At 52.6% G+C, this 57,671-nt stretch carries 57 protein-coding genes and 4 tRNA genes (2 of these 61 cut by a window edge); 44 read left to right on the forward strand and 17 right to left on the reverse strand.

Translation table 11 applies throughout. The annotated features are described in order from the left end of the window. The 6 genes from G3M78_01120 to G3M78_01145 form a co-directional block, all read right to left on the reverse strand. Positions 1 to 295 carry the 5' end (the start) of a Gfo/Idh/MocA family oxidoreductase gene (locus G3M78_01120; protein QPJ64078.1) on the reverse strand. The gene continues 617 nt to the left of window position 1, outside the view, so the window shows 295 of its 912 coding nt (coding positions 1–295); it begins with the start codon at positions 293 to 295; its stop codon lies off the left edge, out of view. A 107-nt stretch (positions 296 to 402) separates the two neighbouring features. Next, positions 403 to 1,035, reverse strand: a complete 633-nt coding sequence (locus G3M78_01125) for an acetyltransferase (protein QPJ64079.1) — start codon at positions 1,033 to 1,035, stop codon at positions 403 to 405. Next, positions 1,032 to 2,108, reverse strand: coding sequence for an N-acetylneuraminate synthase (gene neuB / locus G3M78_01130; GenBank protein ID QPJ64080.1), 1,077 nt, complete (start codon positions 2,106 to 2,108; stop codon positions 1,032 to 1,034). The genes G3M78_01125 and neuB overlap by 4 nt, the downstream gene beginning before the upstream one ends. Positions 2,109 to 2,130: 22 nt before the next feature. Then, on the reverse strand, positions 2,131 to 3,297 hold the full coding sequence (gene neuC / locus G3M78_01135; GenBank protein ID QPJ64081.1) for a UDP-N-acetylglucosamine 2-epimerase (hydrolyzing): 1,167 nt from the start codon (positions 3,295 to 3,297) through the stop codon (positions 2,131 to 2,133). A gap of 60 nt (positions 3,298 to 3,357) precedes the next feature. Then, on the reverse strand, positions 3,358 to 4,542 hold the full coding sequence (locus G3M78_01140; protein QPJ64082.1) for a LegC family aminotransferase: 1,185 nt from the start codon (positions 4,540 to 4,542) through the stop codon (positions 3,358 to 3,360). A gap of 7 nt (positions 4,543 to 4,549) precedes the next feature. Continuing rightward, complete coding sequence (locus G3M78_01145) at positions 4,550 to 5,560, reverse strand: SDR family NAD(P)-dependent oxidoreductase (protein QPJ64083.1); 1,011 nt, start codon at positions 5,558 to 5,560, stop codon at positions 4,550 to 4,552. A gap of 311 nt (positions 5,561 to 5,871) precedes the next feature. Between G3M78_01145 and G3M78_01150 the strand changes: the two genes are divergently transcribed. The 11 genes from G3M78_01150 to G3M78_01200 all read left to right on the forward strand — a co-directional run bounded on the left by G3M78_01150 (position 5,872) and on the right by G3M78_01200 (position 14,692). Then, positions 5,872 to 6,099, forward strand: coding sequence for an acyl carrier protein (locus G3M78_01150; GenBank protein ID QPJ64084.1), 228 nt, complete (start codon positions 5,872 to 5,874; stop codon positions 6,097 to 6,099). A gap of 48 nt (positions 6,100 to 6,147) precedes the next feature. After that, entirely contained in the window at positions 6,148 to 6,903 is a 756-nt protein-coding gene (locus tag G3M78_01155; GenBank protein QPJ64085.1) for an SDR family oxidoreductase, read from the forward strand. Between the two features lie 63 nt (positions 6,904 to 6,966). Continuing rightward, entirely contained in the window at positions 6,967 to 7,962 is a 996-nt protein-coding gene (locus tag G3M78_01160) for a ketoacyl-ACP synthase III (protein QPJ64086.1), read from the forward strand. 50 nt (positions 7,963 to 8,012) lie between these two features. Continuing rightward, entirely contained in the window at positions 8,013 to 8,882 is an 870-nt protein-coding gene (locus G3M78_01165; GenBank protein ID QPJ64087.1) for a hypothetical protein, read from the forward strand. Between the two features lie 217 nt (positions 8,883 to 9,099). Further along, complete coding sequence (locus G3M78_01170) at positions 9,100 to 9,999, forward strand: polysaccharide deacetylase family protein (GenBank protein QPJ64088.1); 900 nt, start codon at positions 9,100 to 9,102, stop codon at positions 9,997 to 9,999. Positions 10,000 to 10,014: 15 nt separating this feature from the next. Beyond that, positions 10,015 to 10,971 (forward strand): SDR family oxidoreductase, encoded by a 957-nt coding sequence (locus G3M78_01175; GenBank protein ID QPJ64089.1) that lies wholly within the window; start codon positions 10,015 to 10,017, stop codon positions 10,969 to 10,971. A 25-nt stretch (positions 10,972 to 10,996) separates the two neighbouring features. Then, positions 10,997 to 11,776 carry a glucose-1-phosphate cytidylyltransferase gene (rfbF, locus tag G3M78_01180; protein QPJ64090.1) on the forward strand — a complete coding sequence of 260 codons (780 nt, stop codon included), beginning with the start codon at positions 10,997 to 10,999 and terminating at the stop codon, positions 11,774 to 11,776. A 42-nt stretch (positions 11,777 to 11,818) separates the two neighbouring features. Next, on the forward strand, positions 11,819 to 12,910 hold the full coding sequence (gene rfbG / locus G3M78_01185) for a CDP-glucose 4,6-dehydratase (GenBank protein QPJ64091.1): 1,092 nt from the start codon (positions 11,819 to 11,821) through the stop codon (positions 12,908 to 12,910). Next, positions 12,898 to 13,374 carry a dTDP-4-dehydrorhamnose 3,5-epimerase gene (locus tag G3M78_01190; protein QPJ64092.1) on the forward strand — a complete coding sequence of 159 codons (477 nt, stop codon included), beginning with the start codon at positions 12,898 to 12,900 and terminating at the stop codon, positions 13,372 to 13,374. Before rfbG ends, G3M78_01190 begins: the two co-directional genes overlap by 13 nt. A gap of 8 nt (positions 13,375 to 13,382) precedes the next feature. Continuing rightward, positions 13,383 to 14,183 carry a glycosyltransferase gene (locus G3M78_01195; protein ID QPJ64093.1) on the forward strand — a complete coding sequence of 267 codons (801 nt, stop codon included), beginning with the start codon at positions 13,383 to 13,385 and terminating at the stop codon, positions 14,181 to 14,183. A gap of 44 nt (positions 14,184 to 14,227) precedes the next feature. Next, positions 14,228 to 14,692 carry a tRNA (cytidine(34)-2'-O)-methyltransferase gene (locus G3M78_01200; GenBank protein ID QPJ64094.1) on the forward strand — a complete coding sequence of 155 codons (465 nt, stop codon included), beginning with the start codon at positions 14,228 to 14,230 and terminating at the stop codon, positions 14,690 to 14,692. Between the two features lie 3 nt (positions 14,693 to 14,695). On the opposite strand, the gene G3M78_01205 is transcribed toward G3M78_01200, so the two are convergent. Further along, the gene (locus G3M78_01205) at positions 14,696 to 15,070 is read right to left on the reverse strand and encodes a cytochrome c (protein QPJ64095.1); all 375 of its coding nucleotides are present in this window, start codon (positions 15,068 to 15,070) and stop codon (positions 14,696 to 14,698) included. Between the two features lie 205 nt (positions 15,071 to 15,275). On the opposite strand from G3M78_01205, the gene G3M78_01210 reads away from it, so the two are divergent. Then, positions 15,276 to 15,725, forward strand: a complete 450-nt coding sequence (locus tag G3M78_01210) for a cyclic nucleotide-binding domain-containing protein (protein ID QPJ64096.1) — start codon at positions 15,276 to 15,278, stop codon at positions 15,723 to 15,725. A gap of 42 nt (positions 15,726 to 15,767) precedes the next feature. Continuing rightward, entirely contained in the window at positions 15,768 to 17,045 is a 1,278-nt protein-coding gene (gene hflX / locus G3M78_01215) for a GTPase HflX (protein ID QPJ64097.1), read from the forward strand. Positions 17,046 to 17,053: 8 nt separating this feature from the next. Here hflX and G3M78_01220 read toward each other — a convergent pair whose 3' ends face one another. From G3M78_01220 to queG, 4 genes are all read right to left on the reverse strand, one after another. Continuing rightward, the gene (locus G3M78_01220; GenBank protein ID QPJ64098.1) at positions 17,054 to 19,228 is read right to left on the reverse strand and encodes a UvrD-helicase domain-containing protein; all 2,175 of its coding nucleotides are present in this window, start codon (positions 19,226 to 19,228) and stop codon (positions 17,054 to 17,056) included. 20 nt (positions 19,229 to 19,248) lie between these two features. After that, positions 19,249 to 20,187: a ferrochelatase gene (hemH, locus tag G3M78_01225; GenBank protein ID QPJ66728.1), complete on the reverse strand. Its 939-nt coding sequence runs from the start codon at positions 20,185 to 20,187 to the stop codon at positions 19,249 to 19,251. Further along, positions 20,180 to 21,220 carry a uroporphyrinogen decarboxylase gene (gene hemE / locus G3M78_01230; protein QPJ64099.1) on the reverse strand — a complete coding sequence of 347 codons (1,041 nt, stop codon included), beginning with the start codon at positions 21,218 to 21,220 and terminating at the stop codon, positions 20,180 to 20,182. The genes hemH and hemE overlap by 8 nt, the downstream gene beginning before the upstream one ends. A gap of 210 nt (positions 21,221 to 21,430) precedes the next feature. Next, positions 21,431 to 22,561 (reverse strand): tRNA epoxyqueuosine(34) reductase QueG, encoded by a 1,131-nt coding sequence (gene queG, locus G3M78_01235; GenBank protein ID QPJ64100.1) that lies wholly within the window; start codon positions 22,559 to 22,561, stop codon positions 21,431 to 21,433. A gap of 109 nt (positions 22,562 to 22,670) precedes the next feature. Between queG and G3M78_01240 the strand changes: the two genes are divergently transcribed. The 3 genes from G3M78_01240 (at position 22,671) to G3M78_01250 (ending at position 25,017) form a co-directional block, all read left to right on the forward strand. Then, positions 22,671 to 23,606, forward strand: a complete 936-nt coding sequence (locus tag G3M78_01240; GenBank protein ID QPJ64101.1) for a histone deacetylase — start codon at positions 22,671 to 22,673, stop codon at positions 23,604 to 23,606. A 17-nt stretch (positions 23,607 to 23,623) separates the two neighbouring features. Further along, entirely contained in the window at positions 23,624 to 24,160 is a 537-nt protein-coding gene (locus tag G3M78_01245) for a Gx transporter family protein (protein ID QPJ64102.1), read from the forward strand. 173 nt (positions 24,161 to 24,333) lie between these two features. Continuing rightward, positions 24,334 to 25,017, forward strand: coding sequence for a glycosyltransferase family 2 protein (locus G3M78_01250; protein ID QPJ64103.1), 684 nt, complete (start codon positions 24,334 to 24,336; stop codon positions 25,015 to 25,017). Between the two features lie 542 nt (positions 25,018 to 25,559). Here G3M78_01250 and G3M78_01255 read toward each other — a convergent pair. Next, positions 25,560 to 25,964, reverse strand: coding sequence for a hypothetical protein (locus tag G3M78_01255; GenBank protein ID QPJ64104.1), 405 nt, complete (start codon positions 25,962 to 25,964; stop codon positions 25,560 to 25,562). 142 nt (positions 25,965 to 26,106) lie between these two features. After that, positions 26,107 to 27,465: a sodium:alanine symporter family protein gene (locus G3M78_01260; protein ID QPJ64105.1), complete on the reverse strand. Its 1,359-nt coding sequence runs from the start codon at positions 27,463 to 27,465 to the stop codon at positions 26,107 to 26,109. 165 nt (positions 27,466 to 27,630) lie between these two features. Between G3M78_01260 and G3M78_01265 the strand changes: the two genes are divergently transcribed. The 18 genes from G3M78_01265 to G3M78_01350 all read left to right on the forward strand — a co-directional run bounded on the left by G3M78_01265 (position 27,631) and on the right by G3M78_01350 (position 46,717). Continuing rightward, positions 27,631 to 27,996 carry a PRC-barrel domain containing protein gene (locus tag G3M78_01265; protein ID QPJ64106.1) on the forward strand — a complete coding sequence of 122 codons (366 nt, stop codon included), beginning with the start codon at positions 27,631 to 27,633 and terminating at the stop codon, positions 27,994 to 27,996. A gap of 224 nt (positions 27,997 to 28,220) precedes the next feature. Next, positions 28,221 to 28,904, forward strand: a complete 684-nt coding sequence (locus tag G3M78_01270; GenBank protein ID QPJ64107.1) for a hypothetical protein — start codon at positions 28,221 to 28,223, stop codon at positions 28,902 to 28,904. A gap of 52 nt (positions 28,905 to 28,956) precedes the next feature. Then, the gene (locus tag G3M78_01275) at positions 28,957 to 29,772 is read left to right on the forward strand and encodes a DUF2971 domain-containing protein (protein ID QPJ64108.1); all 816 of its coding nucleotides are present in this window, start codon (positions 28,957 to 28,959) and stop codon (positions 29,770 to 29,772) included. A gap of 249 nt (positions 29,773 to 30,021) precedes the next feature. After that, a tRNA-Val gene (locus G3M78_01280) sits at positions 30,022 to 30,093 on the forward strand. 136 nt (positions 30,094 to 30,229) lie between these two features. Beyond that, positions 30,230 to 31,984 carry a threonine--tRNA ligase gene (thrS, locus tag G3M78_01285; GenBank protein ID QPJ64109.1) on the forward strand — a complete coding sequence of 585 codons (1,755 nt, stop codon included), beginning with the start codon at positions 30,230 to 30,232 and terminating at the stop codon, positions 31,982 to 31,984. Between the two features lie 67 nt (positions 31,985 to 32,051). Beyond that, complete coding sequence (locus G3M78_01290) at positions 32,052 to 32,570, forward strand: translation initiation factor IF-3 (GenBank protein ID QPJ66729.1); 519 nt, start codon at positions 32,052 to 32,054, stop codon at positions 32,568 to 32,570. Positions 32,571 to 32,608: 38 nt separating this feature from the next. Then, complete coding sequence (gene rpmI / locus G3M78_01295; protein ID QPJ64110.1) at positions 32,609 to 32,803, forward strand: 50S ribosomal protein L35; 195 nt, start codon at positions 32,609 to 32,611, stop codon at positions 32,801 to 32,803. A 54-nt stretch (positions 32,804 to 32,857) separates the two neighbouring features. Further along, positions 32,858 to 33,223 (forward strand): 50S ribosomal protein L20, encoded by a 366-nt coding sequence (gene rplT / locus G3M78_01300; protein ID QPJ64111.1) that lies wholly within the window; start codon positions 32,858 to 32,860, stop codon positions 33,221 to 33,223. Between the two features lie 45 nt (positions 33,224 to 33,268). Continuing rightward, positions 33,269 to 34,282: a phenylalanine--tRNA ligase subunit alpha gene (gene pheS, locus G3M78_01305; GenBank protein ID QPJ64112.1), complete on the forward strand. Its 1,014-nt coding sequence runs from the start codon at positions 33,269 to 33,271 to the stop codon at positions 34,280 to 34,282. 410 nt (positions 34,283 to 34,692) lie between these two features. Beyond that, positions 34,693 to 36,882: a hypothetical protein gene (locus G3M78_01310; protein QPJ64113.1), complete on the forward strand. Its 2,190-nt coding sequence runs from the start codon at positions 34,693 to 34,695 to the stop codon at positions 36,880 to 36,882. A 58-nt stretch (positions 36,883 to 36,940) separates the two neighbouring features. Beyond that, positions 36,941 to 37,453 (forward strand): hypothetical protein, encoded by a 513-nt coding sequence (locus G3M78_01315; protein QPJ64114.1) that lies wholly within the window; start codon positions 36,941 to 36,943, stop codon positions 37,451 to 37,453. Positions 37,454 to 37,487: 34 nt separating this feature from the next. Beyond that, positions 37,488 to 39,575, forward strand: coding sequence for a glycogen debranching protein GlgX (gene glgX / locus G3M78_01320; protein ID QPJ64115.1), 2,088 nt, complete (start codon positions 37,488 to 37,490; stop codon positions 39,573 to 39,575). A 119-nt stretch (positions 39,576 to 39,694) separates the two neighbouring features. Continuing rightward, on the forward strand, positions 39,695 to 40,006 hold the full coding sequence (locus G3M78_01325; GenBank protein ID QPJ64116.1) for an Hpt domain-containing protein: 312 nt from the start codon (positions 39,695 to 39,697) through the stop codon (positions 40,004 to 40,006). 64 nt (positions 40,007 to 40,070) lie between these two features. Beyond that, positions 40,071 to 42,323 carry a hypothetical protein gene (locus G3M78_01330; GenBank protein QPJ64117.1) on the forward strand — a complete coding sequence of 751 codons (2,253 nt, stop codon included), beginning with the start codon at positions 40,071 to 40,073 and terminating at the stop codon, positions 42,321 to 42,323. Beyond that, entirely contained in the window at positions 42,320 to 44,851 is a 2,532-nt protein-coding gene (locus G3M78_01335) for a cytochrome c3 family protein (protein ID QPJ64118.1), read from the forward strand. Before G3M78_01330 ends, G3M78_01335 begins: the two co-directional genes overlap by 4 nt. Positions 44,852 to 44,854: 3 nt before the next feature. Continuing rightward, positions 44,855 to 45,523: a cytochrome c gene (locus G3M78_01340; protein QPJ64119.1), complete on the forward strand. Its 669-nt coding sequence runs from the start codon at positions 44,855 to 44,857 to the stop codon at positions 45,521 to 45,523. Then, positions 45,520 to 45,981, forward strand: a complete 462-nt coding sequence (locus tag G3M78_01345) for a cytochrome c (protein QPJ64120.1) — start codon at positions 45,520 to 45,522, stop codon at positions 45,979 to 45,981. The genes G3M78_01340 and G3M78_01345 overlap by 4 nt, the downstream gene beginning before the upstream one ends. A 106-nt stretch (positions 45,982 to 46,087) precedes the next feature. Next, positions 46,088 to 46,717 carry a YihA family ribosome biogenesis GTP-binding protein gene (locus G3M78_01350; GenBank protein ID QPJ64121.1) on the forward strand — a complete coding sequence of 210 codons (630 nt, stop codon included), beginning with the start codon at positions 46,088 to 46,090 and terminating at the stop codon, positions 46,715 to 46,717. A gap of 12 nt (positions 46,718 to 46,729) precedes the next feature. Here the strand turns inward: G3M78_01350 and G3M78_01355 are convergent, their stop codons facing one another. Continuing rightward, complete coding sequence (locus G3M78_01355; GenBank protein QPJ64122.1) at positions 46,730 to 47,056, reverse strand: (2Fe-2S) ferredoxin domain-containing protein; 327 nt, start codon at positions 47,054 to 47,056, stop codon at positions 46,730 to 46,732. A gap of 80 nt (positions 47,057 to 47,136) precedes the next feature. Here G3M78_01355 and G3M78_01360 point away from each other — a divergent pair, with 80 nt between their 5' ends. The 4 genes from G3M78_01360 to ilvB all read left to right on the forward strand — a co-directional run bounded on the left by G3M78_01360 (position 47,137) and on the right by ilvB (position 52,222). Continuing rightward, positions 47,137 to 48,207, forward strand: a complete 1,071-nt coding sequence (locus tag G3M78_01360; protein QPJ64123.1) for a phosphotransferase — start codon at positions 47,137 to 47,139, stop codon at positions 48,205 to 48,207. Between the two features lie 14 nt (positions 48,208 to 48,221). Then, on the forward strand, positions 48,222 to 49,325 hold the full coding sequence (gene lptG, locus G3M78_01365) for an LPS export ABC transporter permease LptG (GenBank protein QPJ66730.1): 1,104 nt from the start codon (positions 48,222 to 48,224) through the stop codon (positions 49,323 to 49,325). A gap of 2 nt (positions 49,326 to 49,327) precedes the next feature. After that, positions 49,328 to 50,254 carry a Ppx/GppA family phosphatase gene (locus G3M78_01370; GenBank protein ID QPJ64124.1) on the forward strand — a complete coding sequence of 309 codons (927 nt, stop codon included), beginning with the start codon at positions 49,328 to 49,330 and terminating at the stop codon, positions 50,252 to 50,254. 165 nt (positions 50,255 to 50,419) lie between these two features. Then, the gene (gene ilvB / locus G3M78_01375) at positions 50,420 to 52,222 is read left to right on the forward strand and encodes a biosynthetic-type acetolactate synthase large subunit (GenBank protein ID QPJ64125.1); all 1,803 of its coding nucleotides are present in this window, start codon (positions 50,420 to 50,422) and stop codon (positions 52,220 to 52,222) included. 73 nt (positions 52,223 to 52,295) lie between these two features. On the opposite strand, the gene G3M78_01380 is transcribed toward ilvB, so the two are convergent. After that, complete coding sequence (locus tag G3M78_01380) at positions 52,296 to 53,222, reverse strand: MBL fold metallo-hydrolase (protein QPJ64126.1); 927 nt, start codon at positions 53,220 to 53,222, stop codon at positions 52,296 to 52,298. Between the two features lie 119 nt (positions 53,223 to 53,341). On the opposite strand from G3M78_01380, the gene G3M78_01385 reads away from it, so the two are divergent. From G3M78_01385 to G3M78_01405, 5 genes are all read left to right on the forward strand, one after another. Further along, on the forward strand, positions 53,342 to 53,785 hold the full coding sequence (locus tag G3M78_01385; protein ID QPJ64127.1) for a hypothetical protein: 444 nt from the start codon (positions 53,342 to 53,344) through the stop codon (positions 53,783 to 53,785). 191 nt (positions 53,786 to 53,976) lie between these two features. Further along, a tRNA-His gene (locus G3M78_01390) sits at positions 53,977 to 54,052 on the forward strand. Between the two features lie 10 nt (positions 54,053 to 54,062). Next, a tRNA-Arg gene (locus tag G3M78_01395) sits at positions 54,063 to 54,136 on the forward strand. A 135-nt stretch (positions 54,137 to 54,271) separates the two neighbouring features. Continuing rightward, complete coding sequence (locus G3M78_01400; GenBank protein QPJ64128.1) at positions 54,272 to 55,471, forward strand: hypothetical protein; 1,200 nt, start codon at positions 54,272 to 54,274, stop codon at positions 55,469 to 55,471. A gap of 17 nt (positions 55,472 to 55,488) precedes the next feature. After that, positions 55,489 to 55,566: transfer RNA gene (locus G3M78_01405), tRNA-Pro, on the forward strand. 144 nt (positions 55,567 to 55,710) lie between these two features. Here the strand turns inward: G3M78_01405 and G3M78_01410 are convergent. Both G3M78_01410 and G3M78_01415 read right to left on the reverse strand, forming a co-directional pair. Next, positions 55,711 to 56,268, reverse strand: coding sequence for a hypothetical protein (locus G3M78_01410; protein ID QPJ64129.1), 558 nt, complete (start codon positions 56,266 to 56,268; stop codon positions 55,711 to 55,713). After that, positions 56,261 to 56,548 (reverse strand): hypothetical protein, encoded by a 288-nt coding sequence (locus G3M78_01415; protein QPJ64130.1) that lies wholly within the window; start codon positions 56,546 to 56,548, stop codon positions 56,261 to 56,263. Before G3M78_01415 ends, G3M78_01410 begins: the two co-directional genes overlap by 8 nt. Positions 56,549 to 57,540: 992 nt before the next feature. Here G3M78_01415 and G3M78_01420 point away from each other — a divergent pair. After that, positions 57,541 to 57,671, forward strand: partial view of a MotA/TolQ/ExbB proton channel family protein gene (locus G3M78_01420; GenBank protein QPJ64131.1) — the 5' end (the start) only. Its footprint extends 565 nt past the window's final position; only the first 131 of its 696 coding nucleotides appear in the window; it begins with the start codon at positions 57,541 to 57,543; its stop codon lies off the right edge, out of view.

The raw sequence follows: 57,671 nt of genomic DNA on the forward strand, positions 1-57,671 counted from the left end.
AGAACTCATTGACCGGCGCCGCGTTCACTTCATGAAATAACGGTTTTTCTATAAGAACCGTGCCGCGAAACCCAAGCGTGGCCAGCTCCTGTAAGGATGAATGATGTTCGTGAGTCTTGTTAGCAATCACCACATAATCAGGCGAAGTCGCATCAAGAGCTTCCCGTGTATTGGGATAACAGCCCAAGAACGTTTCCTTTCGCGAAGAAACGATTGACACTTCAAGCCCCATGTCTCTCAATATATCCGCGTGACGCGAACCAATGGACCCGTACCCAATGATGAGCGCTTTCATTCGCTCACCTTGCATAGTGAATCAGCCCTAACGCACTTTGATTTCATTTGAAAAGCAATCTCAACATTTAAAAATAAAAATACTGAAAAACAGCGGGATGGCCTGTTTCACGAATCGATTTCCTTGGCAGGGTTTCCATATACAAGAGCGGACTCCGGGACGTTTCTAACGACCACCGAACCTGCCCCGATCAAAGCGCGACTTCCGATACGAATGGACTGAATCACGCTGGCGGCGACGCCGACATGACTTTCCTCGCCAATCGTCACGCGGCCCGACAATGTAACTCCTGGCGCCAAATGCGTATGTGCGCCAATCTCGCAATCGTGGTCCACAAGCGCTCCTGTATTGATAATCGCATTATCTGAAATTACGCTTCCGGTCTGAATCACCGCACCCGCCATCACCTGAACACCTTCGCCCAGCCTGACGTCTTCTGCGATCATCGCCGAAGGATGTACCACGTCTTGAAACGTGAAGCCCCTGGCCTTGAACTTTTCAAATAAACGGCGCCGCAAAGCCGGACGCGCGATCGAACCCAGACCATTGACCAACACAATATCATCAGGAGAAATAGAATCCAGAATCGAATCGTCTCCAAGCAGAGGAACGCCCGGCAATCCCTTGACGGGAACCGCATCCGTCACTCCCTTGATCGAAAGCCCCATGACCTTCAATGCATCGGCAAGAACACGCGCATGCCCTCCGGCGCCAAGTATGATGACGGGTAACGATCTCATAACTCTATCAACTCACCCGCTTCGTAGACTCGGTTGGATTTTCTCCCCAGGACGTCCCAATAGCGCATCGGAGAAACGCCCCCGCCGGGACGCTTGATCGCAATATTCGTTTCATCAAACGCATCACCACAATCAATGCGGCGGGATGCAATCAAACTCCTGCGAACGATTTTTCTGTTTTCCCTTTCAGCAAAAACAGGTAGCTTGCGTCCTTCGCCAAGCGCCGCTTCGACGTCTCGGATAGAACTCGCCATCGACTTAAATGTTTCCGGCTCCAATGAAGCGCGATGATCCGGGCCGGGCAAAGAGCAATCCAGCGTGAAATGTTTCTCTATCAAGGTTGCGCCCAAAGCGACTGCCGCCGTCGCAACGGCTATTCCTGCCGTGTGATCCGAATAACCCACATCCAGACCAAAAGCCTGCTTCATCGTTTGCATCGCGCGCAAATTCACGCTCTCTACCGGAGCCGGATATTCGGTCGTGCAATGTAGCAAGGTGACTTTCTCCCTCAATAATCTCTGACCCTCATCCGCCCAGATCGCGCCCTCAAAAGCCTCCCGAGAGGGAGTTTCAGCGGTATTGAGGTATCCGAAGGCAAGCGTCCCCAACGCCATTTCGATCTCTCCCAAGGTCGCCATGCCCGTCGACAGAATCGCCGCTTTCCCAGTGCGCGCCGCCCCCAACAATAACGGCGCATTGGTGATCTCCCCTGAGGGAAGTTTGATGCGCGGCGTCTTCAAGTCCTCCGCCAAAAACCGCAAACTCTCTAAATCGAAAGGGGTCGATAAAAATTGAATGTTTTGTTTCTGACAGCGCTTCGCCAGTTCGCGGTGCATCTCCGGGCTCAGCTCCAATCGCTGAAGCATTTCCAGCTGAGTCTCCTCACTGCCAGTTTCCTTAATTTGATAGGACGCCTTCGGAGAATGCCGACTGACTATCTCATGAGCGCGAAAAGTTTGAAACTTGACCGCGTCAGCGCCTGCTTTCGCCGCGGCATCCACCAGCGCAAAGGCAAGATCTCTCTCGCCGTTGTGATTGACGCCCGCTTCCGCAATGATATAGGTGGATTTCATGGATCCCATCCAGATGCGCCCCCTATCGGGACGGCAAATCATAAAACGTTTTTTTAATATTCTGCAAGTCAAACGACTTCAGAACAGCCAGGATTTTCTCTGAAGCGCCGCCCTGATAGTAAGGCGATTTAACGCCCTTTAATTTCATCTGAAAATCAACCGACAAGACCTGACGGATCGCAGCTTCAATAGACGCCTTCGTTTCGTCGCAATCGACAACCGACCCGGCGCGCAAACGACCTTTCTGACGGTCGCCTATATTCACCGTCGGCTTTTCAAACACCGGAGCTTCGATCAACCCGCTGGATGAATTGCCAATCACCGCGTCCACCTCGTTCATCACCCCGAAATAATAATACGAGCCGAGAGAAACATGCGCGACGGCGCGCTCCTGACGCGCCTCAACAAAAGCATCAATCAATTCTATAATTTTTCGTCCGCCTTCGTCGCAATTGGGTTTGGTGAAAATAATCCGGGCGTCAGGAAAGACGTCCAGAGCTTCAAACAGCGCCTGGATCGCTTTCTCCGGCCCCTCCCGGTTCAAGGTCTCAGGATGATAGGTAACGAGAAAATTCCGTTCGCCCAGGGACAAACCTAATCTAGCTTCCAGATCCGCCCGAGTCGGCCGCTCCATCGTCTTCAACAAATCGAGGCCCGGGGCGCCGAAATTAAAAATGCGCGACGGGCCTTCCCCCATCTGCCTCACCCTGCATTGATACGCTTCTGCCGCGACAAAATGAACATGGGACATTTTGGTGATCGCATGACGAAACGCTTCGTCCATAGCGCCTTCCGTCGTTTCCCCGCCATGCAAATGCGCAATGGGAATACGCGCCGCCGTCGCCGCCATCGCCGCCGCCAACATCTCAAAGCGATCGCCCAACAGGATCGTCACATCAGGTTGCAATCGGTCAAAAACTTCAGCGAAACCAATAACGCCCAACCCAATTGATTTACCAATACCCACCGCAGTGTCGCTCGACAACAGCATTTCCACGCGGGCGCTGACCTCGAAACCGTCTTCGATGATCCCATCAACGGTCATGCCAAATTCAGGCGACAAATGCATACCCGTCGCCACAACCTGCAAGCGCAATTCAGGATCGTTCTGAATGGCTCGCATCAGGCAGGACAAGTGACCATAATCGGCGCGCGTTCCGGTAACCACGCATAAGCTTCGTTCAGACATCGCTTTAGAAGGTTGCGTTAAAAAGTATAAAACTTGAACGCCGAAAGAGCCTATCGACGTTTATACGTTGGAAGCGCAGGCTTCCCGCCCCAATCCGGCGCTGCTTGGAATGTTCACAATCCTCAACTCAAGATTCTCAGCTTGATCCAGATTCATGCGCGGACAGTTTTGAAACATGGGTAGGCGACACAGGAGCGTCCAGGCAGGTCGCGTTAAAATCCCCTCATCCCGCGTCGCTTCGATCAACGCGTTCAATTGATTCATGTCAGCCTCGGCCAGCAAAAGAACATTCAACCAGTAATTGCTTTTCGCAAACTCCGGTTCCTCAAAAAATCGCACCGCTGATACGTTTGCAAAACACTCTTGATACGCCATCGCAAGCGAGCGTTTCCATTTTAAAAATTCCGGTAATTGCTCCAGTTGAGCGCAACCGAGGGCGGCGTTGATATTGGGCAAGCGATAATTATATCCTACCTGATCGTGATAAAAGTTCCACCCATGCGGTCGCCGAGCCGTCGTTGTGATGTGTCGCGCTTTTTTCGCAAGCTCCGCATCGCGAATCAGAACCGCGCCGCCCCCGCCTGTCGTTACAATTTTATTGCCGTTAAAACTGACCGACGCGCTCTGCCCCCAATGACCCGTGTGTTTGCCCTTATAATATGAGCCAAGAGACTCCGCCGCGTCTTCAATCAAAATCAGATGAAACCGGTCGCACACCTCTTTCAACAGGTCCATATCCACAGGGTGACCGAAGGTATGCACCGCTACGACGGCTCGAATCAAGCGTCCCGTTTGCTTGTTAAAACAATGCCCGCTGCGCACTTCAGCAATCTCACTGAGATATGTCTCCAGCCGCGCAGGGTCAACGCCGAGCGTTTTTTCTTCACTATCAATGAAATGTGGAACCGCACCGCAATACGCGATCGCGTTCGCCGGCGCTACAAACGACAAGGCAGGGAGCATCACTTCATCCTCACGCTCAACGCCTGCAAGGATAAGACTCACATGCAAGGCGGCTGTACCGTTGACCACGGCGATGGCGTGCTCCACTCCAGTGATGTTTTTTAACTCGTCTTCAAACCGGTCTACAAATTTACCGACGGTGGACACCCAGCCCGTGTCCAGACATTCTTTCACGTACTCCCACTCCTTGCCCTGAAAACAAGGTTCATGAAGGCCCACCGGCTTGGCGGCCAAACTCGCCAGACTTTGATTTAACGCATTGACTACAGATTGAGGATCCATGATGAAATCAGATATTATAGATATCCGCCTTATACCCTTTCAAGTTTTCCGCTTGCCTGAACCATTCGACTGTTTCGCCCAACCCCCGCAAGAATCCGTCGCGACCGCCATACTCCGGCTTCCAGCCCAGCAAGGTTTCGGCTTTGGCGTTGCTGGCCCACAAACGCTCCACTTCGCTGTTCTTCGGTCGAAGGCGTTGCGGGTCCTGCATGATTTCCACATCGGAGGACATCGCTTCGGCGATCAACTGAGCCGTATCGCCGATAGACACTTCAAAATTACTGCCCAGATTGACGACTTCGCCATCAACCCCGTCCGCCTCCAAAGCACACTGAAACCCCCGGGCAATGTCCTGAACGTAATTGAAATCTCTTGTCGGCTCCAAAGCCCCCAACTGCAATTTCTTGGCGCCGTTGGCAATCTGGGTGATGATAGTTGGAATCACTGCCCGCGCCGACTGACGCGGCCCATAAGTATTGAACGGTCTCACAATACAAACCGGCGTTCCAAACGCCTGATAATAAGATAAAGCGATTTGATCCGCTCCGATTTTTGAGGCCGAATATGGCGATTGACCCTGCAAGGGATGATCCTCTGTGATCGGCACAAAACGCGCCGTTCCATACACTTCGCTGGTCGAAGTTTGTACGACACGCTCCACTTCCAGTTCCCGCGCCGCTTGCGCGACATGCAAGGCGCCCTTGATATTCACGTCCACGAAAGTATCGGGCGAATGGTAAGAATAAGGAATCGATATCAACGCCGCCAGATTGCAGACCGCATCCATTCCTTTCATGGCATCCTTCACCCCGAAAGGATCGCGAATGTCTCCCGCAACCACGTCCAGTTCTCCACGAATCGCTTCTGGGGCCTGATCCAGCCATCCCCATGAATTGAATGAATTGTATAAAACAAAAGCTCGGACAGAATACCCTTCGCTCACAAGACGTTCGACCAGATGAGAGCCAATGAAACCATCCGCCCCGGTCACAAGGATTTTTTTTAACTGTCGCGCCATCGGGGTTCGCCTTCCAGGCTATACAAAAAGAATGAAATTCAGTCTCTTAAAAAAACGGTATCTACTGAATGGGAGGAAAAACGGGGGTTTCATCAGGAACATTTTTTCCACAAAGGAAACACAGGTCAGGCCCGCCACAACCCGTTTTACGCCTTGAAAATTAGCATTAAACCCCCTTGGAGTCAATAATTACCAAGACTAACGCCAACTGCGGCGCCCGCTTGCATGCAACAATGGTTTCGCCATATTTACTATTGAACTAGCAGTGAGGATACGGGTACAATCGCAATCGAAACGGAGCAATTCATAATATGACCATTGATAATTTTATTCCCCTTGTGGAAGAACTACTGGAGCTGGATAAAGGAGCTCTCAAGGGCAATGAACCGCTCGACTCGCTTGAAGACTGGGATTCTCTTGCTATCATCGGTTTTCTTGCAATGACGGATCGTCATTTTGGAGTCGCCGTAGAGCCGGAAAGTGTCATGTCCTGCAAAACCTTGGATCAACTCAAATCTCTGGTTGAAAAGTCTCTTTAGCTCCCTGAAGGTCCTTGCCAACCTTCTCCTTTTCCGCGTTGCTCAACAATGAATCCCTTGGACTTAACAGACAAACTCGTTCTGGTCACCGGCGCCTCGTCAGGACTGGGACGTGAAATAGGGCAACACCTGAGCCGCCTGGGCGCGCGCACCCTTCTGCTTGCAAGAAACGAGGCGGGACTGAAGGACACATTAGCCCCTCTCGACGCCTCCAAAAATTTTGCAGTTCCATTTGACCTGAACCAGACAAGCGCGATTCAACCTCTTTTGAAAGAATTGGCCAAACAACACGGCCCTTTATACGGGATCGTTCACTCCGCAGGCATGCAAACCGTATCCCCCCTGCAATACGCCCCTTTAGATGAAATCCAAAGCATGATTCAGGTGCACCTGACTGCGGCTCTGGCTCTGTGCAAAGCGTTCGCCAGTCGCAAAGTGCGGGCAAATTCGGGAAGCGTCATTTTCATTTCCTCATCAGCCGGAATCGTCGGCGGCTCAGGTCTGTCGGTCTATTCTGGCGTCAAGGGCGCCCTGATAAGTCTCGCTAGATCGTTAGCCATCGAATGGGCGGGAGACAATATTCGCGTAAACGCAATCGCTCCCGGCTACATTCCAACACAGGCGGCGCAAGATGCCAGAAAAACGCTCTCTACCGAACAACTCGACGCCCTCATAGCAGAACACCCGCTAGGAGCTGGCGCACCGCGAGATGTCGCTAATGCCGCCGCCTTCCTGATGGCAGAAACCGGGCGATGGATCACAGGAACCACGCTGGTTATAGACGGCGGTTATTCCGCGCATTGACGCCATGAACTATAAAAAATTTCATATCGTCGCCCGCCAATTTCAACGAAAGACGACAAGCTGATGCGCGCCGCCATCACTGCAATCTCCTACCACTTACCTGAAGATATTCTGACCGGAGAAGATTTGGCCGCAGAATTCCCCGACTGGAATCTGGCCAAAATTGAAAAGAAAACTGGTATTAAAGCCCGGCATATCGCTCGCAAGGGTGAGTTATCTTCAGATCTAGCTTTTGAAGCGGCGGAGAAATTATTCGCCTCGGGCGACTGCGATCGCAACGATATTGACTTTCTCATATTCTGCACACAGAGTCCCGACTACGTACTCCCTGCAACCGCTTGTGTCCTGCAGGACCGTCTGAAGCTACCCATAACAGCAGGCGCTCTCGATATCAACCAGGGTTGCACCGGCTTTATTTATGGACTTTCGCTTGCAAAGGGATTAATCGAATCACAACAAGCCCAACGCGTCCTCCTCTTGACAGCCGAAACCTACAGCAAATATATGCGCAAGGAAGATCGAAGCGTCCGCTCGATTTTTGGCGACGGGGCGGCCGCAACAATAATAGAAGGAAAAGAAAATTTATCTGAAGATTCTATCGGACCCTTTGTTTTTGGAACCGACGGAAAAGGCGCGAAAAATCTGAAAGTCTGTGGAAGCGGCTTGCGGTCGCAAGAATGCGCCGTTGACGACGACGGAGCGAAAGGGCTTTTTATGAACGGACCCGAGGTCTTCAATTTCACGCTCCGGGCTGTGCCGCAATGCATCGATGATTTGTTGAATCGCGCTTCTATATCCCAAGACGACGTCGATTTGTTCATTTTCCACCAGGCCAACCGGCATATGCTTCAACATTTGCGTGATAAAATAAATATCCCGGAAGAAAAGTTTGTTATCTCTCTCGAGCAATCTGGCAACACCGTTTCGTCAACCATCCCCATTGCCTTGAAAGAATCGCAAGACCAGAATCGCATCAAAACCGGAAGCCGCATCGTTCTCGTTGGCTTCGGCGTAGGCTACTCTTGGGGGTCTACTTTGATTCGCTGGAATTCTACATGATTCAGTCTTGAAGCAGGCGACGCAACTCCCAGCTTTCTCAAAAAAATCACATGATCACAATCGAAAACGCCACTGAAAAGGATTTCGAATCAATCTACCCTTTGTTTGCCGATTTCAACAATCCGCATCTAACCAAAGATGACTGGCGCCGCTTGTTTCAACATGGGCACGATACAGAAGAAGGATATAACGGACTGATGATGAAATCCGGGGGTTCAGTCGTCGGCTTCATTGGCTTGATCTTCAGCAAACGGCAAATAAACGAAGTTTCCAGGCGCTTCTTGAATCTTTCAGGATGGATCGTAAAAAAACCTTACCGCAACCAAAGCCTGTCCCTGCTATTACCAGCCCTCAAACTTAAAGGCTACACGATCACCGACTACTCTCCATCCCCTGACGCTTTTACCATATTGTCGAAATTTGGGTTTCAGCCGCTGGAAACACATGTCCAGATTGTTCATCCGCTAGCCAACCTGTTCGACGCAGAACTGTTCCGATGCAAAATCACCCAGAAGCTTGAAACCATCAAGCGAGAATTTTCCTCGGAAAAAACCCCCGAACAACCGGACTGGAGCAAAGACCACCTGAAAGCCCCCTGTAAACAGCTGATGCTACTATCATCACTTGGAAACTGCGCCATCGTCTACACCCGGACTCGAAGAAAAAACCTTCCCGTCATCGTTCCGCACCATATCAGCAACCCTGAAATTTTCTGCCGATTTGCCGGATATATTGCCGGGCGCCTGGCATTGAAACATGGAACCCTGGCTATATTGGCCGACCGACGCTTACTTCAAGGTCGTCGCATAAAAAGTTCGATTTCCTACAGGTTGCCGGAGCCTCGTCTCTACCGCTCGGATGAGCTGACGGCCAGGGACATTGACGGATTATACTCCGAGCTAACCATTCTCAACCTATGATAGACTCGGGCCGATGACATCCCTTAATGTGAAAAAGGCAACCGTGATCAATCGCAAACGGATAAAGCGTTGGGTAACAGACTTGGCATTCCCCGCATTGAGACTATGCCGGGCCGACCGGTTGACGGCTCCATTTTATTCTGGAATCGGGAGCATTTTGATGTTCCACCGGGTTTGTCCTGAATCCGATAGATCCCGAATCCGTGGAAATTCCGGTTTGGAAACAAGTCCCGAATATCTGGACCGTCTTATCCAGTTCCTGAAGAGAGACGGTTTTCAGTTTGTATCGTTGCATCAAGTATGCGATTATCTCAAAAATGCAGAGCGACCCGACAAGTTCATCGCAGTGACGTTCGACGATGGATACGCCGACAATTTTCTCCATGCGTGGCCCATCCTCCAGCGACACGAAGTTCCCTTTACGATTTACGTTACCACCCAGTTTCCAGACGGCGACGCCATCCTCTGGTGGTACCTGCTTGAAGATGTCATACATAAAGAGAAGCGAGTTGATTGGGATTTTCAAGGAGCATCGTTTCGCCTCGACTGTAGTGATCGCTGGTCAAAAGAAGAAGCGTTTCACCAATTGCGAAATTTTTTTTCACTTTTGGACGGCGAACAGCTCGAAAAGGCATTGCATGATTTTTTTGGAAAACGCAGGATTGATCTACATGAGAAAACAAAGGAACTCGCTTTGAGCTGGAATCAAATTACCGAAATGAACCGTGACCCATTGGTCGATATCGGAGCGCACACCGTGAGTCACCCTGCTCTCAGCCAACTCAACGAGCGCAACGCAATTTCGGAGATAATGCAATCGAAAGAACGCATCGAGTCGCATACGGGAGAGATCGTCAGACACTTTTCCTATCCGTTTGGAACTGTTCGTGAAGCCGGCCCCCGGGAATTCAAACTGGCTGCAGATTGCGGTTTCGACTCTTCAACCACAACGCGCTTTGGAAACATTTTCCCTGAACACCGCGACCACATTCAGAATCTGCCGCGAATTCCGATCAATCCGAAGCGCGATGGAGAAAACCCTGAATCCCTCCGCTTATGGGTTCATGGGACGCTCCCTTGTTTAATCAACCAATTTCGCCGACTGCCTGCAGAATAAAATCGAGCTATCATAATGAGAATATTAATCACAGGCGGTTTGGGATACATTGGCGGACGCGTCGCCAACTACCTGATCGAAAATGAAACCGACGTTGAAATCGTTCTGGGAACCAGCCGCAAGGCCGCTTTCATGCCGGAATGGTCGAATGCCTGCGAAGTCGTTCGCTTCGCATTGGACGATCCCGAAACAATCTCCACCGCTCTTCAGGGCGTGGACTCCGTGATTCATCTCGCCTCGCCCAATATAACCGACGCCGTAAACACACCCGAGCAAGCCTGGAAAATAAAAACTCTGGGGACCTACGAATTGTTGAAGCAGTGCAAGGAAAAACGCGTGCGGCGTTTTATCAACTTCTCAACCTTTCATGTTTACGGCCCTCAGACCAGCGTACCGATCACGGAAAATTCTCCAACGCGCGCCGCGCACCCTTATGCCGCAACTCACCGCGCCGCGGAAGACATCGTCCAATACTTCCGAACCTATCATCAAATGCAAACGGTCACATTTCGACTTTCCAACGGCTTCGGTCGACCGATGGACTCCGCGATCAGCCGATGGTCTCTGCTGTTCAACGATCTCTGCCGACAGGCCACGCAAAACGGCAAACTGGTTTTAAAATCCTCCGGACGCCAGCAACGCGATTTTGTCGCCCTGTCCGACGTGGCCCGGGCCGTGCACCATTTCCTGTTTAATATCCCTGACAATTGGGGCGATGGCCTGTATAATCTGGGCGGCGAATGCTCCCTTTCCGTTCTGGAGGCGGCAAAACGTGTCGCCCGCATCTACGAAAGCAAATTTGGAACAACCCTCGGCGACATTAAAACGAAACCCTCCTCAAACTCTGAGGATGAACCGCCCGTTGAATTTTCTATCGACAAACTCAAGTCCATGCAATTCAGCCTCACAGGCAACATGGACGAAGAAATCGAAAACACCCTGAAGCTATGCAAAGATTCTATTTTCAAATGAACCCCGATCCAACGGGAGTCGCTCAATGAAAGTCGTTATTCTATGCGGCGGCATGGGAGCGCGCTTGCGAGAGGAAACTGAGTTCCGTCCCAAACCGATGGTGAAGATCGGCGACAATCCCATCCTCTGGCATATCATGAAACTGTATTCCCATTACGGCTTCAATGATTTCATCCTCTGCCTGGGCTACAAAGGGGAAGTCATTAAAGAATACTTTTATCATTACATGCTCCACAATAACGATGTGACCTTCAAGCTGGGGGCCGACCGCCAGATGACGGTGCACGAGAACCCGCACAATGAGAACTGGACCATCACCCTGGCAAACACAGGAGAAACGACTCTCAAGGGCGCGCGCATCAAGAAAATTGAAAAATTCATCGACGGCGATTCCTTCATGGTCACTTATGGCGACGGCATCTCCGACATCAATCTCAAACAACTTGCGGACTACCACCAATCGCATGGGAAAATAGCGACCGTGACCGGCGTCAGCCCGCGTTCGTCCTTTGGGCAAATCGTCCAGAACGAAGGCAAGGTCGTCAATTTTATTGAAAAGCCCAAGATCGACGCCAGCATGGTCAACGGCGGTTTTTTCGTATTCAACAGAAAAATATTCGATTATCTTTCTCTCGACGAAAACTGCGATTTCGAAGTCGGTCCGCTGGAAAAAATCACCCGCGAAGGCGAGTTGATGGCCTACCACCACCAGGGCGACTGGGCCTGCATGGACACCTATCGCGACGCGACGCACCTCAATCAACTGTGGAATTCCGGGCGCGCCTTCTGGAAGGTCTGGAAATAAAACAACGACCGCTCCAGGGGCGTCGCGCACAGGAAAGCAACGATGTTTTCAAATATCTATCAAGGCAGAAAGGTGTTGGTCACTGGCCACACCGGTTTCAAGGGTTCCTGGCTCAGCGCATGGTTGCTTGAACTGGGAGCGGAGGTCGCCGGATACTCCATCGACCTGCCAAGCGAGCCTTGCAATTTTGAAGCGCTCAAACTGAAAAACAGAATGCTTCATGTTGAAGGCGATGTGCGCGACCCGCGCTCGCTACAACAAACGCTGGATGATTTCAAACCGGAGATCGTCTTTCATCTGGCCGCGCAGGCTCTGGTGCGCAAATCTTACGAAGACCCGGTTCTCACCTTTGAAACCAACGCCCTCGGCTCGCTCTACATGCTCCAGGCGATTCGCGAATGCGCATCCATCAGCGCCGGCGTTTTCATCACCAGCGACAAGTGTTACCACAATTCCGAATGGCTCTGGGGCTATCGTGAAACCGACCCGCTCGGCGGCGCCGACCCATACAGCGCCTCAAAAGCCTGCGCCGAGATCATCGCCTCGGCTTACATGAAATCTTTTTTCACCAGCGAGGATCTCTTCGTCGCAACAGCTCGCGCCGGCAACGTCATCGGCGGCGGCGACTGGGCGGCGGACCGGATCATCCCCGATTGTGCGCGGGCCTGGTCGCGTGGCGAATCGCTCCCAATACGCAACCCCAAGGCGACGCGACCCTGGCAACATGTTCTGGAACCCCTGGGAGGCTATCTGCATCTCGGCGCGCATTTATTCAACGAATCGGAATCGGCGCGCAACCAGGCTTTCAACTTTGGCCCGCATAGCGGCGTCATCCAGCCGGTCGAAGAATTGATTGAAGAGTTTTGCCGCTATTGGAAAGAACCCAAGTGGGACGTTGTGCCGCCCGATCCCAATCAAAAAGAATCCAACCTGCTCAAGCTCAATTGCGACAAAGCCCTGACCCTGCTCGGCTGGGAAGCCACGCTCGATTTTGAAAGCTCGATTCGTTTCACGGGCGAATGGTACCAGGCCTATTACGAACAAGGGCCAGAAGCCGCCGCTGAATTGTCCCTCAAGCAAATCGAGGAATATGTTGCGCGCGCGCGGCGAGCCAATCTCTCATGGACCCAATAAAGCTTCCCCTGCACGGCGGCGCCGTTGAACCGCTGAAGATCATCGAAGACGATCGAGGCGCGGTCCTGCACATGCTCCGCCAGGATTCCGACCAGTTTACCAAGTTTGGGGAAATCTATTTTTCTGAGGTCAATCCCGGAGTCGTCAAAGCATGGAAACGCCACCGGAAAATGACGCAACTGTTCGCCGCTCCCAGAGGCACCTTGCATCTGGCTCTGTACGACGCGAGAGAGAATTCCCCGACCTACAAGGAACTGCGGGAATACGAACTCGGCCGTCCCGACCATTATCAACTCATTAAAATTCCGCCCGGTGTCTGGTATGGATTTGAAAACACGGGGCAGGAAAAAGCGCTGATCGCGAATTGCGCGGACATGCCCCACGACCCTCAGGAATCTGAAACACTACCTCTGGAAAGCGGTCCTGTGAAAGTGAATTGGCGGTCACAAACCAACTCGGCCTGACTCCCGCTATGCCCTCATCCCCCTTTGTTTCCGTCGTCACGTCCGTCTATAACGGAGAGCGCTACCTTCAAGAATGCGTCGACAGCATTCTCAATCAGACCCATCAGAATTTTGAATTCATTATTCTCGACAACGGCTCGACCGACGGCAGTAGAACGATATTGGATCGCATCAGCGACCCCCGCGTCGTCGTCGTTCACCAGGAAAACCTGGGCATCGCCGGGTCGCTCAACAAGGGCGTGCGCATGGCAAAAGGGGAACTGATTTTCAGACTGGACGCCGACGACTGCGCCGCTCCCGACCGGCTCGAAAAACAGATTCTATTCATGGAAGCCAACCCGGATTACGTTCTATGCGGCGGCGCTTACGAGGAGTGGAGAGAGGGACATCTGACCGCGCAACGGGAGGAATTCCTGGAAACCGACGCTACGATACGGCGCAACTTCAGCCGCTTGAATCCCTTCGCTCACAGTTCTGTCGTTTTTAGAAGACAAGCCTTCGTGAAGGTGGGTGGCTACAACCCCAGCTATCAAACCTGTCAGGATTATGATCTGTGGATTCGGCTGATGCAAGAAGGGAAAGCATGTAATTTGAAGGACAATTTAGGTTTCATTCGTTTTTATGAAACCTCAACGATGCTTCGTAACAAACGCAAACTGTATCTGGAAACACTGGATGTCAAATGGCGGGCCTATATGAAATTCGGCGGATCGTTAGGACGCCTTCTCTACTTTTCCTTGCGCGGCGGGGTTCTGTTCACTCTACCCAATGTTATCAGTAAACACCTGTACCGCCGATCCGGCGGATAGCATTTTTTTAACTCTAACAACACGGCGAACGCCGCTTCCATACCATGCCGCATCAACTCAACGTCGTACTCGTCGAACCGGAAATCCCGAACAATACCGGCTCCATTGGCAGGCTCTGCCTCGCCACCGGATGCGTCCTGCATCTGGTCGAACCGCTTGGCTTTGAAATCAACGACACGCAAGTCAAACGCGCCGGTCTCGACTACTGGAAATACGTCGATGTCCGACGCCACAAAAATATCGAGGCGCTCTATGAAACCATGCCCGTCAATGCGCCCCGGGTTTTTTTCTCCACCAAAGCGAAAGCGAGTTATTTCGAACACAGATTCGAAGCCGGAACTTACCTGTTTTTTGGCAAGGAAACCAAAGGGTTGTCGCAACAACTGCGAGAAGAAAATGAAAGCAACATCTATCGTATTCCGCAGTACGACGACCGCGTCCGCTCCCTCAACCTCTCCAACGCCGCCAGCATTGTGGTCTACGAAGCCATCCGACAGCTCGGCCCCTGAGCCTCACTCCCGGACAATCGCAAACGAACGCAGGTAACCGACGACCGCTCGCACCTGCCGATCCGTAAAATTACGATAAGACGGCATCGCCGTTCCCGGCATACCCAGACGAATCGCCTTTGTCAGCGCGGAATCCGATCTCAACAACATGACGTTGCCATTGCTGAAGTCCGTCGGCCTGGGAACCATTCCCACGGACAAAAAACCCTCGCCATCGCCCTGAATACCGTGGCAATGCACGCATCCCGATTCCTCATAAACCAGTTGTCCTTCGGTGAGAGGAAGGGGTTCGGGCAGATTCGAGTATTTTTTCACAGGGGTCGTTTCACAAGCTGAAATCCAAATGAGTAGAAATAAAACCAGGCCCATTCTTGCCATACAAACACCCCCTTTTTGAATCATCGTAAACAAACTGTCTTTAGATTTACATGGCTTCGCTAATAATCGTTTCCACAGCAGTATTGTCGTTTAATTCTAGCTACCACATGAGAATGATTGTATCATTTCATTTAAGAAACGCCGGGCATAATTTTCTAAACCCTTTAATTGCACCAGTCCCTGTTAACTATTGGCGAGGTTGACTTTGGAATTTCAACTCATCCTGTCCTTCATTGCAAGCCTTCCCTTTTTCAAAGATTTCACAGGCAAGGAAAGAGAAGCGCTCATCCAGACCCAGGACCTGTTTCTGAAATTTCGAGCCGATCAGTTGATCATTCGTGAAGGCGAAATCGACGACGGTCTTTTTATTATTTTAAAAGGCGTCGTACAAATCACCAAAAGAAACCGTCCCAATAAAGTATTGGCGCAACTGCGTCCGGGCGCTCTGTTTGGAGAAGTCACCTTGATCAGCAAGCGCGCTCGAACCACCAACGCAACGGCGCAAGGGGATGTCGTGGTCATGAAGATCACACAAGAGATGATCGAAAAACTATCCGTTGAATTGCAAAAAAAATTCCACCAGCAACTGGTGCTTCAACTCGTGCAACGGCTCGAAGAAATGAATGAAAAACTATCTCAAGCAAGGAACGACTGACTTGAACTCCCGAACCGCCTGCCGCAGACGCAAGCTAAATTCATGAACGCCCCTCTCGCTAAAAACGTTTCCAGCCCAGACAGCGAAAAACTGATTTTGATCGGAGCCGAACAACCCGGCGCGCAAGGACTTTCCCTTGAGGCTTCTCTCGAAGAACTCGAAGGACTCGCCATCACGGCGGGTTACGAGCCAGCGGCATGGATGAAACAAAACCTGTCCCGCGTCAACCCCGGCACATTTCTTGGCAAGGGAAAACTCGAAGAACTGGAAACCGCGATTTTGCACCACGAAGCCGACGGAGTCGTTTTTGACGATGCGCTGTCGCCCACGCAAAACCGCAACCTCGAAAAAATTCTCAAATGCAGGGTCTTCGACCGCCCTTGGCTGATCCTCGAGATCTTCAGCCGACACGCAAAAACCCGCGCGGCAAAAACGCAGGTGGAACTGGCGCGCCTGAAATATTCGCTTCCGCGACTTTCAAAAATGTGGAGTCACTTGTCCCGACAACGCGGCGGCATCGGCATGAAAGACGTCGGCGAAACTCAAATCCAGCTGGACCGTCGCATGGTGCGCGAACAGATATCCAAACTCGAACGCAAGCTGGTCACGCTGGATAAAGAAAAGAAAACGCAAAACAAACGCCGTCAATCCGCCTTCACCGTGTCTCTGGTCGGCTACACCAACGTCGGCAAATCTTCGCTCATGAACCGCTTGACCGAAGCGGGCGCGCTGGCGGAAAACAAACTGTTCGCCACGCTCGACGCGACGGTGCGCAAAATCAAACGCAATCATCCTTATCCGATCCTGTTGACCGACACCGTCGGGCTCATCAACAAATTGCCGCACGACCTCGTCGCCTCGTTCAAATCGACTCTCGACGAAGTGCGCAACGCCGATCTATTGATAAACGTCGTCGATATATCTCACCCGCATTATCAGGAACAAATGCGCGTCACAACGGAACTGTTGAAAGAGTTGAACGCCGATAGCATCGACTCCATTCTGGTCCTGAACAAGATCGACGCCCTCTCTCCTTCAGAACGGACCGACGCAGAAAACAGGCACCCCGACGCCCTGTTCATTTCATGCAAGACCGGCAACGGCGTGGACGCCGTGCGATCCGCAATCGACGCGCGCTACGAAAGTCAATTGATCTCGTGTCAGGTGGATTTGAAATACAGCCAGATGAAAGCGCTTTCAGAAATACGCAAACTGGGATTGATCACCGGCGAGGACTATGGAGAGGAAATCGTCTCCCTGCAGGTCCAGCTCTTCCCGCAACACAAAGAAAGATTGAGACGACTGCTCGAGGAAATTTGAGGGGCTTGTTACAGAACGATCAGTTTGGCGACCTTCACCGCCAGTCGTTTCTTGCCGTGAGGCGGCTTGAAAAACACGTCGACCTTCAGGTCGTCTTCGTTGCCTTCCCTTCGTATCACCACGCCCGGCCCGAATTTGGAATGCAGGACGCGAGTCCCGACGGCGTAATCTTCGCCCCCCGACGATTTTACTGAAGGACGATAGGACGGCGCCGGAATCGATTCTTCATAACTGCGAACCGTTTCTTTCCGTTCCTGAAACGCGGAAGGCTCGATATGCAGGGCCTCGGCGGGAACGCTGTCGAGAAACTCCGACGGCTGATAATTAAAGGTGCTACCGTAAATCCTGCGCTGGCGCGCGTTGGTGAGGAATAATTTTTCGCGCGCTCGGGTGAAGCCCACATAACACAGGCGGCGTTCTTCTTCATACTCCGCATTCTCGCCCATCGAACTGGCGTGCGGCAACAGGCCGCGTTCCATGCCAACGATAAACACGGCGCGAAACTCCAGCCCCTTGCAGGCGTGAAGCGTCATCATCGCCAAAGCGCCGCGGTCGTCCTGGATCGTATCGGCGTCCGCCGTCAGCGAACAGGAATCGAGAAATTCCTGCAGGGTGCGGCCCTCCTCTTCCGCCTGTTGCACGGCGGAGATCAATTCCTCAAGGTTCTCCATTCGCGAACGACTTTCAATCGAATTCTCATTGCGCAATGCCTCCGCGTATCCGGTTTTTTCGATGACCGCGCGAAAAAAATCCGATTCGCTCCGCTCCTCGCGATAGTCGGCCAGATACTTGACGACATTCATAAACTGCGCCATTCGCTTCGCCGCGGCGGGCGAGGCCAGCCGATGCGTCGCGGCGCGTTCCAGCCCCTGAGCCAGGGTGAGGCCCTCTTTCTGGCAATAGGCTTCCAGCTTGTCGAGCGAGGTTTTTCCGATGCCGCGCGGCGGCACGTTGACGATGCGTTTCAAGGAAACCGAATCATCGCGATTGAGAATCACGCGAACGAAGGAGAGAATATCCTTCACCTCCTTGCGCTCGTAAAATTTCAGACCGCCCACCAGTTGATAGGGAATGTCTCGTTTTCTCAGCACGTCCTCAACGACGCGCGATTGAGCGTTGGTGCGATAAAGGATCGCAATGTCGTTCAACTCGCAGGAGCCTTCATCACTCATGGCCTGAATGCGTCGGCATACGAAATCCGCCTCGTCCATTTCGTCCATCGCGCGATAGTAGGTGATGGGTTCGCCTTCCGCGTTTTTCGTCCATAGCGTCTTGGCTTTTCGGTGGACGTTTTCTTCCACGACTCCGGCGGCGGCCTTCAATATATTTTGCGTCGAGCGATAATTTTCCTCCAACTTGATGACCTTGACGCCGGGATAATCTTTTTCAAAATCCAGAATATTTTCCAGATTCGCGCCGCGCCAGCGGTAGATGCTCTGATCGTCGTCGCCGACCACGCAGATATTGCCGTGAATGCTGGACAGCTGTTTCACGAGACGGTATTGCACCGCGTTGGTGTCCTGAAACTCATCCACCAGAATGTATTTGAACTGGCGACCGTAACGCTCCAGAATCTCCGGCGACTCCTGAAACAAACGCACGCATTGAATCAACAAATCGTCGAAATCCAGCGCGTTGTTTTTCTTCAAGCCCTCCTGATAGCGCGGATACAGTTCCGCCGCCTTGTACTTGTTGCCGTAAGACAGAGATTCCAGGTCGATGTCCTTCGGCATCTTCAAATCGTTCTTGAAAGAACTGATATGCCCCAGCAGGGTTTTGGGCGGAAAGGAATCCTTGTCGATCCCAGCGTTCTTCATGCACTGTTTGACCATCGACAACTGATCCTGCGAATCGTAAATCACAAACTCGGTGGAAAAACCCAGCGCGTCGATATGCCGTCGCAGGATGCGCAGACAGAAAGAGTGAAAGGTGCTGATCCAGGGCGGCGCGTCGTAAACGTCGAGCATCTTGCGCACGCGGTCCTTCATTTCGCCCGCCGCCTTGTTGGTGAAAGTGATCGCCAGAATCTGGTCGGTTGGCGTTCCGCGTTCACGGATCAAATGCGCGATGCGATGCGTGATGACGCGGGTTTTTCCCGACCCGGCGCCTGCGACCACCATGAGAGGGCCGTCAACGCACTGGATCGCTTCCAGTTGCTGGGGATTGAGACTGCTGGAGTTCATGAGAAATACGGTGGAACGTTTTAAAGTAAATGTTCCCAGGCGACAGCCGCCAGGGCTTCGGTGAACAGCGGAGATAGATTGAGCGATTCGGTGCGGTGCAGGTCGAGCTTGCGCTCGTCCGCATATTTCTTAAATTCGATATCAATATCGTACAAAATTTCGACATGATCGCAAACGAAACCAATGGGAACCATGAGCACCGTTCGCGATCCATAACGCGCGATCTTGTCCAGCGTCGCTTCAACCGTCGGCCCCAGCCAGGGCACGGGAATCATTCCCTGACTCTGATAGGCCTGAAACCAGCGTTGCGGCTGGACGCGCTCGACCAGCGCGTTCAGCGTTTTTGCGTATTCCTCCGCGTAGGGATCGCCGTTGTCCAGGGACTGGGCGGGAATGCTGTGGGCCGTGAACACGGTGTAGATTTTTTCCTTGCCCATACCGCGCAAGCGTTCTTCAGCGGCCTTGTAACGTTCCGCAAAGGCGTCGATCAACAAAGGATTGTCGGCCCAACTGCCCACATAACGCGCATCGATATCCGGCGAACCGCAAACTTCCAGCGCCGTACGGAAGGCTTTGAAATAGAGTTCGGTGCTCCAGCTACTGTATTGCGGCGCCAGGCACATGACCACCACCTTGCGCACGCCGTCGTCGAGCATCTGTTGCACGGCATCCTGAATGAAAGGACTCCAGTTGCGCATGCCCACATAGACTTTGAAACGATCTTCGCCCTGATTGAGAAATTTCTCCAGAGCTTCAACCTGTCCCGTCGTGATTTCCAGCAGGGGGGAACTGCCGCCAATAGCGGTGTAACGATCGCTGATGATCTGCACAAGCTTATCCGAGGATTCTTTTCCGCCCCGGATATTTTTCAGATACTGCGGAATGTCGTCGACCGAATTGGGAGCGCCATGCGCCATTAAAAAAATTCCGACAGGCGCGCCGGTTTCAGGCTCACCCATGACGATATTCATGCACCATGTCGACCACCGCCTTGACATGATCGACCGGAGTCCATTGGAAAATACCGTGACCCAGATTGAAGATATGACCGGGCCGTCCATCGGCGCGTTTCATGATGTCCATCACGCGTTCGCGAATCACCGGGATCGGAGCCATCAGGGCCGCAGGATCGAGATTGCCCTGAATCGGCTGATCGTAACCGACCTGTTGCCAGGCGTCGTCGAGATTGACGCGCCAGTCGAAACTGATGACGTCGCCGCCCGCCTGCTTGATCAAAGGAAGAAGCGTCGAGGTGCCTGTGCTGAAATTGATGAAAGGAACGCCGGAATCTTTCAGACCATCGATCACCCGTTTGGTATAGGGGAGAATGAAACGCTCGTAATCATACGGACTCAGACAGCCCACCCAGCTATCGAACAACTGAAGCGCCTGAGCGCCCGCGTCGACCTGCATTTTCAGGTAGTCGATCAGAACCTCGCAGACCTTGTCCATCAAGGTTTCCCAGACTTTGGGCGTCTCCAGCATCATCATTTTCGTCGCGATGAAATCCTTGGACTTGCCGCCTTCGATCATGTAACTGCACAGGGTGAACGGAGCGCCTGCAAAACCGATCAGCGGAATCTTGCCGTCGATCTCGGAGCGAACATGGCGAATGGCGTCGCCCACAAAGCTCAACTGCTCCTTGGAATTGACGGGGCGCAGGGCGTTGACTTCTTTTTCGCCTTTCACCGGACGCGGGATCACCGGTCCATCGCCCTTGGAAAATTCCAGTCCCGTCCCCATCGGCTCCAGCGGCAATAAAATGTCCGCAAAAATTATCGCCGCATCCACGCCCAGCGCATCCAGCGGCTGGAGTGTGACTTCGGCGGCCAATTCCGGGGTCTTGCACATCTCCAGAAAGGTGTACTTCTCTTTCATATCGCGGTAGGCCTTCATGTAGCGCCCCGCCTGTCTCATAAACCAGATCGGCGTGACGTCGGTCGATTCGCCGCGACACGCTTTTAAGAAACGATACTCGTTCGTGTTATCCATTGGCTCCCATCGGCAGAAAAATAAAAGTTTGATTATAGGCTTGCCGCGCAGAATTTATCAATGCTTTATTGCCCCAAGCTTTTCAAGCGCGCTGTCGGATAATCTAGCGCGTTGTATTTGAAGATTTTTCAGGCTCACGCTTCGGAGAACCAAAGCTTTCGGCGCTGTCAAATCAAAGGTCGCGAAGCGATACTCAGGAAAACTAATGCGTCACGCCTGTACGATCCGACGTCGCTCTTCCAGAACCATCTCGTCCGTTTCCTCATCAAGACGGGAACCGATCGCTTCGCGCGCTTCCTCTCCCAGCAAGCGCCCAACGGCCCACAGCGCGTGAGCGCGGATCAAGGGTTCGACATCCGCCAAAGCCTCCAGCAACACCGGAACCGCCGCGCGGTCGCCGGAATTTCCCAAGGCGACGGCGACATTGCGCAGAAGCCCGCGACGCTTGATGCGCTTCACCGGACTTTTGCGGAAACGCTCGCGAAAGCCTTCGTCGTCCAGCCGCATCAATTCAACGAGAGCGCGGGTTCCTTCACGCTCGATGAATGCGTTCTCATCGGTCGTGACCGCATGCGAATTCCAGGGGCAGACGATCTGGCAATCGTCGCATCCGTAGATATGATTGCCCAGCGCCGCGCGAAACTCAATCGGGATGGGCCCTTTCAACTCAATGGTCAGATAGGAAATGCATTTGCGCGAATCCAGAACATAAGGAGCAATGATCGCGTTCGTCGGGCACACGTCGATACAGGATCGACAGGTACCGCAATGGTCCGTCGCCGGATCGGAGCGCGGCAGTTCCACATCCGTCAGAATTTCCGCGAGGAAATACCAGGAGCCTTCGCCTTCGGTGATCACATTGGTGTGCTTGCCGATCCAGCCAATGCCCGCCTGCTCCGCCATCGCTTTTTCCAGAACCGGCCCGGTGTCAATATAACGCCGCGTCTTGCACCCCGGAAAGGCTTCCTGCAAGGCCGCCTCCACCGCTTCGAGCCGGGGCGCCAGGGCGTCGTGATAATCTAGGTTGAGGGCGTAAAGGGAAATGTCTCCCGTGGCCTTGTCCTGCGCGAACTCCATGCTTTTGTGCGTCGTCAGATAATCGTAGCTGAGACACACCACCGACTTCACGCCGGGCAGGATCAGCGTCGGATCTTTGCGCTTTTCGGCGCCGCGCGCCATGTAAGCCATTTCGCCGGCGTAGCCGCTTTCAATCCAGCGGTCGAACCGATTTGCCGTTGTGTCCAACACCGTCGCCGGGGCCACGCCAAAGCCTTTGAAACCCAGCTCCAACGCCCGTTGGCGCACCTGCATCAATTGATTTTTCGCCTGCTCTGAGGTCATGGGAATGAGATTGCCAAGCTATAGGCCATTTGATACTCTGAATTCATACAAGCATGGATTTGCGCTTTTGCGCCTGGACTATTAATACATCAATCGACGGACTTCGGGAATGAATAAAACCGGCTATATTTACCATCCGCATTACCTGCGACACGATAACGAACCGCACCCGGAGAATCCAGGCCGCCTCAAGGCGATCGAGCAGGCGCTTGCCAAAGCCGACTGGTTTGACGATGTGAAACGCATCGACCCGCGCGCGGCCACCGCGCAGGAAGTTTCCGAAAATCACGACGCTGGATACGTCGCGCAGGTCGAAAAATACTGTCAGGAAGGCGTGCGCTCGCTCGACTCCGACACCGTGATCTGCCCCGATTCCTATACCGCCGCCCTGCTGAGCGCCGGAGCCGGGATTTCCGCCGTCGACGCGATCATGAACAACGAATGCAGGAATGTTTTTTGCGCCGTGCGCCCTCCGGGTCACCACGCCGAAGAAAAACGGGGAATGGGGTTTTGCCTGTTCAACAACGTCGCCATCGCCGCGCGTTACGCCATCAACCAATGGGAAATGAACCGCGTGTTCATTTTCGACTGGGACGTCCACCACGGCAACGGCACGCAAAATTCTTTCTACAAATCATCGCATGTGTTCTATTCCAGCATTCACCAGTATCCCTTCTACCCCGGCACCGGCTCCGACGACGAAACCGGCTCCGGCAACGGACTGGGAGCCACTCTCAATTTTCCATTGCGCGCCTTTTGCGACGACGGGGTCTATCTCGATATTGTCGAGAACCGGATCATTCCTGAAATCCAGCGCTTCAAACCGGACTTGATCATCATCTCCGCCGGATTCGACGCGCATGAAGACGACCCGCTGGCGCAGATGGACGTCTCCAGCGGATGCTTCGGGCAAATGACCCGCCTGCTGACCCAGGTCGCGAATGAAACCTGCTCCGGCCGCCTCGTCTCCATGCTGGAAGGCGGCTACAACCACACCGCGCTCGCCGAATCGGTCCTCGAACATATCCAGTCGCTCAAGGAATAATCCGTCCAAACGCGCCCATGCCAACTCAAAGCGAAGCGGTATCGACAGAACGGCGCCTGCTGATCATGGCGACGCTGGTCGCGCTTGGCGTTGTTCTCCACCGCCTCGAAGCCCTGCTCCCCCTGCCCTCGCCCTGGATCAAACTGGGCCTGGCGAACGTCATGACTCTGGTCGCGCTGGTTTACCTCGGCGTTAAAGAAGCCTTCATCGTCGCCATCCTGCGGGTGTTCTGGGGATCGATCTTAGGCGGAACCTTCATGAGCCCGACCTTTTTCCTGAGCTTCGCGGGAACCCTGTCCGCAACGCTGGCAATGGCCTGCTTTTACGCAGGCGGTCGCGGACCCTTCAGCCTGATCGGCGTGTGCGTCGCCTCGGCTTATGCTCATACGGCGACGGCGTTTTTCTGCGTCTACGGGTTTCTTTCGACATCGACCTCGTTTCTAAAGCTCATCCCTCTGTTCTCCTGTCTGGCCCTGGTCTCGGGAGTTTTGACCGGACTGGTCGCCAACGACCTTGCGCGCCGCCTCGAAGCCGAGGGCATTGCGCTCAAGTAAACGCTCCCCAAATTTTCCATTCAACACGCCGTCGCAATCATCCGTTAAGTAATCCGATGAATTTATTTTAGACATTGCGTTCTGATTCGCCTAAAATCAAAGACTCGGAACTCATTGAAATAAATACAACTACTTAACAGTAGCGCTATCAAAACCGTTTCCCGGACAGGCCCATGAAACTTTCCGTCGTGATCCCCGTTTACAACGAAAAAGCTACGCTTTCGAAAATCATCCAACGGGTGCAGGCGCAGAACTACGATATGGAAATCATCCTCGTCGATGATTATTCCACCGACGGAACGCGCGATTTACTGAAAGAGATGGAAGCGGAAGAAGGGATCAGGGTATTTTATCACCATTACAATCAGGGCAAAGGCGCCGCCTTGCGCACGGGCTTCGCTGAGGTTTCTGGTGACATCGTCATCATTCAGGACGCCGATCTGGAATACGACCCGCAGGACTACAAGGTTCTGCTGGAACCGATTCTTGATGGTCGCGCCGACGTGGTTTTCGGTTCGCGCTTTCTAGGCGGCCCGCACCGCGTCTTGTTCTACTGGCATTATCTCGGCAACAAGGCCTTGACCACCCTCTCCAACATCTTCACCAACCTGAACCTGACGGATATGGAAACCGGCTACAAGGTTTTCACCCGCAACGTTCTGGATCAGATCAGCCTCACCTGCAACCGTTTCGGATTCGAACCGGAATTCACCGCAAAAATTTCCAAACGCAATTTCAGGATTTATGAAGTGCCCATCTCCTATAGCGGGAGGGATTATGCGGAAGGAAAGAAAATCACCTGGAAGGACGGCGTCGCCGCCCTGTGGTTCATCGTCAAATTCAAATTCTTCGACTAGCGGGTATCACCCGCAGGATAATGGCAGGAACATTGCGATTGCGCCCAACGGGATTGCTAGCATCGCAAGCTAGCCCTACCTCTACCGGGTGGGCATCGCCCACTGGATAAGAGCCACAAAGTTCCAATTGCGCTCGCAAACGATTACTAGCAATACTTAAGCTAAGCCCTACGTCTCCGGTCACAGACCGGGTGGGCATCGCCCACTGGATAAGAGCCGAAGTGTTTCAATTGCGCTCTTAAGCCATTACTAGCAATTCGAGTTGAGCGTTATGGCCCCGGCCCTCGCCGGGTGGAGGAGCTTTCAAGCAAGGCGTCTTTGCGAGGAGCGCCCGCGACGAAGCAATCCAGAGACTTTCATGAAACGCTTAAAGCCGCTGGATCGCAGCGCGCCTTATCAGGCGCTCGCGATGACGTAAAAACCTCAGCGCTTCAATTGCGCCCAACGGGATTATTAGCATTGAGAGTATAGTGTCAGGCGCGTGGCGACACGCCAACGGCCCCGGCGCCTCGCCGGGGGGAGGTATTTCCGCTCACTTAAAATCAATGCACCTGGGTCTCGGCGCCGCAAAACCCGCAGGCCTCTTCTTCCTGACTCACCACATGACTGCAGGACGGACAAATCGTGAACGTCTCATGCTCCGCGATCAGGCGCCGCCCATCGACGACGTCCTCTTGCCGACACCACAAACGCACCGCCACCAGATCGTCGACTGGCGCCGGGCTGGCGTGGAAGGTCGCGTTCTCCATCTGACAGGGAATCCCCTCGCTCTCAAGGAATCCCTGAATGATGTAGGCCGCCGTTTCATCGGCAAGACTGCACAAGATCACAAAATCGTCGTCCACCTCAATCACATCGTCGGAAGATTCAACCAGTTCGACATTGCATTCAGGGCATTTTTTTGCGTCGCGATCAAAAGTATCCTGGCATTCGGGACAAAATAACACGGCTCTATCTCCTCTTATTAATCGCCCGGTTTGGCGTTATCAAGCAGTCACTTTAACGTTAGGCCCCCGACTCTGGAGATGCAAGCCTGAGTAAAAATTAAAATGACCGGAATTGAATTAGGGATTTAATGAGGAAGGAAAATCAATCGAACTTGTTGATCGAACCGTCGCCGATACCCCGCTCGAAGCGGATGGTTTCTTTCGACAAAATACCGCCCAGAAGCAACAGGCCTATCAGGTTGGGAATCGCCATCATCCCGTTCATGGTGTCGGACAGGTTCCACACAATCTCCAGCTTGAACACCGCGCCGAGGAACACGAATAGCACCCAGACCATGCGATAGTGCATGATGAAGCGAATACCGGTGAGGAATTCCAGGCATTTTTCTCCGTAATAACACCAGCCGATGATCGTCGAAAAGGCAAAGGTCGCCACGCCCAGAGTCACCACCCACTGACCCCACTCGCCCGGCAGACCCTGCGAAAACGCTTCAATCGTCAAGGCCGCTCCCGTCTTTCCCGAATGCCAGGACTGCGTCGCCGCCAGAACCAATCCGGTCATGGAGCAGACCACGATCGTATCCAGAAAGGTGCCCGTCATCGAAACCAGCGCCTGCTTCGCAGGCTCGTTCGTTTTCGCCGCCGCCGCCGCAATTGGCGCGCTCCCCATCCCCGACTCGTTCGAGAACATGCCGCGCGCCACGCCAAAACGTATGGACTGAGCCAGCGTCGCACCGGCAAAACCGCCCGCCGCCGCGCTTCCAGAAAAGGCCGACTCGAATATCATCACCAATCCCTCAGGCACTCGATCCCAATAGGAAAAGAGAATCACCAGCGTCGCTGTAAAATAAATCACCACCATCGCCGGAACCAGAATACTGGAGACCTCGGCAATGCGTTTGATGCCGCCAAGAATCACCAGCCCAGAAACAAAAGCCAGGCCCAGTCCCACGGTGACCGGACTCCAGCCCATCGACTCATTCAACGCCGCCGCCACCGTGTTCGCCTGCACCATATTGCCCGTGCCAAAAGCCGCCACCGAGCCGAACAGAGCGAAGCAAACGCCCAGCCATTTTTTGCCCAAACCGTCGCGCAGGTAGAACATCGGCCCGCCCGAAATCTCGCCGCGCTCGTTGACCAAACGATAACGCACCGCCAGCAAAGCCTCCGCGTACTTCGTCGCCATGCCGAACAAAGCCGTGATCCACATCCAGAACACCGCCCCCGGCCCGCCCAGCGCCACCGCCGTGCTGACCCCCGCGATATTGCCGACGCCAATCGTCGACGCCAGCGCCGTCATCAAGGCGCCGAAATGATGGATATCGCCCTCGCCGCTCCGCTCGCGAGAAAAGGCCAACTTCAATCCATAGCCCAGCATGCGAAACTGAATGAAACGCAGACGAACGGTCAGATAAATCCCCGTCCCCAGCAGAAGTGCCAACATCCACGGTCCCCAGACCATGCCGCTGAGCGCGACGAAAAATTCATTGAGCGATGCCATACCCGCCTTTCGATTAGGAAGAGAAGTTCTCTTTTGAGTCGACTAAAAATCTGCGCGATACCCCGCTGGAAAAACGGTAAACTGTTTTCGCGAAAACCTGAATTCGGTAATTTCCAAAACGACACGCCCTGGCGACTCTCATTCAAAAAAACACCATACTTTAACATGAGTCAATTTATATCCATAAAGGATAACCAGCCCACACTCGGCAAGCACAACCAGATCATCGGCGCCTACCTCTACGATTCACGCGGCGAAAGCGTCGGCAAGATCGAAAGCCTCCTGCTCGACGCGCAGACGCGCAAGCCCCAATTCCTAACCCTGCAACTCGGCGGCTTCCTGCGCACCGCAGGCAAACACATCCTCATCCCCTTTGAACTCTGCGAGCCGCAAGACCTCGGAAAAGTGGTGATCCAGCGGAGCCATCACTCCCTCGCCGATGCTCCCGCAACCGAAAACCCCGACGCGCCCAGCGCGCTGGAAATCGAACTCAGCCTCGAATATTTCGACCGGGCCACGCCCGCAGGATAAGAGCCGAAGCATTCCTATTTCGCTCAAAATACATTGATAGTGTTGCGAGTTCAGCATTAGAAATCTCTCTCTTGGACTAACCAGATAAAAACATCAGCTTTTGGATGAAATACTTCCGCATATGCTACTATCCCTATAGAGAACAAAATCTATCAAGATGGGATTTTAAGAGGGATTTTAATGATGAATATTCCCGTTAATGTCATTTCGTCTCAAGCGGAGCTATGAATAAAGTTATGATTGAAGACAATCCTCAGGGATTTAGGAAGGTTAATCGCGCAGAATCTCATTCGTTTTGTCGCTTTGTCCATTTACACCGAGAAGATCTGGAATCTGTCGTTGACGTGTTTGGTCGACTCGGACAAGTATTGTTGTTTTGCGGAGATTATGAGTTCTCCTCATTAGTTTCCTTGCAGTCAAAGTTTGGATTCTATCCTGAAAGAATCAGAGTGAGTGTTTTTAGTAAGGATCGTACAGAAGAGGATGCGCCTTTGGCAGATTTCTCAATCAGTGGGAGAGGAGCAACAATAAAAATTTCTCCACGTTCGGAGCAATGTCGAGTCGCTTTTTTAGAGGTCTGCCAATTGCTGAATAGCCGTCAAAGTGAATGGATGTCTTTCGCAAAAGTCTTTTTTAGGGCTTTCTTTCCCTTTTTATTTTTACATTTAGTCTTAGTTACTCTTTATGTGGATATTAGTGCTTTGAGTGTTTATTTAGCAGCCTCGGTGGCGGCTTTAAACGCGGCGGCGTGGTTCTTGTTATCACCCAATAAGACGAGTTTTTTCACTCTTTATCATGAACACGAAGCCTCGCTCTGGTCTCAATACAAAACAAACCTTATTTTGATAATTTCAAACATAGCTAGCGCGGCTACCGCTTCTTTGTTGACATGGTGGTTAACGAAATAACCCTCTTTTTATTTTAATAACCTGTTGCTGTCCTTAAATGTATTTGTATTGAATGACTGAATTTTCCGATTCCCACCCCTTTGCGGATCAATGTGGCGTTAAATCCCTTTTTAGATTTTATAGAATCGGTAGAGAAGATTATCTCAGGCATTTGTTTATTGATAAAAAACTATATCACTCTCTTCCCTCTCAATTTAATGACCCATTCGAATGTAAGCCGCATTTCATTTGGCCTGAAAATGAGGAAAAGGTTCGCAAAATTAGACAGCACTTGGAGAATTTTTTTATAGGGAATGGGGAATCTGAAGCTAATGCTAAAAAATTAGCTGCCTCAAATATGAAAAACTTGGAATCTTTTCAGAATCAAATACAGAAGACGGCTCTAATAACGTATGGTGCTGTGAGAATCTGCAGTTTTACCACTCGAAAAGAAAATCTCCTGTTTTGGTCGCATTATGCTGACTCGCATCGGGGATTTTGCGTGGAATTTGACGCCACTAAAATGCCGATAAAATTAGCATATAAAGTTCAGTACAAAAACGAATATCCAGAATTTATTTTTCCAGCCCCTAGGGATGAAAATCTCTTCATTCCCGCGCTGGTCAAATCAAAAGATTGGGAATATGAAGAAGAATTCAGAATCATATTTGTCCCTGAATCAAGAAGGCTACCGCCTAATGATGGTGAGTCGTTAATTCTGGAGAGTAGTGTAATAAAGAATATTTATTTTGGTTCAAATATGGATGAAGGCAAGAAAGGTCTAATAATTAAGCTCATCAAAGAGGGAAAATTAAACCCCGGCATTTGGAACTCTCGTTTAAGTAAGTCTACTTTTAGCCTTGAATTTGAGCCAATTCCCCAAAAGTAATCCACTTCATAGCAATTCGCTAGGCAAGCAACTCCTGCAAGATAATTTCAAAGCCACCCTCACCTGTATCCTCTCCCTGAGGGAGAGGAGGGACTGCGTCCATGGGATAAAAGCAGGAAAATTTCCAATTGCGCCCAACGGGATTGATAACAATACGAGTTTAGCGTTACGGCCCCAGCCACAGGCTGGGGGTTTTTTCTTGACAATTTATAGACAGTGCATAAAATAGCGACATTCGTTTTATTTTTCAGGCACGTAGCTCAGGGGTAGAGTACTTGCTTGACATGCAAGGGGTCGGCGGTTCGAAACCGCCCGTGCCTATTTTTTACTGGATTCTTTCAACGAATTTCCTCCGTGACGGACTCCCGGTCTTTCCTGGTTTTATCCCCTAGAAGACAGGTTGTAATGCGTTCCACCCCCTGACGGGATGCGAGTAGTGTGGGGAACTTAGACTTTTATGTCGCAGACTAAAGAAAAATACGATCTGGAGACGATCCGTCACAGCGCGGCGCATTTGATGGCGCAGGCGGTGAAGCAATTGTTTCCTGAGACCAAGGTCACCATCGGCCCGGTCATTGAAGACGGTTTCTATTACGATTTTTATCGTGAAGAACCCTTCGTTCCCGAAGATATCGAGAAGATCGAGAAGCGCATGCAGGAGATCGTCAAGCAGGGTCTGACGATCACCCGCCAGGAGATCCCGCGCAACGATGCGGTCAAGATGTTTGGCGACATGGACGAATCGTTCAAAAAAGAAATCATCGAGGGCATCGACGAGTCGCAGACCATCACTTTATATTCGCAGGGCGATTTCACCGATCTGTGTCGCGGGCCGCATGTCGGCTCCACCGCAGACATTCCGGCGTTCAAGCTCCTGCACACCTCCGCCGCTTACTGGCGCGGGGATGAGCGCAACCCGGTGTTGCAACGCATTTACGGAACCGCATGGGATTCCCCCAAGGAACTGCGGTCTTATCTGGCGCGGCTGGAAGAGGCGAAGAAGCGCGACCACCGCAAGCTGGGCAAGGAACTGGATTTATTCACCATGACCGACGAGGTGGGGCCGGGCCTCATCCTGTGGCACCCGAAGGGCGCGCGCGTTCGTTACATCATGGAGGAATTCTGGAAACAGGAGCATTACAAGAACGGTTACGAATTGGTGTACACGCCGCACGCGGCGCGGGTTGATTTATGGAAAACCAGCGGGCATATGGATTTCTATAAGGAGAACATTTTCTCGCCGATGGACGTGGAGGGACGCGAGTATGTCCTGAAACCGATGAACTGTCCGTTCCATATCAAAATTTACGAGAGCCGATTACGCAGTTATCGCGATCTGCCGATTCGCTTCGCCGAGCTGGGCACGGTGTACCGTTACGAGCGTTCCGGCGTTTTGCATGGTTTACTGCGCGTGCGCGGATTCACCCAGGACGACGCGCATCTGTTCTGCCGTCCCAATCAGCTGGAAGCGGAAATTTCGAAGGTTCTCGACTTCATCATGTTCGTATTGAAGTCCTTCGGATTTCATGAACACAAGGTTTATCTGAGCACGCGACCCGACAAATTTGTCGGCGAGGAGTCGGACTGGGAAGACGCGACAAACGCTCTCGAAGCGGCGCTCAAGTCAACGAATACAGAATACGAAGTCGATCCCGGCGAGGGTGTTTTCTACGGCCCGAAGATCGACATCAAGATCAAGGACAGTCTCAATCGTTTCTGGCAGGTCTCCACCGTACAGGTGGATTTCAACCTGCCGCAACGTTTTGACATCCATTATATCGAAGAAGACGGCAAGAAACGTCAGCCGATCATGATCCACCGCGCCCTGATGGGTTCGCTGGAACGCTTCTTCGGTTGTTTGATCGAACATTATGCAGGCGCCTTTCCAATCTGGCTGGCTCCGGTTCAGGTGATCTTGCTGGCGATCACCGACGATAACCACGCTTACGCCGAAGAAGTGGCGCAAAAACTGGAAAAAGAAGGCATTCGCGTCGAAAAAGACTTGCGAAACGAAAAGATTGGGTTCAAAATCAGAGAGGCCCAAATGCAAAAAATTCCTTATATGCTGGTTCTGGGAGGCAAGGAAGCCGAAAGCAAGACGCTTGCGGTTCGCAAACGCCGTTCCAAAGAAACCGCGACGATGTCATATGAAGAATTTTTGGACTTGCTGAAAAAGGAAATTGCGGATAAAACCATCGACACAGAGAATTGAGTCGTTGAGCCTTTTGTAGTTTTCAGGCCCCGTTAATTTTGTCAACAATGAATAGGAGATTCCTCTAATTAACAAAAAGCAACGCGTTAACCAGATGATTCGCGCACGGGAAGTAAGCGTGATCGCCGAAAACGGCGATCCAATGGGGACCATGTCGGTGCCCGATGCTTTGAACTTGGCTAAAGAACACGAGATGGACCTGGTGGAAGTGGCGCCCAACGCCGTACCGCCTGTGTGCAGGATCATGGACTACGGCAAATTCAAGTACCGGCAAAGCAAACGCGCCCACGAGGCCAAGAAGAACCAGAAAATCATTCACGTCAAGGAAGTCAAATTCAGACCCACGACGGATGAGCACGACTTCGATTTCAAGCTGAAACACGTCAAACGTTTCATCGAAGGCGGAGACAAGGCGAAAGTGGTTATCTTCTTCCGGGGTCGGGAAATTGTGCATCGAGATATGGGCGAACAGGTTCTCAAGAGAATCGTTCAGGAAACAGAGGAAATCGCCCTCGTCGAGCAGTCATCCAAGCAAGAAGGCAGAACGCTGGTGATGATTCTCGCGCCAAAGGTTAAGAAAAAATAAATTCACGGTCAATACGATTCACGAAGGGAAAGGGAGTCATGCCAAAAATCAAAACGAACAAAAGCGCGGCGAAACGCTTCAAGCGGACGGGAACCGGCAAGATCAAACGCAACCATGCGTTCACGAGCCACATCCTGACCAGCAAGTCCACCAAGCGCAAACGAAATCTTAGAAAAACAGACACCCTCTGCGCAGGCGACGCCAAACGCATCGCGCGGATCATGCCCTATTAGTTTTTAGGGACAAACGCACAACGAAGTCAAACGACTCCATAGGAGATAGACACAATGGCCCGAGCAGTTAACGGAACAATATCAAGACGACGACGGAAAAAGGTACTCGCCCTCGCCAAAGGCTTTCGCGGCATGCGGAGCAAAAACTACCGCAAAGCTAAAGAAGCGGTTTGCAAGGCGCTGAGCTATGCCTATCGCGATCGACGCGCCAAAAAACGCGATTTTCGCCGCTTGTGGGTGGCTCGAATCAACGCGGCGGTACGCGCGGAAGGTCTCACTTACAGCAAGTTCATGCACGGTTTGAAGAAAGCCAACATCGAGCTGGATCGAAAAATTCTTTCCAACATGGCGATTGAAAATCAGGAATCTTTCCGCGCTCTGATGAAGACCGCGCGCGAACAACTGGAAGCGGCCTCCTAAGCCCTTCCCGGGTTCGATTCGAACTCTGTCGGGCCTCCCGCTTCTATGATTGAAACTATCGACACGATTCGCAGGGAGTTCGACTCCCAGATCGATTCCGTCGCCTCCAGCGAAAGCCACCAACGCCTTCGAGCCGATTTCATCGGCAAAAAAGGCGCGGTGTCCCAGGCGATGAAAGACCTCCGCTCTCTTTCCCCCGAGGAAAAACGAGCGGTCGGCAAACCCCTCAACGATTTAAAAGTCTACATCGAAACGCGGCTCAAGGAAGCCGCCGATCGACTCGACTCGCAAGGCGGGAACGCTCGCGAAGAAACTTTCGACCACACGATTCCCGGTCGACGCGCGCCGCAAGGCTCCATTCACCCCGTGACTCAGGTCATGGAAGAAATCATTTCCATCTTCTTCAGCCTGGGATTCAGCGTTGAAGAAGGCCCGCAGATCGAAACCGACTATTATAATTTTGAAGCGCTGAATATTCCGAAAGACCACCCGGCGCGCGACATGCAAGACACCTTCTATGTGGAAGACGGCGCCGTTTTGCGCACGCACACCTCCCCGGTGCAAATTCATGTCATGGAGAAGCGCCAGCCGCCGCTCCGCATCATCGCCCCCGGCAAGGTCTACCGATGCGATTCCGACGTGTCGCACACGCCCATGTTTCACCAGATCGAAGGCCTGATGGTGGACAAGAACGTTTCGTTCAGCAATCTCAAAGGCGTCATGGATCTGTTTCTGCATCGCGTTTTCGGCGAGAACACCAAGGTACAGTTTCGCCCCAGTTTTTTCCCTTTCACCTGCCCCAGCGCAGAAGTCGACATTCAATGCGTGATGTGCGGCGGCAAAGGATGCCGCGTCTGCTCGCAAACCGGCTGGATCGAAATTCTCGGCGCAGGAATGGTCGACCCTGCGGTATTCAAAGCCGTCGAATACGATCCCGAACAATGGACGGGCTTCGCCTTCGGCTTGGGAATCGAGCGCATCGCCATGCTCAAATACGGCATCAATGACATCCGCTTGTTCTTCGAAAACGACCTCAGGTTCCTCAAACAATTTTCATAAGAGTTCCTCGCCGAAGAACGCACTCTCAGGCGTTCGAAAACAAGGCGCGACCCGCTCGCCTCTGTCATAAGCGATCCCGCTTTCTGCTCCAAAATTATCAGACAATCTCTTAGTTCTCAGAGCAAAAAAGCCTTGTCCCCATCCGCATTTACATTTATCCTCTGAACGTTCCGTTGCAAGCAATTCAAAAGCGGCAACGCTTGGGTAAAAGCCATTGACATGAAAATACCGAAACGTATAATCAACGGCTTATACTCGAATTAGTAACACCTGTTCTGCCTCCAAAACTATTTGGGACACGACGCAGTTTTGATTTGGAACGCCTCAGACAAACAAGCGTTCCAAATCAAAACTACGCCAAGGCAGAGACCGCTATACGATACTGAACTATTCATATGAATGAGGTAAGTATGCTTTCTCTTCGATTCAAACATTTATCCAGTTTCATTTTGCTTTTTCTGTTTCTGCTCCCCTCCGCTGTATTTGCCAAAAATAGTTTGAAATTTGAAAAAATTCAGGCCACCAAGGCGGCGATCTCTTTGGTCGACGGCATCACGGTCGACCAAAAAGGCAATATCTATATCGCCATGAGGGATCACAACCTGATCAGCCGTATCGACAAGAACGGAGTCATGACTCCCGTTGCCGGTAGCGGCGAATCCGGCTATTACGGCGATGGCGGACCCGCGCTGAAAGCGAAGCTCAAAGTGCCCGCCAATCTTGCCATCTCGCCCGACGGAGAACTCTACATCGCCGACCGGGAGAACCATCGAGTGCGCAAGGTCGACTCGAAAGGAATCATCACCACCGTTGCGGGTAATGGAACCGCAGGCTTCAGCGGCGACGGCGGACCGGCCAACATGGCCTCTCTCGATCTGCCCTCGGGCCTGACCTTCGACAGCAAAGGCAATCTGTACATCGCCGACCGCTCCAACAACCGCATCCGAAAAGTCGATTCCAAAGGCATCATCCAGACCGTAGTCGGAACCGGCGAGCCAGACTTTAAAGGCGATGCCGGACCGGCGCTGGAAGCTCATATCAACAAGCCTTTCGGCATCCATATGGATAAGAAAGGCAATTTGTACATTGCAGATCGCGGCAACAACCGAATCCGCAAGGTAACGCCGAGCGGCATCATCATGACCGTTGGCGGCGACGGCGGCTTCTTTTTCATGGGCGATAACGGACCGGCCTACCGGGCCAGCATCGCCCATCCCACGGACGTCACCGTCGACGACCAGGGCAATGTGTACGTCGCCGACTGGAACAACAACCGTATCCGCATCATCGACCCGCAAGGAATGATCCGCACCATCGCAGGAACCGGCCAGCAGGATTACAACGGCGACTCGGAACTGGCGCGCGAAACCAACCTGCACCTGCCCTTCGGCGTGGAAATGGAAAAGGACGGGAAATTGCTGGTCGTCGACCGATCGAATTATCGCATTCGACGCATCGACCCCAAGACCGGAAAAGTTGAAACCGTCGCCGGAACCGGCGTCAAACTCTTCGGCGGCGACGGCGGCCCCGCCGCTGGCGGGCGTTTGAATTTTCCTCACGGCATGGCCGTCGACGATAAAGACAATCTCATCTTTTCTGACAAGGGTCATTTCCGAATCCGGCAGATCAGCTCGGAAGGCATCATCAGCACCATCGCCGGCAATGGCATTCGCGGTAATGTCGGCGATGGCATCCCTGCTCTGGACGCCAATCTGTACGGCGTGTCCTCGCTGGTCATCAATCCTCAAAAAGAGATCGTATTTTTGAGTCCCAGCGGATTTGTCAGCATCATCCGCAAAATCGACGCCAAGGGCATCATTCATATGATGATCGACACCGGAGAGGAAGCCTATTTAAAATCCATCCAGGATTATGAATACAAGGGACGCTCCGCTGGCAGCAAGATCGAATCGATCACCCAGTTTTCCGATCTCGCTTACGACAGCAAGGGCAATCTTTACATCCCGGATCGCATCAATCATCAGATCAGAAAAATGGATCCTTCGGGCGCCATCACCACCGTCGCGGGAACCGGCTCTTCAGATTATAACGGCGACGGCGGACCCGCTACCGAAGCGGATTTTCGCGACCCACTGGCGCTCACACTGGACAAGGACGATAACATTTATATCGCCGACGCCGCCAACAACCGTATCCGCAAAATCGACACCAAAGGCATCATCAGCACCATTGCCGGAACGGGAGATCACGAGGACCACGGCGACGGCGGACCCGCGTTGAAAGCTGGCATCCGATCCATGGATGATTTGCTTTTCAGCCCCTCCGGCGAGCTTTACATCGTAGAAACCAACACCCACCGGATAAGAAAAATCAATAAAGACGGAACCATTGCAACCGTCGCCGGAACCGGCTACGGCGGATTCCATGGCGATGGCGGACCCGCCACCAAGGCCATGCTCAAAAGCCCGGCCGCAATTGCCTTTGACTCCAAAGGCAATTTCTATATTTCGGATATGGGCAACAATCGAATCCGTAAAGTAGACGCGAAGGGCATCATCACAACCTACGCCGGAACCGGCGTGGTCGGGTGGGGCCAGGAAGGCGAAAGCGTGGAAATTTATGTGCAGAATTTTCCATAAACCGCCCCCTTTCTTTCAAAAACAAATTCAAATAACTATAGAACGCGGAGATTCAATAATGAGCACATTCAAATCATTTTTCGTTGCGGTTCTTGGAGCCGGACTGTTTCTGACCGGCGCCTCGGTCGCCAACGCCGCAGATACCAATACTCTCGCTGATGTACTGAAAAAAGTAGACGCTATCGTCTGTAAAAAACCGGAAAATCTTTCGCAGTTTTACGCATCCGAACACGTGATTCTTCAGGATCACAAACGCGCCCTGCTCAAACACCGGATCGAAGATTATCGCCAAATGATATCCGAAATGCGCGACGTTAAATGTGAAATTCAGCGAACCGTGTTCACCGGTCATGTCGATGACCGTGTGGGCTACCTCGTTGTCGATGAAACCAGCAACGTCACCTCTGCAAGCACCGACACCGAAGACCGACAACACAGCATTTGCAATTACGCTTTCGTCAAGGAAGGCGGTTCATGGAAGGTCTCTCTGGAACACTGTTCCAGCATGCCGGACTACACCATCCGCCCTGGCGAAGACGCGCATTATTATTATCACAACCCCATTTACTGAACAGTAACGGGCTTTGATTTAAACTAACGCCCCAATGAGCCAGCCGCACTCACCGCTCAGACAAGGCGTTGTACAAGAGGGAAACGGCCTTCGTTTCACTCTGTTCAGCAAAAATGCAACGCGGGTGGAATTGTGTCTTTTTGATTCCCCTCACGCGACTCAGGAAGCCCGGCGCATCGAACTACAGCGAACGATGGAGGGTCTCTGGACCCTCCATCTTCCTGCAATCGCACCGGGATGTATTTACGCCTACCGCGTGCATGGCCCCTACGATCCTCCCCAGGGCCATCGCTTCAATCCCAATAAAATCCTTCTGGACCCCTACGCGCGAAAAATCATTCGTCTGCCCAGTGAACGGGACACCTTGCGCGGCGAACAACGCGACAATCCGGCTCCTTTTGCGATGGACGAAACCGATTCCGCCCACTGCGCTCCACTCGGCGTCTTCGAAGAAAACGGCTTCGACTGGCAGGATGACGCGCCGCCGCGAATTCCCTGGGAATCCACGCTGATCTACGAAGCGCATGTCAAAGGAATCACCCAATTGCGCATGGACATCCCCGAAGAACAACGCGGGCGTTACCTCGGCCTCGCATCGCCGCCGATCATCGATCACCTGAAAAGTCTGGGCGTCACCGCCGTCGAATTGCTTCCCATCTTCCAGTCCCTGTCTGAAGAACGCTTGATCCAAGACCAGCTAACCAACTACTGGGGTTACAACACCCTCGGTTTTTTTGTTCCAGAATCCAGCTATGCCAGCGTGGGAGGCGACCCGGTTCAGGAATTTAAAAGCATGACGCTCGCCCTGCACCGCGCAGGCATCGAGGTGATTCTCGACGTCGTTTACAACCACACCGCAGAAGGCAATGAAGTCGGCCCAACCCTTTCCTTTCGCGGCGTCGACAATCGATCCTATTACCTGCTCCATCCGCAAGCCCCAAACCTCTACGAAAATTATTCCGGTTGCGGCAACACTCTCAAAGCGAACAGCCCTCAAGTGCGAACGTTCATTTTGGACAATCTGCGCTACTGGGTCGAAGAAATGCATGTGGACGGATTTCGTTTCGACCTGGCCACCACGCTGGCGCGAAACCACGCCCAGGTCGAGTTCCAAGGCAGTTTGCTGGAGGAAATCCAAAACGATCCCATTCTTTCCCAGGTCAAACTGATAGCTGAACCCTGGGACCTTGGCCCCGACGGCTACCAACTGGGACGCTACCCAAAAGGATGGAGTCAATGGAACGACCGCTATCGGGATCACGTCCGTCAATTCTGGCGCGGCGATAAAAATAAAATCGCAGAGTTCGCAACGCATATCTCAGGAAGCGCTCCTCTCTTTCAGCGCGCCCGCACGGGACCTCGCGCAGGAATCAATTTCGTCGCCGCTCACGACGGCTTCAGCCTCGCCGACCTGACCGCTTATTCGCATAAAAGAAACGAAGCCAACGGCGAAAACAACGCCGATGGAAACGATCACAATTTCAGTTGGAATTGCGGCGTCGAAGGACCGACGGACGACGCAAACATCCTCGATCTGCGCTCCCGGCAACAACGCAATCTGCTCGCCACGCTTCTACTCTCCAAAGGGATTCCCATGATCCAATGCGGAGACGAATGGGGGCACAGCCAACAGGGAAACAACAACGCCTATTGTCAGGACAATGAAATCAACTGGCGCCGATGGGACTGGACGCCGGAACAACAACGGCAGGTCGACTGGGTGAGACGTCTTTCAAAAATAAGACGAGCCATCAATGCGATCACGGTCAACCGCTTTTACCTGCCTCCGCATGAGATCAACCCGGACGGCGAACCCGAAGCCGCCTGGTTCTCTTCTTTCGGCGAGCGTATGACGGGAGCGGACTGGAACAACCCTTCCATCAAATCAATGGGGGTACTAATCAATCCGTCCCCTTTGGTAAAAGGTTCCTCAGATACAAAAATAACACTGTTGGTGAACGCTGGGATTCACCCGGCGCTTTTCACCACGCCTCGAAACGTTGAAAATTTCCCTTCGCAATGGCGGGAAATCGCCAACTCCTTCATGCCCGATCGGGATCCCAGACAAGTCGCCTTTCCAATTCGGCTCGAAGCGCACTCACTCATCGTTCTGGAAACTTGATCCCAGCTTCCACGGACACGCTCGCTCCGGCGGCGTTGCCGGGAAAAACATTACAAGAGCGCAGTATTTCTTATATAATGCCCTAAACATTCGCATTGAACACAAGCCTTATAGAAACCATGCCTTCGCCCCAATCCGAATTCAGCGTTGAAGTGGATCGCGTCCTGCAAGACCTGGTCCCCACCTTCATGGACAACCGAAGGAAAGACATTGCGCAGCTGGAAACATCGCTCAGGCAGAACGACTTCGATACGATTCGCGACATCGGACACAAGATGTGCGGCTCCGGCGGGAGTTACGGTTTTGAGGCCATCAGCGTCATCGGTAAAACTTTGGAAACATCCGCATCCCGGAACGATGCGGCGGCTGTCGAACAGGCCGTCCGCTCCCTTTCCGACTATGTTGAACGGGTGCGTATCAGCTATGTATGACCTTGTCTTTACACATCACCGAAACAAAAATAATTGATCGGCTCTCCACTCTGGACGCTCCGCAGTGAATAAAATCCGCCTCACATTTTTGACCGCTTTCGCACTGATATTTTATTTCGTATCGCAAGCGCCTGCGCTCGACCGGGGATGGATTCACTGGCAACAGCTCTACAATCAGGAACGCGCCAACGCGGCTGAGAACATATCCGGACAGGAACGCTGGCGCTCGATACCTCTTGAGATCAAGGAAATCGAAGTCAGCGCCACGCTCCCCGATTATCCCTACACGCGGGTGTCTCAGTTTCGCGGCTTTGAACGCGAACGATGCGTCACCTGTCATGTCGGCGTCCAGGGCGCCGGGGCGTCTCACCCGCCTTCCTTCGGCTGTACCGTCTGCCACGGAGGAGACGGAAACGCCGTCGATGAAACGACCGCGCACACCAGCCTGATTTATGATCCCGACCTCGGTCTCGGACGCGGCAACCCCTCCAGCATGAAGGTTGCGGCCCTCAGTTGCGGGCAATCCGGTTGTCACGCCGGGCACAGCGACCCCGACCGCAACCATATCAAACGCATGCAAAAATCCATGATGGGAACGCTGGCGGGGATGATCTCCGGCCTGCGCTTCCAATGGGGCGGTCAAACCGAAAAACACGCGCTTTACGGAATCGAAGCGATTGCCGACGACGATGGCGACGTCCCGCTAGAATCGGGAGCGCAAAACAAACTGGACACCCTGCCCTATTTTTCCGAACGCGACTACAAACGCGCCTGGGATAAGGGAAGTCTGCAAGGAGAGCCGGGCATCTCCCGACATATCGGCGACAACCTGCTACGCAATAAATGCTTTCAATGCCACCTCGACAGCGTCGGCCCCGGCCCAACGGATTTCCGCTCGCAGGGATGCGCCGCCTGTCATGTGCCCTACGCGTCCGACGGCCTCTATCGCGGCGACGATCCCACGCAATCCAAAACGCAACCAGGAAAACCCCGCGCCCACGTCATCGAAGCCGTGCCCAACAGTCGCGTCTGCGTGCAATGCCATCGCGCTTATACTTACGAAGAACCGGCGGTCAAAACCAACGACAACGCGCCTAACTTGCAGGAAGCCAGCCTGCCGAAAACCGCACGCTTCAAGGTCAATGCGAGCGCGCCCGCAGGCATGGGGAGCGGCAAGGCAGACATCCATTTCGAAAAGGGATTCGAGTGTATTGACTGCCATACGCAGTTTGATATCATGGGCGATGGCAATATCTATTCAAAACAACATCAGGCGGTGGAAGTCCGTTGCGAAACCTGTCACGGCTCCGAGCAAGCGGCCCCAGCCGTCGCTTCAATCACCGACCCCAACGACCGCGCCGTGCGTCTGAGCCGCCATTACAAAGGCGGCCCCAATCAACCGGGGGACGCCATGGCGCTGACCGCTCGCGACCGCAAAATGACCAACGTGAAATCCATCGACGGCAAGATCGTGACTTTTGGAAAGCGAAGCGGGCGACGCATGATCGCGCCGCAGACGCGAAACGCGAGAGCCGCGCATTCCATCCCCGGTCACATCGGCAAACTGGAATGTTCCGCCTGTCATGCGCAATGGACGCCGCGATGCGATGGCTGTCACAACGCGATGGATCAGTCCCGACCCGTACCGGCCGATCATAAGGCCGCAAAATTTTTCTGGGGTTCCGTTGAATCGCAACTGTCGCTCGAAACGCCGCAACTGATCGTCGGCCCGAGAGGCAAGGCCGCGCCCATGTCGCCGCAACCGGAACGCGCCCTGACCCTGCTCGACGAAAAGGGAGCGCCCATTCCCGTCATCAGCGGCTTGGGGAATACCATCGGACGTTACCTCGACTGGCGTTTTTCCAATGCGGAAGGTTATTCCGGCGCGAATCGCGTCTACCGCACGGAACCGCACTCCACGCGCCGCCAGGTGAGAGCCTGCGCGGACTGCCATCTTTCATCGCGCACTCTGGGTCTGGGCGAAGGGGATATCGAACTGGGTTCGCACCCCTCCGGCAGAAATGATCTGATCGCGCCTCTGGATCGCTCCGACCGGATCGCAAAACGCTCCAACTATGGCCCCGACGCCAAAGCGACGGCGCGCGGCGAACGCCTGTCCGGCTCGCATCAGGAATCCCGGCCTTTCAATCAACGGGAAATCACGACCCTGCTCCGGGTGGGCAATTGCATCGCCTGCCACGACACTTATGGCGATCCGATTTATCAAAACATGAGCAAAAGCTACGCCTTCGCAGAATCTATTAAACATCAACAAATGCGCAATAAAATTTTAAATTCCGCAGACTCGCAACCATGAGCTTTTTCAAATCCATCGCCTTATTACTATTCGGACTCGCGCTGGCGGGAGCAGGATTTGAAGGGATCGATCCGGCTCTGAGCGGAGCCTTCCAGAAACCGGTCTGGGACTGGTCGCAAAATGAATACCGCGCGCCGGACGGCGTCGATCCAGACCGCGACAACTCGCTTCAGAGCCCGCAATGGAATCCACAGGCGCAGGAAGGCCCGACTTTCAGCGAAAAGGAAATCATCACGCCAACAGAACCGCTTGAAAAACGCATGGCGCAACCGCTGTCCGATCTGCTCGACCTGCCTTATCTGTCCGCCGACGATCTGCCCGATCCGTTTCCGTTTCTTCGCGGCCCCGGCGGGGCCTACAAGAGCGTCATGAAACCCGGCGTCACCCTCGGCGGCGTTCGATTCGATTCCTACGGACAAACCGACAAGTTCATTGAGAATTTTTACCGTCAATCCGGCTTTCCTATCGACAAGGTTTTTAAAGACGTCGCCTACAACGACCAAAGCTCGCGTTGTCTACACTGCCATCAAGGCATCGAGGAAATAGATCATAATCACCGCTTTCGTTGCACCCAGTGCCACAACGGACAATCGAGAAAAAAATCGCTGCCCGACGCGCATAAAAATCTGGTGAAAAATCCATCCGCGCCGGAGCATGTTGAAAAATTCTGCGGCAAATGTCACGCAAAGCAAATCGAGCAGATGAACGCATCGACGAAAAACACCTTGGCCGGCATTAACGACTCGGTGCATTTCGCCTGGGGAACGCCGCCGACGCCGGCGGTCAAAACAACCCTTCCGGCCGACCCGGCGAAAGCGGGCGAAACAACCCCGCAAGCTCCCCTTGCCAAAGCGCCGCATTATCAGACGGGAGAAAACCCGGCGGCGGAACAATTCCTCAAAAACCAGTGTCGGCAATGTCATATAGGATCGGAAGCTCCCAAACGCGCCGGGGACTATCGCGCCACAGGATGCGCCGCCTGTCACATGATCTACACCAACGACGGCGTCTCCCTCAGCCACGACAAGGCGATTCAATACACGCAAAGAGAAGACATTCAGAACCGTTCGAAACGATTTCTGAAAAAATACCAGCAAGACAACCCGGACAAGCGCGGCTACCCGGTCATGCATAAATTCACCAGCGTCATCCCCAGTGTGCAATGCGAGCATTGCCACCATAACAACGGCGTCGGTTCCGAGTACGAAGGTTTGTTCGCATTGAAACCGCTTGCAGGACAGGAAGCCGATCCCGCCGACAGGGAACAACCCGCGCTTCATGGCGTCGAACATCAATTCCTCCTCCCGGACATCCACCGCGAGAAGGGCATGCATTGCATCGACTGTCATGCAGGAAAAGAACTCAAACCCGAACCGGGACAGGAGAAACGCGCCGGAGTCCAGTGCCAGGACTGCCACGGCGGACTGGGCAAACGCCCCGAATCGTTTCTACTGACCTCGTCGGACGCGCGCTCCAAGGAAATTTTACAGTCGACGGCTAAAATTCCGGCGCTGGCCCGATCCGTCAAGGAAGGCGATTCGATTCTCGTCACCGCGTCGGGCATCGCCCTGCCGCATATTCAAAAAATAAAAAATGATTGGATATTGGTTTCGAAGGTGACTGGCAAGAAACACCGCATCCCGCAGTTGCCCGGCGAACGCGAGCCGGTCGCCCACCGCATCGCGAAACACATGAATACAATGGAATGCCACACCTGCCATGCCCGCTGGTCCGCCAGCGAATGGGGCATGCTGGTGAAAAAACCCGCAACCGCTACGACGCCCAATGACGCCGCTTCCTGGAGCCAGTCTTTCGTTGACCTGTCCTGGGACACGCTCATTCTGGGCAAGAATCAACGCGGCAGATATTCGCTAATGAAACCGCAGTTTCAATATTTCTTTCCCGACCCGTTGCGACCTCAAAGCGCGGCGGTTCCGGCGACCACGCACCGGGGAACGCCCGGCATGCTGGTCAAAGCTTACGCGCCGCACACCACGCGGAAAATCGCGCGGCGCTGCGAAAGCTGTCACCAGAACCAAATGGCTGTGGGATTGGGAAGCCCCTTCATGGAAACCGTCGACTCCAAAGACCTGGCGCAAACCCGGAGCGGAGAAACGTCGACAAGCATTCCGCTGAAACAAATGACGCTTCCCAATGGAAGCCCACTGCAAACCGTTTACCCCGCAGACGGTTCGCGATTCCTGAACAAACAGGAACAGGAAGCGCTTCTGAAAACCAGCGACGCTTATCGGGCCTATCGATTTTTAAATTTAAAGGAAATGCAATTTCCTCGTCTGCTGAGGCGCAATGATTTCCCTTACGATGCGCGACGCAAGGCCCTGACAGATAAATTCGAGCCGGTCGATCTCGACGAAGAACTGCTGGCGGCTCCGGAACTCGAAGATGAAGAGCGGGACGAACCCCTCCCGACTCTGCCCACGCCTCTTGAGGATGACGGGGAGCGACCGCAAACGAACAATAATCTCTCCCAGCCTTTCTGGGAAAACGACCAACCTGTTCTTCCTTGAGCCATGACGATGAATCGAGTCGCCCTGATTGCCGGACTTTTTTTTATGAGCGTTTCTCTCCCAATCGAAGCGGCGGAGATCCCCGCTCTCTTCAAAGAGAAGAACTGCGCGCATTGTCACCGTCTCTCCGCCGACGATGCGCCCGCACAAAGCGCGCCCGACCTGTTTTATGCAGGCGACAAGTTCCAGAAAAAATGGATTCGCTCTTTCCTGATCCAGCCGGAAACGATCCGCAAGGCGGGTTACAGCGGGGCCGATGATTTCATGCGGGCCGAGATTCAGCCGCACCCGACTCTGACGGAAACCGAAGCGACAAGCGCCGCAGAGTTTCTGATGTCGCTGAAAATCCCGCTCGACCCGATCCCCGTGACGGAATGGGAGCCGCTGTCGCGCGTCCAGATGGTTCGCTTCAAAATTTTATTTGAAAGGGACTACGGGTGCATCTCCTGCCACGAAGGGGTCAACCTTGCAGGCAAACCGCGCGGCGGCATTTCCGGCCCTACAATGGTGGATACGGGAAACCGACTGCAAGCGGACTGGGTCTTTCGCTGGTTGCAAAACCCAGAGACCTTTCGCGCCAAAGGACGCATGCCAAAATTTGATCTGGATGTGGAAACCGCCGAAGCCCTGACGCGGTATCTCATGACCTTGAAAAAGGAGAATCTCAAATGAAACACTCACTCAAGCTAATAGCAAAGTTTGTCGCTCTGACCCTTGCGCTCGCGCTGTTTGGCTGTGGCGAGGATTCCCAAAAGAATGAAGACCCATCGACTCCCAAACCGATGGCCCAGGCGCCGAAACCCCAGCCAGCCCCGCAAGCGGCGCGCGTCGTTCCGGTTTCACAGGAGACCAAAGACGCCTACCGCTGGTATTGCTCGCAATGTCACGGCCTGACCGGCCACGGCGACGGCGTCAACGCGCTTCACCTCGCGGTTCCGCCGCGCAACCACACCAAGCCGGAGTATCTGGAAACCCGCACCGATCGGCAGTTGTTCGAAGCCATCAAGCTCGGCGGCCTTGCCGTTGGCAGGGCGCCCTGCATGCCCGCATGGGGCCACACCCTGAATGACGACGCCATTTCCTCGCTCGTTCGTTACATCCGCGAATTGTGTCAATGCGAAGCGGCCTGAGCCAAAGTCTGCTATAATCCCCCAAAAGTCAGACGCCGTCCCGCAATTTCAGCGCGGGCGAACGCGTCGCATTCGATACGTTTGAAACCCATCTACTGGCTCCCTAATGAAAATTCTGTCCGCTGAGTTTGAGACCACCGCGGTCAAGCCCAATCAATATCCCAAAGAATATTTCCCGGAAATCGCTTTCGTCGGTCGCTCGAACGTCGGCAAATCATCGCTCATCAATTCCCTGTTGAACCGCAAGAAACTGGTCAAAACCAGCGCGACTCCGGGGAAAACCCAGACGATCAATTTTTTCCGCATCAACGACAGCCTGTTCTTCGCCGACCTTCCCGGCTACGGATTTGCGAAAGTCCCGGAAGCCGTGAAAAAAACCTGGGGCAAAATGATCGAGGAATATCTCCTCAAGCGCGAAACGCTTCGCGCCATCGTTTTCATCGTCGATATTCGGAGGAAACCGGGGGAGTTGGATTTCAATCTCAAACACTGGCTCGACGCCAACGGGATCGATTATATTCTCGCCATCACGAAAGCCGACAAGATATCGCAGACCAAAAGAACGAAATTGATTCGTCCCATTGAGCAACAACTGGGGAACGAGGAGAGAGCCATCCCCTATTCCAGCAAAACCAGTCTGGGCCGAAAAGAATTATGGGCGAGGATCATTGAAAAAACGGAAGGCAAAAAAGAAATCCCCCAACCGCCGGAAGAGGCGATTGAGGGACTTTCATAAAAACGGAGAAAACTAGCCCCACATGGCTTCGGGAATTTCCAGTCGTTCGACTTTTTCGCCCTTGCCAATGTGCTGATCGAGAATTTCGTCAACATCATCGGGAGTCACTTTGCTGTACCAAACGCCGTCGGGATATACCACCAGCACCGGTCCCATCGAACAGGGCCCCATACATGAAGAAGCGGTGAGAAATACTTTCCCAAACAAGCCGCGTTGCTCGATACCCATATCGATTTTGTTCATGATCTCCCGGCTACCGCTCTGACCGCAAGAGCCTTTGGGATGTCCCGGAGGTCGTTCGTTGGTGCATATGAAAATATGATAACTTGGTTTTGGCATGTTTCTCCTCTTAAACGTTGAATGTTAAAAATTAAAATTTCAGTTTAGATGCAAACTGACACGCTAGGTTTTTTCTATTTTTGAACTCGAAACCACACATGCTGACGCCGCCGAACCACCCTTTGACAGACTGCCTTCCCTATCTGGAGCGCTCGCTTGCCGAATTGCTGGGACGACCGGTGACCAATCTCGGCGTCGATGCCTTGACCGGCGACGCGTCTACCCGGAATTATTACCGAATCCGCTTCCAATGGGAAGGCGAAACCGTCTGGCGCTCTCAAATTGTCATGCAACTGCCCGAATCCATTCCGAACGGTTCGAATGATTTTATCCAAGTCTTGTCGTTTTTGCAAAACCTGTCCATCCGAGTTCCCCAACTGAAGGCCGTGGACGCCACCGCAGGCATTTTAATACTGGAAGATTGCGGCGACGAAACGCTGGAAGAAGGCTTGCGCAAACGGCCTGACGAAAAACGCCGCTTCTACCTGCAAGCCATTGACGCATTGGTTCAAATGCAAGTCCGGGCGGCTCAGGGCGAAGCCTCTTGCCCCGCATTCGACAGAAGATTTGACCTTGAAAAATTAATGTGGGAATTTGAGTTCATGATACGGCATTATATCGAAGGCTATTTGCAAACGCCGCTCGAAGCCGAAGAAAAGAACCGCCTTCTGGAAGCCTTCCGGCCGCTTTGCCAAAGACTCGACGAACAACCGACCCGCTTCACGCATCGCGATTATCATGCCCGGAATCTGATGATTTTTAACGACGAACTGGTGATGATTGATTTTCAGGACGCGCGCATGGGGCCTTGCCAGTACGATTTGGTTTCACTGCTCAAGGATTCCTACGTCGTGCTCGACGAATCCTTCCGTATGGATATGATCGAACAATTCATCGTGAAAAAGGAAGTCGCAGAAGGCGCGCCCGTCGACCGAACGCTCTTTCATGAAATTTTTGACTGGATGTCTGTGCAACGCAACCTGAAAGCCGTCGGCAGTTTCGCCTACCTGCGCCAGGTCGCAGGAACCGAGCGTTATCTGCAATACATCGAACCCACGTTGAATTATGTTCGCGAGGTTTTCAATCGACGCCCGGCGCTCGACACCTTGAGGCGACATCTGGAAACCCGCATTCCCCTGCTTCGGGACTGATCGACGCGACGCTTATCATGACGCTACTCAAACGCTACGTATTATTCAAATTCATCCGGGTCTATCTCGTCACCGCCATCGGTCTGATCGGCGTCTTTCTGGTGATCGATCTGTTTGAGCGCGTCGATGAATTTTTCTCGCGCGACGCGCCGCTCATTCACCTGGTCTCCTATTATTTTTATCGCATCCCGCACATCACTTTTTACATGGCCCCGCAAGCGGTCATGCTGGCGACCGTCATCACCCTGGCGACCCTGGCGCGCGACAACGAAATCACCGCCATGCGCGCCTGCGGCATCGGCATCACCGGCATCACGCTTCCCATCGTCGGAGCCGCCGCCGTCATCGCCCTGCTCATCCTCGCCGGCAACGAATACGTGCGCCCCGCCGCCAGCAAGAAGATGAATTACATCTATTATGTTGAAGTGCGGAAGAATAGATACTTCGGTCAGATCACGACCGAAGATATCTGGATAAAAACCAAATACGGCTCAATCTGGAACGTCAACCACTACGATCCGAATGAAAAGAAGATGTCCGACGTGCGGATTTTTATCGTCGACGATCATTACTCCGTCACCAAAAGAATCGACGCCGACAACGCCGTGTGGAGGGATAACAAATGGGATTTCCTTTCCGGTTCCGTGCGCACTTTCAACGAGAACGGGCTGAACACCACCGAATATTTTGACGAGCGTTTTTTCCCCTTTCGAGAAGTCCCCTCGGATTTTGAAAAGGCAAGCATTCAGCCCGATGAGTTGAGTTTGTCTGAAATGTATCAGGACATCAACACCAAGGCGATCGAAGGAAAAGACGTTACCGACAAATGGGTCGACTGGCATTTTAAAATTTCCTATCCCTTCATCAGCATCGTCCTCGCCCTGCTTTCGATTCCGCTGTCCCTCAAGTCCAGTCGGCATGGGGGAACGCTGTTCAATATCGGCGTGAACCTGGCGATGGGCTTCGCCTTTTCGTTCCTGTATGCGCTGGGCATTTCATTGGGGCACAACGGAGCCTTCGGCCCTTTGCTCGCCGCCTGGGGCCCTAATTTGTTATTCATGACGCTGGGATTTTATCTCATGCTCACCCTCGACAGCGAACGCACCCTTCCCTTTTGACTATGAAACGCGCCGCTTCCATTGACATTGGCTCCAATACGATTCGCCTGCTCATCGGCGAAGAAACCGGAGCCGCCAATTTTCGCCAGCTCGATTCTCTGCGCGCAATCACCCGGCTGGGCGAGGGCATGGATACCGAGAAACGCTTATTGCCGCATCGCATCGACGCCACCCTGAAGGCGCTCGCGGAATTTCGCGCCTGTTGCCAGTCCTATGGCGACATGCCCATCCTTGCCGTAGCCACCAGCGCCGTACGCGAAGCGAACAACCGCGCTGAGTTTTTGCGCCGAGCCAAAGAAGAGGCGGGAGTGGAAATTAAAATCATCCCCTGGGAGGAAGAGGCGCGATTGACGCTCACCGGCGTTTTCCAGACCCTGCCGAACACCGGTAAAACGGCGCTGGTGTTCGACATCGGCGGCGGCAGTACGGAATTCATTCTCTGCGAAAACGGCGAAGCCGTTCAAAGCGTCGGCACCCGCCTGGGCGTAGTGCGCCTGACCGAACGCTTCATCACAAAGCACCCGGTCGTCGAGACGGAATACGCCGCGCTGGATGAATTTTTGAGCCATGAACTCGGCGAGGTGAAACGCCAACTCAACGCCTTCGATCCTCAACTGACGATCGGAACGGCGGGCACCGTAACGACCCTCGCCGCAATCGACGGCAATATCGTTCCCTACGACCCGGCGAAAATACACGGTTATGAAATTCCGCTGGAGCGGATCGAGGCCATACAAAACAGATTAAAATCGCAAACGCTGGAACAGAGGATTCTACTGCCTGCGCTGGAAAAAGGCCGGGAAGACCTGATCATCGCCGGAGTGGCCATCACGCTGAACGTACTCAAAACCTTTTCAACCCCTCTGTTGACTGTCAGTGAAAACGGCCTGCGCGAAGGTATTCTGCTGGAAGCGCTGAAAACGGCCTGACCCGAGCTAAAATAGCTCAACAAAGGTTCCAGAGGGCTTCAAATCATCATTTAATTTGAAACGAAGGACAAGTTAAGGTAATCTTAACAACTTCACATTCAACAGCTTCAGTGAACCAAAAACCGTTAAAAATCCATTGATCAATCTTTTACATTTTCAATAGCCATGAGCTCCCAAAAAACCATCAAAGCCAGAAAGTCACCCGCTAAAAAAACCAAAACCAGCGCCAAGCAACCCATCATGAAAGGTCGCGACATCATCGTCAAATCCCTTGAAAATGAAGGCGTGGAAGTGGTCTTTGGCTATCCCGGCGGCACCTCTATGGAAATCCATCAAGGACTGACTCTGAGCAAGAAGATTCGTATGGTTCTGCCTCGCCACGAACAAGGCGGTTCTTTCGCCGCTGGCGGCTACGCGCGATCCACAGGAAAAGTGGGAGTGTGCATGGCGACTTCCGGTCCCGGAGCGCTCAATCTCCTGACAGGGATCATGGATGCGAAAATGGACTCCATTCCGCTGATTGCGATCACCGGACAGGTTCCCTCGCCCGTTCTTGGTAGCGATGCGTTTCAGGAAACCGACATCATGGGTTCCACTTTTCCACTGGTGAAACACAGCTACCTGATTCAGGACATCAACGAAATTCCCCGCGTGATTCATGAAGCGGTGACGATTGCGACCACCGGTCGCCCCGGTCCGGTCCTGATCGACATTCCCAAGAATGTTCAGCAACAGGAAACGGTTCCAAATTTTGAAGTCGAATTCAACTGCCCCGGTTACAAACCCAATTTGACGCCGTCGCCGTTTCAGATCAAAAAAGCCGTGCACGCAATCCGGGAGGCGAAACGCCCCTTGATTTACGCAGGCGGCGGGATCATTTCAGGAGAAGCCTCCAAAGAATTACGCGAATTTGTCAAGAAAACCGGAATTCCCATCACGACTACTGTCATGGGCCTCGGGGCCTACCCCTCCGAAGACCCATTGTCGTTGCGCATGCTCGGCATGCACGGCGCCGTTTACGCTAACATCGCCATCAACCACGCCGACCTGGTCATCGCGCTGGGCATTCGCTTCGATGATCGTGTGACGGGGAAACTCTCTGAGTTTTGTAAGGACGCCCGCTTCATCCACGTCGATCTGGACCCGGCGGAGATCAATAAAAATATTGTGGTGGATATTCCGATTCAAGGCGACGTCAAACAGGCGCTGAAAATGATGAATGACCAGGTGAGCTTGAAAGACGATATCAAGCCCTGGATCAAACAAGTCAACGCCTGGAAAAAAGAATTTCCCTTCGACTACACGATTCACAAGGACGATATCGTTCCCCAGCATGTCATCACCGAACTGCGCAAGCTGGCGGACCCGGACGCCGTTTTATCGGTCGGCGTGGGACAACATCAAATGTGGTCCGCCCAATTCTGGGATTTCTACGAGCCGCGCCAATGGCTGTGTTCTTCCGGTTTGGGAGCGATGGGTTTTGGTCTGCCAGCGGCGATGGGAGCCCAGGTGGCCCTGCCCGATCGTCAAGTCATCAACATCGACGGCGACGGCAGTTTTCTGATGAATATTCAGGAGTTGCAGACCTGCAAAATTGAAAACATCCCGGTCAAAAACGTCGTCCTCAACAACGCCCATCTCGGCATGGTGGCGCAATGGGAAGATCGCTTCTATAAATCCCTGCGCGGCCACACTTTTCTGGGCGACGCCAATTTTGCCGAAATCGCGCACGCCTTTGGCATCAAAGCCGAAAGCATCAGCAAGCCGGAAGAAATCAAACCGGCTCTGAAGCGAATGCTCAAGCACAAGGGGCCCTATGTTCTGGACGTCAAGTACCCGTACAACGACAAGAGCCGCGGGCATGTTATGCCGATGATTCCTTCGAACCACACCTATTTGGACACTCTGCTGGATGAAAAACACTCCCTCAGAGAATACTGGAAAAAAAAGGGATTGGTCAAAGACTAGCCCATAGGGGATGAATCAAAAATGAAAAAGGCGACGTCGCTGGATAGCGACGCCGCCTTTTTTTATGGATCCCCTAGTTTTCTGTTCCAGCCATACCCGCTAGGCTGTACTCCGTATACGCCCGCTCAATATTGGCGTCGATCCAGTCATGTTGTTTCCAGTGAGCGTACCTTTCTTTGATCTTTGGACCTACGTTTTCCTGGGCCTCTTTCAAGCTATGGCCTTTCTGTATTTCATCCTTCACCCAGGTCCTCAGATTGATCAGGTAATGCTTCATGGCGATGACGATGGGTTTACCGCCCACTTCGCCGTGGCCGGGGATATAAGTTTCCGCGTGTAAATTCTCAAGATAATCCAGAGAATTGATCCAATCCTCCACATAAGCGTCGCCCATATACGGAATCTTTTGATTGAACACCAGGTCGCCGGTGATCACCGCCTGCATGTGCGGCATAAAGATGAAGGTGTCCCCATCCGTATGCCCGCGGCCCTGATGGTCCAGCCTCAAATGATAACCGCCCAGAAAAATTTCCAGCATGCCTTCGTAAACCAGATTGGGAGGCGTGACCTTGACCTCGTCCATGCCCGCAATGCCGAAGGTTTTGAATAGATCCAGATGCTCCTTGCCGCGCACGCCTGCGAGAAATCTATGGACGTTTTTATGAGCGATGATGGTTCGACCGTCGCGAAACACCTGATTGCCAAACACATGGTCGCCATGATGATGCGTGTTGATCGTATACACGACCGGTAAATCGGTGCGCTTGCTAATTTCGTCCATCACCGCCTGCGCCTCTTTCGGCGTCGTGCCGGTGTCGACCACAATCACGCCTTCGCTGGTGATGATGAAAGTGCTGTTCGAATCCACCCCGCCATGCGCTATCGTATAAATATTTGTAAGAGGGTTTGAAACATGAGGCGCCTTCGACTCATCCGCCCAGGCAACCGACGCCGCCATCACCAACCCAACAAGCAAACCTCTTACCGCTAACTGAACCATAACTGACCTCGCATCAAAAAAGGAATGAACAAATTTCAAACGGGAATGGGCGTTTGACGTCGCCAGCCCAAAGCCATTCTGCCGTTTGGATAAAACGTATTTTGTGCTATTTTAACCACATGACAGAACAAAAGAAAAACAAATATGATTTCCTGAATTACCTTCTCGGCGAAGGCGATGTGATGGTGTGCCTCGACGCCCGGAAAGACTGCGTCGATATTCCTAAAGATCATAAAAACAATCCCTCGCTCAGCCTGATCTTCAATCTGAATTTCCGCCGCCCCTTCGAGGTGACCCCCGAAGGAATTTACGCCACTCTCGCTTTTGGCGGGCGACCGCATAAATGTATCATCCCTTTTGAAGCCGTTTGGGCTATTTATGAACCGGGGCTGAAGCAAGGCCAGGTCTGGGAGGAAGATTTCCCCAAAGACATCGACCCCACGCAATACTCCGCAACAGCAATGCCCTCTTCGCAGAAAACAGGCGCCCCCGGTAGAAAAAAATCCCCGGCAAAGCCCGAAAAACCCAAAAGAGACCGGAGCCACCTGCGCGTCATTAAATAACAGCGCCCCGCTATTCCGAAATCCGCCTTTTATTGGCTGGAAAAAGGTAAAAATAAAGAAGAAACACCCTCAAAATTTCTTTTACAAAGCCCCTCCAATGCTTTACAATCAAGAAAGTTATTACCTATATTCACATACGTCGCCATAGGCTTCTGTATCCTGAATTGCAACTCATTTAAAATCAAAATATGGTGGGCGTAGCTCAGTTGGTAGAGTACTGGATTGTGGCTCCAGTTGTCGCGGGTTCAAGTCCCGTCGCTCACCCCATAATAATCACGCGCCTGTAGCTCAGCTGGATAGAGTTCCGGACTTCGAATCCGTAGGTCGCAGGTTCGAATCCTGCCGGGCGCATATTATTTCCTCGTAACGACTCGATGTTTTCTGACCCGACGCCGGTTCCAACAAATATTCAAACATCTGGGAATCACGCGCCTGGAATGCATCGCACTTCCGACCATTTACGAAGAACATTAAGGAGCTTGCCGAATGTCAATGCAATCTAAGAAGGCCTTATCCGTTCTGTTCACGTCTTTCTTGTTCCTTGCGCCGAGCGCGCAGGCGAACGAATTTCCAGTTCACATTTCTGGCGCCCAGGCGATCACGGAAACCGCTCTGGCCGATTTCGAATCCATGCAAAATGCTGTCGATCGGCAAATATTCGACAGCCACCTTTCCGGCTCGTCTTCGCCGTTCACCCTGCAAAGCATCACGCAACCGCAGTTAGGCGCAACCCATGCGGAGACCACTCGCAGCCTGTTGCCCTCAGAGTTGATCGAGCGACTCGATCTCAGCGAATCGCCCAGGGAAATACAAAGACGATCCTTGAAATCCGCGTATCAAATTGAAAACAGCAAAGGACTGGTGATGCAGTCTCTCACCGTCGCCGAATTGCAGAAAATCAATTTCCCGATTTCCAGACAACTCGCGTCTATCAAGTTTCCGCATCAGGGAATCATGCTCAGCCCCCTGCCCGCCGAAGCCTTGCAAAACCTGAACATCGTTGGAGCCACCGAAATTTCGGTCAGCCCGATGGGTTCCGACAGCCGCGGCGCTTATGTCCATCCATCTCTCAGCCCGGAGAATAAAAGCAATCCCCCGGGAATTGGCACGCCTTTCGGAACTAATGAAAAGCATTACCTGGCCCATGCCAACAAAGGTAAAGACGGTCACGAATACAAGCACGACTACAAAAAAGAAGGCAGTGGCTCGCATGGCAAAAGCTATTCTCACAAAGGAAGCGGACACAAGAGCTACTCTCATAAGGGAGAAGGTAGCGGGAGCAAAGCCTACAAAGGATCGCACGGTAAATCCTACAGCCACGGCAAATCTTACGGAAGCAAACACTCGCATGGCGGCAAGTTCAGCTCGCCCTTCGCGCATGTTCTCGCTTCCAAAGAGCTATTGGGCCTGACCGACGATCAGATCGACCAGATCAAAAACGCCGAATTCGAATACAAGAAAATCACCATGCGCGCCAGCACCGAGCACGACATCGCTCATATGGAACTGGACAAGCTGGTGCATAGCGGTGACACCAACGAGACCCGCATTCGCGAACTGGCAGACCTCATCAGCCAATCGAAAAGCAAAAAAATCCATGCGATGGCGGAAGCAAAAATCTCGATCCTGAAAATCCTGACTGACGAGCAACGGCAAAAAGTCAGTACGATGCACAGGAACCACTGAGCAACATAAAAAGATATCGGGGCGTGGCGCAGCCTGGCTAGCGTACCTGCTTTGGGAGCAGGGGGTCGGAGGTTCAAATCCTCTCGCCCCGACCAGTAATCAACCGTTGGATTCATAAGGGAAACCCCTTTTGGATTCAGCGGTTTTTTTGTTTTTTTAGCATTTCATCCAGATGGATAATCGCGCAATGAAAAGATTGCTTGTTTGACTTCTAGCGCAACCCGTCTATAAAGAAGCGACTATTTGTAGGCTTTTGCTATATATCGCGTGCGCGGAACAATTCCTTCGAGGGAGAAAGGGGGACGTCGAACGACATACTCTGTCCGCAACCAGCCCTGAAAACGCATATTTTCATCACCAACGATTTCCACCCGATAATATTGCCCACCCCCTGAGCTACCCTTTTCATTGCCGAGAATCATTACTTCCTTGCGCTCTTTAATTTTAATTATTTCCGGGGCGTCTTCTGATGGACTCAAGAGAAGTGGACAAGCCTCGCTTGTGTCTCCATAAACAAGTGTCGTCGCCTGAATTATTTCATGATTGCTAACCTTAAGCTCAACTCTAGAAAAACCTGCCTTAAGCAACATGGCTTTCAAGCAAGCCGGATTAGGACGCCACCATAAACCCGGGTGTGAGGCGTCGAAACGCATGGTCGGAACATCTGGCGTAATATCTGGATCACATACGGTTTCAATAATCGCATAGCCTTGAGTAACTGACGCTAAATTGACCAAAGCGGTATAGGGATCAGGCAAATGATATAAGACTGCGATACATAGGACGACATCAAACATTCCGCACGCTTTCCTGTGAAATATCGTACACGCTTAAGGTTTTAGAATGTACGTTAGAGCCAAGAAGTTTTTTAACGGTGAGAAACCCCATGTCCGATGAGCGAATCTGTCCCCACCAATCATGATCAAAATCCTGGATCGCCCAAATATCAGTTGCAAGTACCTTGAATGCCCCTCGACGCTCGCACTCAAAAGATAACAATCCATCCCATGCACCCACATCCAAAACGGTCAATCCTGTCAAGTCTCCATCAAGAGGCAATTCTTCAACGTATTCCATGCCACGCCATCCCGGAGTTGAGAAATCCTTACCATCTAATGAAATTCGGTGACGCCAAAAAGGAACCTGATTAAGAAAATTCTGAGCAACCTCTCAGTCAACCTTCAAGGACAAGGGGATCATAAGTAAATATCTTTATAAGTGCGGTTATTATTTGAACAGGCTCATCATAATAAAATGCTTAAAAGATTGAAAGCAAGGTACAAAAATAATTGAAAGCATCATATGAAACATAAAAAAAATAAAAGAATAGACAAACCCGAAGGTTTACTCGCTCCAAATAAACCATTCTCCTTGCGAACAAGGCGATTTCAATCTAAAACGTCTCACGGATTCACCCACAATACCCTGCGCAAAAATCCCTTACCGCAAATCAATCCCGCCACTTGGACCAAAGACCTCTAACTTTTGCTTAGAACATTGCCGGAAGCCTGAATTTCATGAAAATTGTACAACCGATGCCGATCTGGAGTCTTGATAATATACAGCCCTACAATGGATGGCGCGAATTTGGCTATTTAATGAAAACCCCTTCCATATCCTGACTCCGGCTCCACCGGTCGGTCGATTCTATAACCACAATTATCCCGACTTGAAAAATTTCGCTTGGAAACAAACGCCAATTCATATTATGATAATGATTGTCATTATTATGAATAAGATCGATCACTAGAAGATTTTTGCCCAAAAACCCCATACAGCCTCCGATCTGGCCCTTTCGACAAAGCGCCTGGCGAAAAAATTAAATTTAAATGATTCTTTTTTTCAAAATGGGTAAGGGTTTTTCGCTCTCATACGTCTTATATAGGAAAGCCCCATTGCATAGCCATGTGTCGGGAAGAGTTTTTCTATTGAACTCAGGCTTTAATTTACGGTCTTGCGCCGTAGCTCTTGCCTGCTTCCCGTTGTTCCAGAAATCTGGAATTTTCGCAGGTTGTGCCGGGATTTGTTTTTTCAAAGGATTTTATCAACCTTACTGATCGGAAAAACTCATGTTTGACGCCATTCAATCAGCCGTGGACCTGATACTCAAGGGTGGGCCTGTCATGCTCCCCATCTTTTTATTTTCTCTGGGCGCGATGACCATCATATTCGAGCGACTCTATTATTTTCATAAACGCCG

Source organism: Candidatus Nitrohelix vancouverensis (genome assembly GCA_015698305.1).
GTDB classification, from domain to species: domain Bacteria; phylum Nitrospinota; class Nitrospinia; order Nitrospinales; family VA-1; genus Nitrohelix; species Nitrohelix vancouverensis.

Excerpts from the sequence above, each read along its gene's own strand:
- neuC (QPJ64081.1), bottom strand. The coding sequence starts at position 3,297 with ATGTCTGAACGAAGCTTATGCGTGGTTACCGGAACGCGCGCCGATTAT.
- G3M78_01190 (QPJ64092.1), top strand. The coding sequence starts at position 12,898 with ATGGACCCAATAAAGCTTCCCCTGCACGGCGGCGCCGTTGAACCGCTG.
- rplT (QPJ64111.1), top strand. The coding sequence starts at position 32,858 with ATGGCCCGAGCAGTTAACGGAACAATATCAAGACGACGACGGAAAAAG.
- G3M78_01140 (QPJ64082.1), bottom strand. The coding sequence starts at position 4,542 with ATGGATCCTCAATCTGTAGTCAATGCGTTAAATCAAAGTCTGGCGAGT.
- G3M78_01370 (QPJ64124.1), top strand. The coding sequence starts at position 49,328 with ATGAAACGCGCCGCTTCCATTGACATTGGCTCCAATACGATTCGCCTG.
- G3M78_01145 (QPJ64083.1), bottom strand. The coding sequence starts at position 5,560 with ATGGCGCGACAGTTAAAAAAAATCCTTGTGACCGGGGCGGATGGTTTC.
- G3M78_01240 (QPJ64101.1), top strand. The coding sequence starts at position 22,671 with ATGAATAAAACCGGCTATATTTACCATCCGCATTACCTGCGACACGAT.
- G3M78_01410 (QPJ64129.1), bottom strand. The coding sequence starts at position 56,268 with ATGTTTGATGTCGTCCTATGTATCGCAGTCTTATATCATTTGCCTGAT.
- G3M78_01165 (QPJ64087.1), top strand. The coding sequence starts at position 8,013 with ATGATCACAATCGAAAACGCCACTGAAAAGGATTTCGAATCAATCTAC.
- hemE (QPJ64099.1), bottom strand. The coding sequence starts at position 21,220 with ATGGATAACACGAACGAGTATCGTTTCTTAAAAGCGTGTCGCGGCGAA.
- G3M78_01265 (QPJ64106.1), top strand. The coding sequence starts at position 27,631 with ATGAGTCAATTTATATCCATAAAGGATAACCAGCCCACACTCGGCAAG.
- queG (QPJ64100.1), bottom strand. The coding sequence starts at position 22,561 with ATGACCTCAGAGCAGGCGAAAAATCAATTGATGCAGGTGCGCCAACGG.
- G3M78_01125 (QPJ64079.1), bottom strand. The coding sequence starts at position 1,035 with ATGAGATCGTTACCCGTCATCATACTTGGCGCCGGAGGGCATGCGCGT.
- G3M78_01385 (QPJ64127.1), top strand. The coding sequence starts at position 53,342 with ATGACAGAACAAAAGAAAAACAAATATGATTTCCTGAATTACCTTCTC.
- pheS (QPJ64112.1), top strand. The coding sequence starts at position 33,269 with ATGATTGAAACTATCGACACGATTCGCAGGGAGTTCGACTCCCAGATC.
- G3M78_01355 (QPJ64122.1), bottom strand. The coding sequence starts at position 47,056 with ATGCCAAAACCAAGTTATCATATTTTCATATGCACCAACGAACGACCT.
- G3M78_01205 (QPJ64095.1), bottom strand. The coding sequence starts at position 15,070 with ATGGCAAGAATGGGCCTGGTTTTATTTCTACTCATTTGGATTTCAGCT.
- G3M78_01175 (QPJ64089.1), top strand. The coding sequence starts at position 10,015 with ATGAGAATATTAATCACAGGCGGTTTGGGATACATTGGCGGACGCGTC.
- G3M78_01400 (QPJ64128.1), top strand. The coding sequence starts at position 54,272 with ATGTCAATGCAATCTAAGAAGGCCTTATCCGTTCTGTTCACGTCTTTC.
- rfbG (QPJ64091.1), top strand. The coding sequence starts at position 11,819 with ATGTTTTCAAATATCTATCAAGGCAGAAAGGTGTTGGTCACTGGCCAC.
- neuB (QPJ64080.1), bottom strand. The coding sequence starts at position 2,108 with ATGAAATCCACCTATATCATTGCGGAAGCGGGCGTCAATCACAACGGC.
- thrS (QPJ64109.1), top strand. The coding sequence starts at position 30,230 with ATGTCGCAGACTAAAGAAAAATACGATCTGGAGACGATCCGTCACAGC.
- G3M78_01335 (QPJ64118.1), top strand. The coding sequence starts at position 42,320 with ATGAGCTTTTTCAAATCCATCGCCTTATTACTATTCGGACTCGCGCTG.
- glgX (QPJ64115.1), top strand. The coding sequence starts at position 37,488 with ATGAGCCAGCCGCACTCACCGCTCAGACAAGGCGTTGTACAAGAGGGA.
- G3M78_01195 (QPJ64093.1), top strand. The coding sequence starts at position 13,383 with ATGCCCTCATCCCCCTTTGTTTCCGTCGTCACGTCCGTCTATAACGGA.
- G3M78_01325 (QPJ64116.1), top strand. The coding sequence starts at position 39,695 with ATGCCTTCGCCCCAATCCGAATTCAGCGTTGAAGTGGATCGCGTCCTG.
- ilvB (QPJ64125.1), top strand. The coding sequence starts at position 50,420 with ATGAGCTCCCAAAAAACCATCAAAGCCAGAAAGTCACCCGCTAAAAAA.
- G3M78_01260 (QPJ64105.1), bottom strand. The coding sequence starts at position 27,465 with ATGGCATCGCTCAATGAATTTTTCGTCGCGCTCAGCGGCATGGTCTGG.
- G3M78_01150 (QPJ64084.1), top strand. The coding sequence starts at position 5,872 with ATGACCATTGATAATTTTATTCCCCTTGTGGAAGAACTACTGGAGCTG.
- G3M78_01220 (QPJ64098.1), bottom strand. The coding sequence starts at position 19,228 with ATGAACTCCAGCAGTCTCAATCCCCAGCAACTGGAAGCGATCCAGTGC.
- G3M78_01415 (QPJ64130.1), bottom strand. The coding sequence starts at position 56,548 with ATGGAATACGTTGAAGAATTGCCTCTTGATGGAGACTTGACAGGATTG.
- G3M78_01160 (QPJ64086.1), top strand. The coding sequence starts at position 6,967 with ATGCGCGCCGCCATCACTGCAATCTCCTACCACTTACCTGAAGATATT.
- G3M78_01340 (QPJ64119.1), top strand. The coding sequence starts at position 44,855 with ATGACGATGAATCGAGTCGCCCTGATTGCCGGACTTTTTTTTATGAGC.
- G3M78_01155 (QPJ64085.1), top strand. The coding sequence starts at position 6,148 with ATGAATCCCTTGGACTTAACAGACAAACTCGTTCTGGTCACCGGCGCC.
- G3M78_01380 (QPJ64126.1), bottom strand. The coding sequence starts at position 53,222 with ATGGTTCAGTTAGCGGTAAGAGGTTTGCTTGTTGGGTTGGTGATGGCG.
- G3M78_01200 (QPJ64094.1), top strand. The coding sequence starts at position 14,228 with ATGCCGCATCAACTCAACGTCGTACTCGTCGAACCGGAAATCCCGAAC.
- G3M78_01310 (QPJ64113.1), top strand. The coding sequence starts at position 34,693 with ATGCTTTCTCTTCGATTCAAACATTTATCCAGTTTCATTTTGCTTTTT.
- hflX (QPJ64097.1), top strand. The coding sequence starts at position 15,768 with ATGAACGCCCCTCTCGCTAAAAACGTTTCCAGCCCAGACAGCGAAAAA.
- G3M78_01270 (QPJ64107.1), top strand. The coding sequence starts at position 28,221 with ATGAATAAAGTTATGATTGAAGACAATCCTCAGGGATTTAGGAAGGTT.
- G3M78_01275 (QPJ64108.1), top strand. The coding sequence starts at position 28,957 with ATGACTGAATTTTCCGATTCCCACCCCTTTGCGGATCAATGTGGCGTT.
- G3M78_01315 (QPJ64114.1), top strand. The coding sequence starts at position 36,941 with ATGAGCACATTCAAATCATTTTTCGTTGCGGTTCTTGGAGCCGGACTG.
- G3M78_01245 (QPJ64102.1), top strand. The coding sequence starts at position 23,624 with ATGCCAACTCAAAGCGAAGCGGTATCGACAGAACGGCGCCTGCTGATC.
- G3M78_01350 (QPJ64121.1), top strand. The coding sequence starts at position 46,088 with ATGAAAATTCTGTCCGCTGAGTTTGAGACCACCGCGGTCAAGCCCAAT.
- G3M78_01345 (QPJ64120.1), top strand. The coding sequence starts at position 45,520 with ATGAAACACTCACTCAAGCTAATAGCAAAGTTTGTCGCTCTGACCCTT.
- G3M78_01250 (QPJ64103.1), top strand. The coding sequence starts at position 24,334 with ATGAAACTTTCCGTCGTGATCCCCGTTTACAACGAAAAAGCTACGCTT.
- rfbF (QPJ64090.1), top strand. The coding sequence starts at position 10,997 with ATGAAAGTCGTTATTCTATGCGGCGGCATGGGAGCGCGCTTGCGAGAG.
- rpmI (QPJ64110.1), top strand. The coding sequence starts at position 32,609 with ATGCCAAAAATCAAAACGAACAAAAGCGCGGCGAAACGCTTCAAGCGG.
- hemH (QPJ66728.1), bottom strand. The coding sequence starts at position 20,187 with ATGGGTGAGCCTGAAACCGGCGCGCCTGTCGGAATTTTTTTAATGGCG.